Below are 56,952 nucleotides of genomic sequence, written 5' to 3' on the forward strand. Positions count from 1 at the left end.
TGACTGACGACACCTACGTCGACCGCTTGCTGCGCAATCCGCTTGGTGGACCATCGCGCGAGCTGGATCGGACAATGTTTCCGGAGAAGCCTGCGGATGTTGCCAATAATCCGGTACTGCGCGACGGCGTGCGCGCCATGCTGACGGCAAGTCTCGACAAGACATTGCCGCCCTTGCTCCGGCACTAGGACATCCTGCGCGCTGCTTGAGAACGCCACCGTCAACCGGTCGCGTTGACCAACATGTCGTTCGCGCAGCTGACCTCTTGCCTAGGCGTAGTGCGTTGCGAATACGCGGCAAACGCGCCATGAATTGCGCGCTGTTTACCTCTCGCCGATGAAAGGTCCGCTCCATGATCAAGCTCTATTGGTCGCCACGCTCGCGCTCGTTCACGACGCTCTGGCTGATGGAAGAGAGCGGGCTGCCCTATGAGCGCGTGCTGACCGACATCTCGACCGGTGCGCAGAAAGCGTCGGATTATTTGAAGGTGAATCCGATGGGCAAGGTGCCGGCGCTCAGCGACGGCGATGCCGCGCTCGGCGAAGCCGCCGCGATCTGCGCCTACATCGCCGACCGCTATCCCGACACGAAGCTGGCGCCTGCCGTGGCCGACCCGCGCCGTGCGCGCTATCTGCAATGGCTGTTCTTCTCGCCGGGCTGCATCGAGCCTGCCATCATCCAGATCTTCACCAAGATCGAGATCCCGACCTCGACCGCGGCCTGGGGCAGCGCGACACAGGTGTTCGACGTGCTGGAAGCTGCGCTCGCGAAGGGACCGTGGATCCTCGGCGAGGAATTTTCGGCCGCCGACATCACGGTCGGCTCCGGCCTGAACTTCGCGGTCCGCCTGTTCAAGATGGTGCCGTCGCGCCCGGCCTTCGATGCCTATCTCGCGCGCTGCATGGCGCGGCCGGCGTTCCAGCGGGCGGAAAAGATCGCGGCGGGGTGAGGCAAGCTCAGAACTCGTAGGGTGGGCAAAGCGGAGCGTGCCCACCGCGTCTCTCTGCGATCGAGGAGAGATGGTGGGCACGGCGCTCTGCGCCTTTGCCCACCCTACGAAATCACTCTGACGATTTCAAATCGTCGGGCCTCGGCATCAGGATGATGTTGTAGCCGGAATCGACATAGTGGATCTCGCCGGTCACACCGCCGGAGAGATCCGACAACAGATACAGCGCCGAGCCGCCGAGCTCGTCGAGCGTGACGCCGCGGCGGAGCGGCGAATGTTTCTGCATGAAACCGAACATCGCACGCGCCTCGCCGATGCCCGAGCCGGCGAGCGTACGGATGGGGCCTGCGGAGATCGCGTTGACGCGGATGCCGCGCGGTCCGAAATCGGAGGCGAGGTAGCGCACGGAAGCTTCCAGCGCCGCCTTGGCGACGCCCATCACGTTGTAATTCGGCATCGCGCGCTCCGAGGCGCCGAAGGTCAGCGTGATCATGCTGCCGCCCTCCGTCATCAGCTCGGCGGCGCGTTTGGCGACCTCCGTGAACGAGAAGCAGGAGATCACCATGGTGCGCGAAAAGTTCTCGCGGCTGGTGTCGGCGTAGCGGCCCTTCAGCTCGTTCTTGTCGGCAAAGCCGATGGCGTGGATGACGAAATCGAGCTTGCCCCATTTCTCGCGCAGCACGGCGAAGGTCGCATCAACGCTGGCGATGTCCTCGACGTCGCAAGGCAGCACCAATTCCACGCCGAGCTGCTCCGCCAATGGCTTGACGCGCTTGCCCAGCGCCTCGCCCTGGAAGGTGAAGGCAAGCTCGGCACCGTGGGCATGCAGCGCCTTCGCCATGCCCCAGGCGATCGAATGATCATTGGCGATGCCCATGATCAGACCGCGCTTGCCTTTCATCAGTCCTTCCATTGCCTCGTAACTCCACTATTCGATGTCATCGCCCGCGCAGGCGGGCGATCCAGTATTCCAGAGATGATCGTGATAGATCGAGAAGCCGCGGCGTACTGGATGCCCCGCCTTCGCGGGGCATGACAAAGTCCGTGCTCACACATCCAGCCGGCTGAACACCAGCGTGGCGTTGGTGCCGCCGAAGCCGAAGGAGTTCGACAGCACGGTGCCGATCTTGACGTTGTCGATGCGCTTGCGCACGATCGGCATGTCGGCAAACACGGGATCGAGCTCCTGGATGTGAGCGCTCTCGCAGATGAAGCCGTTGTTCATCATGAGCAGCGAGTAGATCGCCTCCTGCACACCGGTTGCGCCCAGCGAGTGACCGGTCAGCGCCTTGGTCGCCGAGATCGGCGGGCACTTCTCGCCGGCACCGAACACGCGGCGGAGCGCGTCGATCTCCGGCGGATCGCCTGCCGGCGTCGAGGTCGCGTGCGGATTGATGTAATCGACCTTGGTCTTCACCGTCGACATCGCCATGCGCATGCAGCGCTCGGCGCCTTCACCGGAGGGCGCGACCATGTCGTAGCCGTCCGACGTCGCGCCGTAGCCGACGATCTCGCCGTAAATGCGCGCGCCGCGCGCCTTGGCATGTTCGAGCTCTTCCAGCACCAGCACGCCGGCGCCGCCGGCAATGACGAAGCCGTCGCGGTTGACGTCATAGGGACGCGAGGCGGTGGCGGGCGTATCGTTGTACTTCGACGACATCGCGCCCATGGCGTCGAACAGCACCGAGAGCGACCAGTCCAGCTCCTCGCAGCCGCCGGCGAAAATGATGTCCTGCTTGCCGATCTGGATCGTCTCATAGGCGTTGCCGACGCAATGGTTCGACGTCGCGCAGGCCGAGGAGATCGAATAGTTCACGCCCTTGATCTTGAACCAGGTCGCGAGCGTCGCGGAGGCCGTGGACGACATCGCCTTCGGCACGGCAAACGGTCCGACGCGCTTCGGCCCCTTGGTGCGGGTGATGTCGGCGGATTCGACGATGGTGCGGGCCGACGGGCCGCCGGAACCCATGATGATGCCGGTGCGGATGTTGGAGATATCTTCGGACGACAGACCGGAATCCTGGATCGCCTGCTCCATCGCGATATGATTCCACCCCGCGCCCTGGCCGAGGAAGCGCATCGCACGCCGGTCGACGACCGTCGCAGGATCAATCGTCGGCGCACCTTGCACCTGCGAACGGAAGCCGAGTTCGGCATATTTCTCAGCCCGCGAAATGCCTGACTTCGCCTCGTGAAGGCTCGCAAGCACTTCCTGGGTGTTGTTTCCGATGGACGAGACGATACCCATCCCGGTGACCACAACCCGCCTCATGACAGCCTCGCCTAAATCATTGTCTTTCTTGGTGATGCGCTCAGCCCAGGCTCACGCCCTGCTTGAACAGGCCGACCTTCAGATCCTTCGCGCGATAGATAATCTGGTCATCGACCGAAAGCCATCCGTCGGCGATACCGAGCACCAGCTTTGAACGCATCACGCGCTTGATATCGATGTTGTACACAACCTTACGGGCCTCGGGCAGCACCTGGCCGCTGAACTTCAGCTCGTTCAGGCCAAGGGCGCGGCCGCGCCCTTCACCGCCGCTCCAGCCCAAATAGAAGCCGACCATTTGCCACAGCGCATCGAGGCCGAGGCAGCCGGGCATGACGGGATCGTTCTTGAAGTGGCAGCCGAAGAACCAGAGGTCGGGCTTCACGTCGAGCTCGGCCCGCACCATTCCCTTGCCGAACTCCCCGCCATTGTCGTTGATTTCCGCGATGCGGTCGAACATCAGCATCGGCGGCAGCGGCAGCTGGGCATTGCCCGGGCCGAACATTTCGCCGCGGCCGCATGCCAGCAGATCTTCGTATTCGTAGCCGTTGCGCCTGTTCAGCATGCGGAAGCCTCTGTTCAAATCCCGATTGAGCGGCGTTTCTGGCGAAAATGGGCCCCGTTTCGTTCGGAAAGCCGCGCCAATTCCCGTCATGAGGCGCGACTGCCACGAGCCAGGATGGACTGCGGGCCGGGCCTCAATGCCCGGCTGCGCCATAATCGGCCAAGCGGAACCGGGGGCTCTCTAACACAGGCATTTCGGGTGGCAAAGCGATCTCATGAAGGTAAAGTGACCACCTGCTCGCCCGGTTCCATTTCTCATTAGAACCTCTCTAGTTGCGAGAAACTTGCATCTGCATCTATCTGTCCATATATTGCATATAGATGCAGTGTCCACGCGTGCCCGAAATCTGGAAATGAGCGAGAATCCCGCGCCCCATCACGACGACGACGTCCATTCCGCCGCCCTCCTGTCCGGCCGCCAGCCGGCCTTGACCGGCTGCCCGTGGCACGACGTCAACGAAATGCTCCAGTCCGCGGGGCTTCGTCCGACGCGCCAGCGCATGGCGCTCGGCTGGCTCCTGTTCGGCAAGGGTGCTCGCCACCTCACGGCTGAAATGCTCTATGAGGAGGCGACGCTGGCCAAGGTGCCGGTGTCGCTCGCGACCGTCTACAACACGCTGAACCAGCTGACCGATGCCGGCCTGCTGCGCCAAGTCAGCGTCGACGGCACCAAGACCTATTTCGACACCAACGTCACCACCCACCACCATTATTACCTCGAGAACAGCCACGAGCTAGTCGATATCGAGGATCCGCATCTGGCGCTGTCTAAGATGCCGGAGGTGCCCGAGGGTTACGAGATCGCGCGCATCGACATGGTCGTGCGCCTGCGCAAGAAGCGCTGAAGATCGATCCAAAGCTGCTGAATTTGTCGTCATGGCCGGGCTTGTCCCGGCCATTGTCGTTTTACGCTGTCATTCCGGGATGGTCCGAAGGACCAGACCTCAGATGCGCAATTACGCATCGGGGAATCTCGAGATCCCGGGATGACCCTTCGGGTCAGTTGACCTGCTCGTCCGAATAAACGCCCCAGAGGCGCTCCTGCTGGATCCAGCCGTCAAAGCCGTTGCCGGTGACGCGACACCAGTTTGCAGTGCACTTCTTGACCTGCGTGACGACGCCGGCCTGGAGCTTGGCCGCAACCGCGCTGTCGAGATCGGCGCGGTCGTAGATCGGGGCGAGGTCGTCCTTGTGCTTCATGGTGACGACCGCAGTGCGGCGGCCCGACAGCAGCGAATGATAGACCCAGCCCTCAGCGCCTTCGGAATCGCGCACCCGGCGCCAGTTCTCGAACTCGGCGGTGATTTCGACCGGCAGGCCGGCGCGGGTGTAGACCCAGGCGACGTCATTGTCCTTGGTCGGGCCGGCGCGCACGTTCACATGATCCGATTTGAGGCTGACATAACGCGGCACCGGCAGGCCGCTCGCGGTCTGGGGGGTGCTGTCCTTCGCCGAATGCCCGGGGCTGACCGAGGCGCTCAACCAGGTGCAAACGAGCGCCATCACCGAACAAAAACGCCCCAACGCCATCAACCCGTCTCCTGTCGAGGGCCCCGCCACGCCGGGCCCTCACCCCAAAATCAGAACCTGCCGCGCAAGCCCCTCGCCCGTGTTCCCGAAGCCTTAACCCGTGGTTCTTGTCTTGGCCCGGCCTTCTGCTAGAGAGGACGGACACTTGAACAACCAGTTTGCCCCGATTTTCCGGTCGGAAATGTCGGGAGAGCTTGAAGGAAGCGCCGGGGACGACACGGCAAAGGCAGTGTCGAACAACCGGGTTAATGAGGCCTCAACGGCCGGCCTTTGGTAACAGAGGCGGCTTGCGGCGCCTCATGAGGGCATGACATGTCGGTGAAGAAAAAGCCCCTCGTGGTGGTGACGCGCAAGCTGCCGGACTCGATCGAGACCCGGATGCGCGAGCTGTTCGACGCGCGGATCAATCTCGAGGACACACCGATGTCGGCCGAGCAGATCGCTGAGGCCGCGCGCACCGCCGACGTGCTGGTTCCGACCGTCACCGACCACATCACCGCCGACATCGTCAACCAGCCCGACTGCAAGCTCCGCCTGATCGCCAATTTCGGCAACGGCGTCGACAATATCGACGTCGAGGCCGCGCATGCCCGCGGCATCACCGTCACCAACACGCCAAAGGTTCTGACCGAAGACACCGCCGACATGACCATGGCGCTGATCCTGGCGGTGCCGCGCCGGATGATCGAAGGCGCCTCGATCCTGACTGAAGGAAAGCCCTGGCCCGGCTGGTCACCGACCTGGATGCTCGGCCACCGCATCGGCGGCAAGCGTCTCGGCATCATCGGCATGGGCCGCATCGGCCAGGCGGTCGCGCGCCGCGCGCGCGCCTTCGGCCTCCAGATCCACTATCACAATCGCCGCCCCGTGGCGCCCAAGATCGCCGAAGAGTTAGGGGCGACCTATTGGGAAAGCCTCGACCAGATGCTGGCGCGGATGGACATCATCTCGGTGAACTGTCCGCACACGCCAGCGACCTATCATCTGCTGTCGGCGCGGCGGCTGAAGCTGATCCGCAAGGACGCCTACATCGTCAACACCGCGCGCGGCGAGGTGACCGACGAGGACACGCTGATCAAGCTGATCGAGGGCGGCGAGATCGGCGGCGCCGGCCTCGACGTCTACGAGCACGAGCCCGCGGTCAATCCAAAGCTGGTGCGGCTCGCCAAGGCCGGCAAGGTGACGCTGCTGCCGCATATGGGCTCGGCCACGATCGAGGGCCGCGTCGAGATGGGCGAGAAGGTGATCATCAACATCCGCACCTTCCTCGACGCGCACAAGCCGCCGGATCGCGTGCTGCCGAGCATGCTCTGAGGTTTATTTGCCGCGCGCTTCGTGCCTGCGCCAATCCGCGGCGAAATCGATGAAAGCGCGTAGCGCGGGCGGCGTCTGGCGGCGGCTCGGATAGTACAGGAACGGGCCCGGAAACGGCTCGCACCAATCTTCCATCAAGCTGACCAGCGTGCCGGACGTCACGGCGTCATGGACGTAGCCATCGAGCGTCGCCCAGATGCCGGCGCCGTCGAGCGCAGCGCGCATGGCGAGCCCCATGTTGGTCGAGATCAGCTTTGCGGGCGGATCGACCTTCACGATCTGGCCAGCCTTCTCGAACTCCAGATCATGCATGACGCCGCTCGAGTAGCGGGCGCGGATGCAGTCATGGTCGAGCAGATCTTTCGGATGCTTCGGCTTGCCGCGGCGCGCGATGTACGCAGGCGATGCGACGACGACATAGCTCTGCTGACCGCTCAGCGGGATCGCCACCATGTCCTGCGCGAGGTGCTCGCCATAACGCACGCCGGCATCGTAGCCCGCGCTGACGATGTCGACGAAGCCGCTTTCGGAAACGATGTCGAGATCGACCTGCGGGTAGGTCGCGAGAAACGGCCCGACCATCGGCGCCAGCACGAGGTCCACCGCCGGCGGCGGCGCGTTGATGCGCAGGCGGCCCGAAGCCACCTCGCGCAGGCCGCGGACCTGATCCAGGGCATCGCCGACATCGCGCAGCGCCGGAGCGATGCGGGATAGCAGCAGCTCGCCCGCCTCGGTCAGCGCGACGCTGCGGGTGGTGCGGTTCATCAGGCGGACGCCAAGGCGCTCCTCCAGGTCCCGCAGCCGCTGGCTAAGGCTCGACACCGACACGCGAATTTCAATCGCCGCACGCCGGAAATTGCGGGTGCGGGCAACCGCCACGAAGACGTCGAGATCACGCAGATCGGGCTCGGCCATTGTTCGTTATGATGAACAAGCCATACTGGATTGTCCAGCTTATCGGCCTAATCGGTCAGGCGCATATCTGGCCTCGTCACGCGGCACAATCAGCCTGCCGCCTTTTCGAGGAGAACCATCATGGAACAGCGCAAACTCGGTTCAACCGGCCCGACCGTCTCCGCCCTTGGTCTCGGCTGCATGGGCATGTCGGAGGTCTATGGCCCCGCCGACCGCGGCGAAAGCATCGCCACGGTCCATGCGGCGCTCGATGCCGGCATCACACTGCTGGACACCGGCGATTTCTACGCCATGGGCCACAATGAAATGCTGGTGCGTGAGGCCCTGAAGGATGTGTCGCGCGACAAGGTGCAGATCAGCGTGAAGTTCGGCGCGCTGCGCGGTCCCGCCGGCGAATTCTCCGGCATGGACACAAGGCCAGCCGCGACCAAAAACTTCCTGGCTTATTCGCTGCAGCGCCTCGGCACCGATTACATCGACATCTACCGTCCGGCGCGTCTCGATCCCAACGTTCCCATCGAGGAGACGATCGGCGGCCTCGCCGATCTCGTGAAGGCCGGCTACATCAGGCATATCGGCCTGTCCGAGGTGGGCTCCGACACCATCCGCCGCGCGCACGCCGTGCATCCGATCGCCGATCTCCAGATCGAATATTCGTTGATCGAGCGCGGCATCGAACGCGACATCCTCAAGACCTGCCGCGAGCTCGGCATCGGCATCACGGCCTAYGGCGTGCTGGCGCGCGGCCTGATCAGCGGCCATTGGTCGAAGGACTCCGGCAAGACCGGCAGGGATTACCGGCCGATGACGCCGCGCTTCCAGGGCGCAAATCTCGACGCCAATCTCGCGCTGGTGGAATCCCTGCGGGCGATCGCCACAGAGATCGGCGCAACGCCGGCGCAAGTTGCGATCGCCTGGGTAGCGGCGCAGAGCAAAGAGATCATACCGCTGGTCGGCGCACGCACGCGCAACCGTCTCAACGAAGCGCTCGGCGCGGCGAAGGTAACGCTGACGCCGGCGCATCTCGCGGCGCTTGCAAAAGCATTTCCGCCCGACGTCGCTTCCGGCACGCGCTACGCGGCCGAGCAGATGGCGCATCTCGACAGCGAGAAGCCGGCCACGCGGTAGCGGCGGCGATCAGGTGCGATGGGCGCGGAGGTCAGTGATGACAGGCCCATCGCCGTTGAGCGGATTGGCCGGATCGCGCGCGTAGCGCAGCGTCTCGAAGCGCATCGCGCGCGCATCGATCATCAAGAGGCGGCCGACGAGGCCGTCGCCGAAGCCGACGATCTCGCGGATCGCCTCCAGCGCCATCATCGAGCCCATCACGCCCGCAAGCGCGCCCATGACGCCGGCCTCGGCGCAGGCCGGCACGGTGCCGGGCGGCGGCGCTTCCGGAAACAGGCAGCGATAGGTCGGATTGAACACGCCCTGCTCATTCTTCTCATGCGCGCGGATGGTGGTGAGCGAGCCGTCGAACGTGCCGAGCGCCGCCGTGATCAGCGGCCGCTTCGCGAAGAAGCAGGCGTCCGAGACCAGATAACGCGTCGAGAAATTGTCGGAGCCGTCGAGCACGAGATCGTAGTCTCCGATCATGCTCAGCGCATTGTCGGCATTGAGCCAGGTGGCGTGGCCGACGAAGCGGACATGCGGATTGAGCGCGGAGATCCGCTCGGCCGCGCTCTCGACCTTGTGCCGGCCGATATCGGGCGTCGTATGGATCACCTGGCGCTGGAGGTTTGACAGCGAGACCACGTCGTCATCGACCACGCCGAGCGTGCCGACGCCGGCGGCCGCCAGATACATCAGCGCGGGCGCGCCGAGCCCGCCGGCGCCGATCACCAGCACGGAGGCCCGCTTCAGCGCAGCCTGGCCCGGCCCGCCGACGTCGCGCAGCACTATATGCCGGGCATAGCGTTCAAGTTCGTCCGGGCTCAGCATCGTCGTCCTTCGTACCTCTCGCCCCTCATGATGAGGCGGCGCAACACCTGAACCACCCCAACATTGTTCGCGACCAACGAGATGTGCTTCAATGGTAGCACGTTCAATGGGCTGGCTGGATTTGTCATGAGATCGATGCTTGCGGCAACACTGATGTTCGCGGCTGCCACAGGCGCTAGCGCCCAGATGACGACACCAGAGATCCCCGGCACCAAGCCGAAGCCGGTCCAGACCGTGCCGATCCGGCCTCCCGCACTGCAGACGCCGTCGGCGACGGCCGATGCGATGGCGCAGGCGGAACGGCTGTCGCTCCAGTCCGACCTCGCCTGGGTCGGCCAATATAACGGCGCCATCACCGGCGACGTCAGCGCGCGCATGGTCGAGGCGATCAAGGACTATCAGAAGGCCAAGGGCGGCAAGCCGACCGGCGTGCTCAATCCGCAGGAGCGCGCCGCGCTCGCCGAGACCGCGCGGCGGAAGCAGGAGAGCGTCGGCTGGAAGATCGTGATGGAGCCGACCAGCGGCGCCCGGCTCGGTATCCCCGGCAAATTGGTGCCGCAGCAGGCGACCGATGCCAACGGCTCGAAATGGACTTCGCCGACCGGCACGGTGCAGGTGCTGCTGAGCCGCCGCAAGGAAGCCAACCCGACCACGGCGAAACTCGCCGAGCTGGAGAAGGAGCCGTCGGGGCGCAAGGTCGACTACACCGTGGTGAAGCCCGACTTCTTCGTACTATCGGGATTGCAGGGCCTCAAGAAATTCTACGTGCGAGGCACCTTTAAGGGCGACGAAGTCCGCACCATGACGATCCTCTACGACCAGGCGACGGAGAACACCGTCGAGCCGGTCGTTATCGCGATGTCGAGCGCGTTCAATGCGTTTCCGACGGGACCGCAGGCCGGGCCGCCGCCGCGCAAGACCGTCGAATACGGCACCGGCATCGTCGTCAGCGACGACGGTGCGATTGTCACCGACCGCCTCGTCACCGATAACTGTCTCGCGATCACCATTGCCGGCTATGGCAGCGCCGACCGTCTCGCCGAGGACAAGGAGCACGATCTCGCGCTCCTGCACATCTACGGCGCGCGCGGCCTGAAGCCGCTCAGCCTCACCGGCGGTACAGCGAAGACGAGCGTCGATGTCATCGGTATTGCCGATCCGCAGAGCCAGGGCGGAGCTGCGGGCGTGTCGAGCCTCAAGGGCGCGCTGGCGCCGGTCACAGCAAGCGATTCCGCGCTTTCCCCTCCTCCGGCGGTCGGCTTCTCCGGCAGCCCGGCCATCGACGGCGATGGCAAATTCGCCGGCGTCGCGCTGTTGAAGCCGGCGATGGTCGCGGGGCCCGCGACATCGGTGCCGGCGTCGCAGGCGGTGATGGTGTCTGCAGAAGCGGTGCGTAATTTCCTGAAGGCGAACGATGTCACGGCGAACGGCACGTCGACGGATGCGAAGGCGGCCGTCGTCCGCGTGATCTGCGTGCGGAAGTAGGCGAGAGAGAATAACACTTCTCTCGTGTCCCGGACGCGGTGCGGAACGCAATGCCCTCTCCGTTGAGCCACGCAGCTCCTACACGGTCTCACGTGCTCTTTGGCGAAGGTCCCAGATTTTCGAGGGGCGCGGTCAGCCTGCATGTAAGCCCGGCTGCGCCATACGAAACGTCAACGGAACCGCTGAAATCGTCCTTCAGCACCCGGGAAATCAGCCTGGAGCCAAAGCCTGTGCCGACGGGTTTCGATACGGACGGACCGCCAATCTCCTGCCAGACAAAGACAAATTTTGACTCGCCATCCTGAGCCTCGGTTGACCATGTAATCGATACGCAGCCTCCCGCTACGGTCAGAGCGCCGTACTTCGAAGCGTTGGTCGCGAGCTCGTGGAGCGCCAATGACAGAGCCAGCGCTTGTCGAGATTTCACGACGAGTGGAGGACCCGAGACGATGAAGCGGCCTTCGCCTGTCCGATAAGGTGCAAGAGCAGTGCCGATCACATCGTGGAGTGGCGCGGCCGCCCAATTTGATGCGGTCAGCAGATCCTGCGCTCGTCCAAACGCGCCGAGCCGTGCCTGGTACTTTTCGAGATCGGCTTTGCTCGTCGGGTCACGAAATGTCTGGGCAGCTACCGCGCTCAACACTGCGAGCGTGTTCTTGACGCGGTGCTTCAGCTCCTCATTGATGAGGTTCAGCGCTTCCCTTGCCATATGCTCGGACGTGACATCCCTGCAGACGACAAGCACGCCGCCCACCTTGCCTTCAAGATCAATTGGACCAAAGCTGTACGTCCACCAAACGTCCTCGCGGCGCCCGTGACGGGTCACCGGCACCAGCTGGTCCTCATTCCAGGTCGCCCCCTTGCCCGACATGACGTACTCGATCTGGGGACCAATGATGTCCCAGATCTCGGCCCAACACTCACGGCCGCGCGCGCCCAAAGCGCTTGGGTGCCTTTCCGGCCCCATCGTCTCCCGGTATGCATCGTTGTAGAACTGGATGAGTTCTGGTCCCCACCAAATGAACATCGGGTGCCGCGAGGTCAGAACGAGCCGCACTGTAACTCGAAGACTTTGGGGCCAAGTGTCCGGAGAGCCCACGGATGTGCTTGACCAGTCAAACGCTCGCGTCAAAGAGCCCATCTCGCCGCCGCCGGCCAGGAAGTCGCCGCTTATATCGCCGCCCATACGCACAGCCTTACTCAGACGCTGATCGACGAGCCTGCCGCCAGTGTTCCGCACCCTACATTGCCGAACTTGTGCCGTCATCTGCGCGGATCGGGCCGCATAGGCGACATCTGCCTCGCACCGAAAAATACCGCGGAGGTTCGAAAACCGCGAACCGCTGGATTTGCGGTCGCGACACCTGCCGGCGATTGGACGACGTCAGTTGTACAAGAGGTACGAGCGCACCGTCCTTGTGAATGCGCGGTCAGCTCAACCTGAACCTGACACCGCTCCGCGCAAGCCCTCCAGAGATCCCGACCGGCGTGCCGTCCGCGCGCCAGCAGGCGGCGCCGGTCATGCTGCCGTCGTCGTGGAAGGCAATGCCGTTCATGCCGCCCGCCACCGTCGCGACGGGCTGCACCTTGTGGCCGAGGCCCGCAAGCTTCGCGCGCACGGCCTCCGGCACCTTCTGCTCGACTTCGAGCGTGTTGCCTTCGGTCCAGATGCGCGGCGCCTCGACCGCTTCCTGCAGGCTCATGCCGTGGTCGATCAGATTGACCAGCGCCTGCATCGCGCTGGGGAAGATGCGCTTTCCCCCGGGCAGGCCGAGCGCATAGCGCAGCTTGCCGCCGCGCAGCGCCATCATCGGCGACATCGAGGTGGTGACGCGCTTGCCCGGCGCCAGCGACAGCGCGTGGCCGGGGCGCGGATCGAACAGGTTCATGTAGTTGTTGGCGATGGCGCCCAGGCCCGGGATCATGATCTTGGCGCCAAAGAGATTGTTGATGGTCTGCGTGGTCGCGACGACGTTGCCAAACGCGTCCGCCGCGGTCATGTGCGTGGTGTGCGCGCCTTCGAGCTGCGAGACGCCGGCGCCCCAGGCCTGCGCCCGCGCCGGATCGATGGCGCGGCGGCGTTCGTCGGCATAGGCCTTCGACGTGAGCTTCTCTACAGGCACGCCGACATAATCAGGGTCGCCGCTGGCGGCCGCACGGTCGGCGAAGGCGATCTTCAGGACTTCGGCGAGATAGTGGATGGTCTCTGATGTACCGAAGCCGAGATCTCCGATGTCATAGCCCTCGAGAATGTTCAGCATCTGCGCGATGTGGACGCCGGAGGCCGCGGGCGGCGGCGGGCCAAGGATAGTCCAGCCGCGATAGTCGGCGCGGATCGGTTGCCGTTCAACGGTCTTGTAGCCGGTGAGATCGTTGCGGCGGATGAAGCCGCCGGTCTTCTCCATGTAGTCGACGAGGATGTCACCAAGCGGCCCCTCGTAGAGCGCGGTCTCGCCGTGGTCGGCGATGGTGCGGAGCGTCTCGGCATATTCGGCCTGCACCACGCGTTCGCCGACCTTGAGCGGCTCGCCATCAGGCAAATAGATCGCCGCAATCGGCTTGTCCTTGCGCATCTCGGCGGCGCTCTCGCTGATGCATTCGTGCAAATATGGCGTCGCCGCATAGCCGCGCGCGGCATGCTTGATCGCGGGCTGCATCACGTCGCCAAGCGACATGGTGCCGAACCGGCGCAGCGTCTCGCACCAGGCTTTCAGCGAGCCCGGCGTGGCGACCGCCTTCGGGCCGTTGAGGTTCTCGTTGCCGACGGTGTCGAACACGTCATGCGCCGCGCCCGGCGCGGAGGTGTAGGTGGTGTCGCGCACCGCGGCGGGCACGGTGCTCTGCCCATCGATGAAACGGTGGCTGCCGTCAGCCAGACGTATATGCGCCATGCCGCCGCCGATGATGCCGACCATCATCGGCTCGACCACGGTCAGCGTGAACAGGGTCGCGATCGCGGCGTCGATGGCGTTGCCGCCCGCGGCCAGCATCTCGGCGCCGGCGCTTGAGGCCAGCGGATGGTTGCTGACCACCATGCCGCGGCTCGAGACCGCCGGCATCTTCTGGCATTCAAAGATCGTTGCCGTCCGGTCGCGCCAGTTTCCGCCCATGCCGCCTGCCCCTTTTATTCACGGCGGCAAGCACATCATACGCGCGATGACGGGTCCAGTATTGGTACGGATTAGCTGGCATTCCCGATTCTGCCATCATCGTTACCGTTGATTCGGACATCCGCGGTCCCCTTTGGATCGGGCAGGGCACGTCCTGAGCGAGTAGAGCTCAGCATCGAGAAGCGATGCACGTTCGCGTGGCGTTACCCCACAGACCCAAGCATTCCAAAGGATTCAACTTTCCATGCACACGATCGTACTGGCCACCCAAAAGGGTGGCAGTGGCAAGAGCACGCTTGCCATCGGCCTCGCGCTGGCGGCCAAGCAGGCCGGCTTCACCGTCCGCCTGATCGAAACCGACCCCCAGGGTACCCTGTCCAACTGGCTGCGTCGCCGCCACGCTGACGATCTCGTCGTCGAGCCGATCTATCACGCGGCCGACATCGCGCCGCGCCTGAAGATGCTGGCCGACAGCGGCTTGCAGCTCGCGATCGTCGACACCGCGGCCGGCCTCAGCGCCGCGACCACCGCCGCGATCCGCCATTCCGACCTCTGCCTGATTCCCGCTCGCCCGAGCGTTGCCGACATCGAGGCGACCGTCTCGACGCTGAGCGTCGCGCGCGCCTGGAAGCGGCCCTACGGCTTCGTGCTGAACCAGGCGCCGATCCGCGGCCAGCGCATCGACAACGCCGCCAACACGCTCGCCGAGGAAGCAGCGCTCGATCTCGCCGAGGTGCTCGCGCGCCCGCTGATCGTGATGCGCAACGACCACCAGGACTCACTCGCGAGCGGCCTCGCCGTCAGCGAATTCGCGCCGAACGGCAAGTCGGCGGACGAGATCCGCGGCCTCTGGCGCTGGATCGAGACCCGTCTCGAGCTCGAAGCCACGACCAACGTCCTGATCGACCAGGTCATCTCGGTCGCGGACGGGATGCTGCACGTCGCCGCCGAACACGCGGCGGACGAGACCACGACACTGGCGTCCTGAGCGGGGCGATCGCTCGGACGACAGGCGGCCTCTTCACTTATCCGGTTGAAGAGCCCAAGCGACGAATCAATCCGGCCACCAGCCCGGCCGGATTGCTTCGCTTCGCGTTTTTTCAGGCGAGCAACCATCCTCTTCGTCATTGCGAGCGCAGCGAAGCAATCTAGAGTCTTTCCGCGGAGGGATTCTGGATTGCTTCGCTGCGCTCGCAATGACGGCGTGGTGGGGTCGTCGCCTTCGCCGAGACTCACGGCCTATCGGCGGCAGGCCCGATCTTCACTTCTGACATTTCTGACACCAGAAGGTGGAGCGCCCGTTCTGGGTGAATCGCTTCACGGTGCCGCCGCACCCTGGCGTCTTGCAGGTCTCGCCCTCGCGGTCATAGACCTTGAAGGAGTGCTGGAAATAGCCGAGTTCGCCCGAGGTCTGGCGATGGTCGCGCAAGCTGGAGCCGCCGGCCTTGATCGCGTCGTTCAGCACGGTGTGAATGGCACTCACCAACCGCTTCGCATGATCGGTCGGCTCGCCGCCGCYGACACCCTTGCGACCCTTGGTCGCGAGTGTCGCGGCAATGCGGCGCGGTGACAGATGCGAGCGATGCAGCGCTTCGCAGACATAGATGTTGCCGAGCCCGGCGACCACGCGCTGGTCGAGCAGCGCGGCCTTCAGGCTCGTCGTCTTGCCCTCGCACGACCGCGCCAGCATCGCAGCATCGAATTCGTTGCCGAGCGGCTCGGGACCGAGGTCGCGCAGCAGTGGCTCGTCCTCAAGCGCGTTGCGCGCGATCACTTTCATGTAACCGAAGCGGCGCGGGTCGTTGAACACGATGTCGGCGCCGGAGGACATCCGAAACAGCACGTGGTCGTGCGTGGAGTCCTTGCCACGCGGGTAGTGAAACTCGCCCGGCGCGGCCTCGTTGTCCGGCTTGATGACGCGGAACGAGCCCGACATGCCCAGATGCATCAGCAGCACGTCGCCGGAGGCGAGATCGGCCATGAGATATTTTGCACGGCGGCCAAGCCCCGTGACGACCTGCCCCTGGAGCCGGGCCACGAAATCGGGCTGGAAGGGAAAGCGCAGATCCGGCCTGCGGGCCTCTGCGACGAGGATTTTCGCACCCTCCATGACGGGCTGAAGGCCGCGGCGGACGGTCTCGACTTCGGGCAATTCAGGCATGGTCAGGCATTCACCTTATGAGGGCGGTGTGATAGCGCCATTGCGGCGGCCGCGCTATGGTCCGCCCAGTGGAGTAGAGTAATGGATCGGCCGGGCGAAACCACGCATTTTGGCTTCAGGGACGTTCCCCTGGGGGACAAGCAGACGCTGGTGAACGATGTGTTTCACAGCGTGGCGTCGCGCTATGACTTGATGAACGACCTGATGTCCGGTGGCCTGCACCGGGTCTGGAAGGACATCATGATCACCGCGCTCAACCCGCCGCGGGGTGACCGGCCGTTCGCGCTGCTCGACGTTGCCGGCGGCACCGGCGACATCTCGTTCCGCGCTRCCAAGGCGGCAGGTCCCGGCTTCCATGCCACGGTGTGCGACATCAACGCCGAGATGCTGGCCGTGGGCCGCGAGCGTGCCGCGAAGCGGCATCTCGACACCCAGGTCGATTTCGTCGAGGGCAATGCCGAAGCGCTCGCCTTCGCGGACCGCAGCTTTGACGCATATACGATCGCTTTCGGCATTCGCAATGTGCCGCGGATCGACCTGGCGCTGCGCGAGGCCTATCGCGTGCTGAAGCCCGGCAGCCGCTTCCTGTGCCTGGAATTCTCCACCGTCGAGATGCCTGGGCTCGACCGGATCTATGACCTGTTCTCGTTCAAGGTGATCCCGCCGCTCGGCCGCATGGTCACGGGCGACGCCGAGTCCTACCAGTATCTCGTCGAATCGATCCGCAAGTTTCCGAAACCCAACGCCTTCGCCGACATGATCCGCGACGCCGGCTTCGCCCGCGTCGGCTGGCAGACATTGTCCGGCGGCATCGTCGCACTGCATTCGGGCTGGCGTTTGTGATTTCTTCCATTACCCACATTTCGCGCCTGATCCGCGCCGCGTTCGTGTTTGCGCGCGAGGGCGTGTTCGGTTCCGTCGATCCGACCCTAGTGCCGCCGCCAGGGCAACTCGCGCTGAAGCTTGCGYGCCTCGTCGAACGGCGCGGTCCAAAGCACGGACCACGGCTGACGCGCGCGCTGACCCGGATGGGCCCAGCCTATCTCAAGCTCGGGCAGTTTCTGGCCACGCGTCCCGACGTCGTCGGCGTCGTCATGGCGCGTGATCTGGAAAGCCTCCAGGATCGCTTGCCGCCGTTTTCGCAAGCCGAAGCGGAAGCCGCGATCGCGAGCTCGCTGGAGCGTCCGCTCAAGGACGTGTTCGCGAGCCTCGGCCCGCCGGTCGCCGCCGCCTCGATCGCGCAGGTGCATCGCGGCGAGGTGTCGCGCGACGGTGTCCGCAGGCCTGTCGCGGTGAAGGTGCTGCGGCCGAACGTGGCCTCGCGATTCCGCCGCGATCTCTCCGATTTCTTCTACGTCGCGCACAAGGCCGAGACCTATTCGAGCGAGGCGCGGCGTCTGCGCCTGATCGAAGTCATCAACACCATGTCGCGCTCGGTCGCGATGGAGATGGACCTGCGGCTGGAAGCGGCTGCAATGTCGGAGATGGCGGAGAACACAGGCGACGATCCTGATTTTCGCGTGCCGACCGTCGACTGGGACCGCACCACGCACAACGTGCTGACAATGGAGTGGATCGACGGCATCGCGCTGAACGATCACAAGCGCCTGGCAGAGGCGCAGGTCGACCTGCCCGATCTCGGCCGCAAGGTGATCCAGAGTTTTCTGCGCCACGCGCTGCGCGACGGCTTCTTCCACGCCGACATGCATCCCGGCAACCTGTTCCTCGATGACGCCGGCCGTCTGGTCGCGGTGGATTTCGGCATCATGGGCCGGCTCGGGATGAAGGAGCGGCGCTTCCTCGCCGAGATCCTGCTCGGCTTCATCACCCGCGATTATCGCCGCGTCGCTGAGGTGCATTTCGAGGCGGGCTATGTGCCGGCGCACCACTCGGTCGAGAACTTTGCGCAAGCGATCCGCGCCATCGGTGAACCCATTCACAACCGCACGGCGGAAGAGATCTCGATGGCGCGGCTGCTGACGCTGCTGCTCGAGGTCACCGGTCTGTTCGACATGACGACGCGGCCCGAGCTGATCCTGCTGCAGAAGACCATGGTGGTCGTCGAGGGCGTGGCGCGCGCCTTCGATCCCAAGCTCGACATCTGGAAGGTCGCCGACCCCGTGGTGCGCGAATGGATCGAGCGCAATCTCGGCCCGCTCGGCCGGGTGCAGGGCGCGCTCTCCGGCGGCAGCGACCTCGCCCGCGTGCTGATGCGCCTGCCCGACATCGCGCAGCGCTCGGTCGCGGTGCTCGAGCAGCTCGAGACCATGACGCGGGAAGGCATCCGGCTGTCGCCGGAGAGCATCGCCGCGATGGGGCGCAGCGAAGGCCGCAAGAACCGCTGGCGCACCGTGGCGCTCTGGATCATCGCCGCCACCTTCATCGGAATCCTGATCGCCGTCCGGAATCTGTGATTGCACTGCAATCACGGAAACGATAGCATCGCTATCATTCCGTGCTGGAGGGGCGTCATGGCAAGCCTGACCATCCGCAAGCTCGACGAGGGCGTCAAAACCTATTTGCGCCTGCGCTCGGCCAGGAACCGCAGGTCGGTCGAGGAAGAGGTCCGGGTCATCCTCGGGGAGCTGATCGAGGGCCGCGAGGAGCCGCTGACGCCGTTTGCGCTGCCGCCGGCCCAGTCCACCGCCCCCACGCCGCAACGGACCGGCGCCCTCCCCGAGGCCAGCGTCACCCTGATCATCGGGGGCGGGATCGCGGCCTATAAGTCGCTCGACCTGATCCGCCGGCTCAAGGAACGCCGGATCGAGGTCCGTTGCGTCCTGACCAAGGCGGCGCAGCATTTCGTCACGCCGCTGGCCGTGAGCGCGCTGTCGCATGAGCGCGTCTACACTGACCTGTTCGACCCCCAGAGCGAGTTCGACGCCGGGCACATCCGCCTGGCGCGCGACTGCGACCTGATCGTCGTCGCGCCCGCGACCGCCGATCTCCTGGCGAAGATGGCCAATGGCCATGCCGATGATCTCGCCAGCGCCATCCTGCTTGCGACCAACCGCAAGGTCCTGCTGGCGCCGGCGATGAACCCACTGATGTGGAACAATGCGGCGACCCGCCGCAACGTGACGCAGCTTCAGCGTGACGGCGTGGTCCTGATCGGCCCGAATTCCGGCGAGATGGCGGAGGCAGGCGAAGCCGGAATCGGCCGCATGTCCGAGGCGATCGAGATCGCCACCGCCGCCGAGCGCCTGCTACGGCCGCCGGTGCCGCGCCCGCTCGCCGGCAAGCGCGTGCTGATCACCGCAGGTCCCACCCACGAGCCGATCGACCCGGTGCGCTACATCGCCAACCGCTCCTCCGGCAAGCAGGGCTTTGCCATCGCCGCCGCCGCGCAGGCTGCCGGCGCCGAGGTGATTTTGGTCAGCGGCCCGGTCGATCTCGGCGATCCCCCGGGCGTGACGGTGAAGCGCATCGAATCAGCCCGGCAGATGCTGGAGCAGGTGCAGGCGGCGCTTCCCGCCGACATCGCGATCTTCGCGGCCGCGGTCGCCGACTGGCGGGTCGCCAGTGAGGGCGAGCAGAAGCTGAAGAAGACCTCGGCCGGCATGCCACCGCTTCAGCTGGTCGAGAATCCCGACATCCTCGCCACGATCTCGAAGCTGACCGACCGGCGCCCGCCGCTGGTGATCGGCTTTGCCGCCGAGACCGAGCACCTCATCGACAACGCCAAGTCCAAGCTGGCCCGCAAGGGCTGCGACTGGATCGTCGCCAACGACGTCTCGCCGGCGACCGGCGTGATGGGCGGCGACCGCAACACCGTGCATCTGATCAGTCGCAAGAATGGTGAGGAGGACGGCGAGATCGCAGTTGATTCCTGGCCGGTGATGACCAAGGAACAGGTCGCCATCGAGCTGGTCGCGCATGTTGCAAAGAGCGTGACCGACAAATCCCGGGAGCCGGCATCTTGAGCACGAAAGTCACGGTCGAACTGCAGCAACTGGCCCACGCCGAAGGCCTTCCGCTGCCGGCCTATCAGACCTCCGAAGCCGCCGGCCTCGACCTGATGGCCGCAGTTCCCGACAGCGAGCCGCTGACGCTCGCTGCCGGCCAATATGCGCTGGTGCCGACGGGCCTCGCGATCGCGCTGCCGCCCGGCCACGAGGCGCAGGTGCGGCCGCGCTCGGGCCTTGCCGCCAAGCACGGCGTCACCGTGCTGAACTCGCCCGGCACGATCGATGCGGACTATCGCGGCGAGATCAAGGTGATCCTGATCAACCACGGCGCGGCGCCCTTCGTGGTCAAGCGCGGCGAGCGCATCGCGCAGATGGTGATCGCGCCGGCGGTGCAAGCCGCGCTGGTTCCCGTGGCGACATTGTCCGCGACCGATCGCGGCGCCGGCGGCTTCGGCTCGACCGGCCGCTAACACACGGCAGCTCCAGCCGAATCACCCGAAGAACTACGAGGATTGGAACCGCGCGCCCGGCATTTTTGTGGGACCGCCTTTGCGTTCACGATCTGGACTCTTACCGCTGGAGTCACGGTGGGGGTATTGTCGTTTGATTCGCGCGCGACGGGGGTCGCCGCGCGCAAATTCGTGCGATCTGGGGCAACTATGTCAGGCGTGATCGTGTCGATGCGTCGGACGCTGCTGTCGTGCACATCGTTGGCGCGCAACGGCTTGTTGGGAGGCGCTCTCGCGGCGCTGCTGCCGGCTGCGCCGGCTGAGGCTGCCGACCTCGTCGACACACTTTCCATAATGCTGGACTTCAACCGGCAGGAACTCGCGGTGCTGGCCACCGCGCTCGCGCTGCTCGGCTTCTCGGTCGTGGCCGCGATCCTGTTGATGCGCACGCGCGTGCGCACGGCGAACAACGAGGCGCGGCTGCGCGCGCGGATCGGGGAGCTGCAACTCCAGTCCGATCGCTTCGGCGCGCTGCTGTTCGCCGAGCCGCAGATCCTGATCTCGTGGCCGGCCGGCGACAATCGCGCGCAGATTTCCGGCGACATCTCCATGGTGCTGCCGCGCGATTCCTCCCCCCAGCGCGTCCTCGCGTTCGGAACGTGGCTGCCGCCGGAACCTGCGCTCCAAATGGATCACGCGGTCGATGCGCTACGTGACCGCGGCGACGGGTTCCAGCTGACGCTGACCACCGCGCACGGCCACACGCTGGAGGCCATCGGCCGCGCCATCGGCGGCCAGGCCATTGTCAGGATTCGCGAACTCTCCGGTCTCCGGCGCGATCTGGCCGAGACCAATCTGCGTTACAAGGCCCTCGCCGACGAGACCGAGATGCTGCGCGGCTTTGCCGCCGCCGCGCCCTGGCCTATCTGGGCCAAGGCCGAGAACGGCGCGCTGAGCTACGCCAATCCGGCCTATGTGCGCGCGACCGAGGCAAGCAGCGTCATCGACGCCCAGCAGCGCAAGCTCGAGCTGCTCGACAGTGCCGACCGGACCGCGATGGAGCGGGGCCTGAAGGACGCGGCCAGTTTCACCTCGCGGCTGCCGATCGTGATCGGCGGCGAGCGGCGCATCTACGACGTCCGCGCGGTCAATGTCGGCAGCGGCAATGTCGGCGTCGCCATCGATGCCAGCGAGGCGGATGCGCTGAGCTCGGCGCTCGTGCGGATGGCGGAGGCGCATCGGCGCACGCTGGACCAGCTCTCCTCGGGCGTTGCCGTGTTCGACGGCCAGCGACGGCTCGCCTTCTACAACGATTCCTACCGCCGGCTGTGGGACCTCGACCGCATCTTCCTCGACGCCAATCCCGACGATTCCAGCGTGCTCGACCAGCTCCGCGCAGCGCGCAAGCTGCCGGAGCAGCCGGACTTCCGCGCCTGGAAGGCCAAGCTGCACGAGGCCTATCGCGCGGTCGAGGCCGCCAAGGACACCTGGTACCTGCCCGACGGCCGCGCGCTCTCCGTCGTCACCACGCCGAATCCGGAAGGCGGCGTCACCTATCTGTTCGACGACGTCACCGAAAGCCTCGAGCTCGCCCGCCGCTTCGACGGCATGATCCGCGTCCAGCGCGAGACGCTGGACAGCCTCGCCGAGGGCGTCGCCGTGTTCGGCAGCAACGGCAGGGCGCAGCTGTTCAACCCGGCCTTCGTCCGGATGTGGAAGCTGTCGAGCGACGCCATGCGCGACGAGCCGCACATCCAGACGGTCGAAGGCTGGTGCCATCAGCTGTTCGACGACCCGCAAGTCTGGCGGCAGATCCGCGAGGCCGTCACCTCGATCGAGAGCCGCGCCGACGTGCCGCTGAAGYTCGAACGCAAGGACGGCAGCGTGCTCGACGGCATGATCCGTCCGCTGCATGACGGCGCGACCATGCTGACGTTCCAGGACATCACCGACACCGAGAATGTCGAGCGTGCGCTGCGCGAGCGCAACGAGGCACTTGAGGCCGCCGACCAGATGAAGGTGGATTTCGTCCACCACGTCTCCTACGAGCTGCGCTCGCCGCTCACCACCATCATCGGCTTCGCGCATTTCCTCAGCGATCCCTCGACCGGGCCGCTGACGCCGAAACAGGCCGAATATCTCGACTACGTCACCAAATCCACCAACGCCCTGCTGGCGCTGACCAACAACATCCTGGATCTCGCCACGATCGACGCCGGCGCCATGAAGCTGGAACTCGGCCCGGTCGACGTCAGCAAGGCCATCGAGCTCGCCGCCGAGGGTATCCAGGACCGCCTCGCCACCGACCGCATCCGCCTCAAGGTCGAGATCGCGCCCGATATCGGCAGCTTCGTCGGCGACGAGAAGCGCGTGGTGCAGGTGCTCTATAACCTCCTCGCCAACGCCGTCGGGTTTTCTCCACAGGATTCCACCGTCGGCATCAGCGCACGCCGCACCGAACGCAGCGTGGTCTTCACTGTGACAGATTCCGGGCCTGGAATACCTGCCGACATGAAGGACAAGGTGTTCAACTGGTTCGAAAGCCGCTCGCAGGGGTCGCGTCACCGCGGCGCCGGGCTCGGCCTGTCGCTGGTGCGCTCCTTCGTCGAGCTGCATGGCGGCAAGGTGCGGGTGGATTCGATCGTGGGCAGGGGCACGGTCGTGATCTGCGACTTCCCGACCGACCAGGCGGCGCATCGCGACGCCGCCGAATGACTGAACCGACCACATTCTCCGTCGCGCTTGTCAACGAGACGGCCACTGCGCAATTGATGGCCGACCTCGCGCTGCTGGTCGGCCCCGGCGACGTCATCACCCTCACCGGCGATCTCGGTGCCGGCAAGACTGCGGCTGCGCGCGCCATGATCCGCTATCTCGCCGGCGACGAGGCGCTGGAAGTCCCGAGCCCGACCTTCACGCTGGTGCAGGGTTACGAGCTGCCGCCGTTTCCGGTGATGCATGCCGATCTCTACCGCGTCGAGGACGAAAGCGAGCTCGAGGAGATCGGCCTGTCGCCGCTTCCCGATGCCACGCTCGTCCTGATCGAATGGCCGGAACGCGCACCGTCGGCGATGCCGCAAGACCGCATCGACATCGCTCTGACGCACCGGCCGGCGCTGGGCTCGAATGCGCGCGCCGCCGACTTCACCGGTTACGGCAAGGCCGCCGCACAAGTCGCGCGGCTGAAGGCGCTGCGGGAATTCCTCGAGGAATCCGGCTACATGGATGCAAGGCGCAAGCACATGGCCGGTGATGCCTCGACCCGCTCCTATGCGCGACTGCTGCGCGACGACGAGATCGTCATCCTCATGAACTTTCCGCAGCGGCCCGACGGCGCTGCGATGTACAACGGAAAATCCTACAGCGCGGCGGTGCATCTTGCCGAGAACATCAAGCCGTTCGTTGCCGTCGACGAAGGCCTGCGCGTGGCGGGAGTCTCAGCGCCCGCGATCCACCACTACGATCTCGACCACGGCTTCCTGATCTCCGAGGATTTCGGCAGCGACGGCGTGATCGAAGGCGATCCGCCGCGCCCGATCGCCGAACGTTACGAAGCTGCGACCGACGTGCTGGCCGTGCTGCACAGCAAGACATTGCCGGAGACGCTGCGGCTGGCGGATCAGACCTACACCATTCCTGCCTTCGACACCGAGGCGCTGCTGATCGAGATCGGGTTGATGCCGGAATGGTATCTGCCCGATCGCAACGCGCCGCTGAGCGACGAGAAGCGCGCGGAATTCTTCGCGATGTGGCGCGAGCTGCTGAAGAAGCCGCTGGCCGCGCCAAAAACCTGGATCATCCGCGACTACCACTCGCCCAATCTGATCTGGCTCGCCGATCGTACTGGCATGGCGCGCGTCGGCGTGATCGACTTCCAGGACACCGTGCTCGGGCCGCGCTCCTATGACGTAGTGTCGCTGCTGCAGGACGCGCGTATCGACGTCCCTGAGACCCTCGAGCTGACACTGCTGTCGCGCTACATCAAGGCGCGGCGCACGGCCGATGCGAGCTTCGATCCGGCCGGCTTCGCCGAGCTCTACGCCATCATGTCGGCGCAGCGGAACACGCGCCTGCTCGGCACCTTCGCCCGCCTCAACCGCCGCGACGGTAAGCCGCATTATCTGCGCCACCAGCCGCGGATCTGGACCTACCTCCAGCGCTCGCTGGCACATCCCGCGCTGGCTCACCTGCGCGACTGGTATCTCGCCAACGTCCCGCCGCCCCAGGGGGCGTCCCAAGAGCCGTCTGAAGAACAGCCTCAAGAGCAGCCCCAAGCCTGATTCGCGGCCCGATTTACCGCCTGTTAGCCATCGCATCGGTATCATCGCCCGCAGGCAGCCGGACAAGGACGGGGCTGGAGCAAGGGCAGATGGCGGTCAAGACGGACCATCGTGGCAACAGCCGGGTTGTTTTCGAGCGCGGGATACCGGCCCAGATGATGGGGATYGACGGCACCTGGCGGCGCGAGTGCACCATGGAGGACGTCTCCGAGAGCGGTGCCAAGCTGACCATCGACGGCTCGGTCGAGGGCCTGCATCTGAAGGAATTTTTTCTCCTGCTGTCGTCCACCGGACTTGCGTACCGTCGCTGTGAGCTGGCGTGGGTCAACGGCGACCAGATCGGCGTCAATTTTCTCAAGCTCGGCTACAAGAAGAAGAAGGCGCGTTCCACATCCGTTGGGGCGTGACGGCCACACCCGTCGTACAACCGTCACGGCAGGTGGTTAAGGCGGTTAAGACGCGGTGCGGCCAATTGCGGTCCGTGTTAGGATTGCTGCGTACGCGAACTTCAAAAGTTCTCAAGTCCAGGATTCCGGGAAAGACGAGTCTGAGAAAGCGAACGATGTCCGTCAAACCGACCAAAGCCATGGTGCTCGCTGCGGGGTTCGGGCTGCGCATGCGTCCGTTGACGGAGAAGATGCCGAAGCCGCTCGTGCCGGTGGCCGGCCAGCCGCTGCTGGACCATGTGCTCGACAAGCTCGGCGACGCCGGCGTGACCGAGGCGATCGTCAATGTGCACTATCTGCCGGACCAGATCATCAACCACACCGCATCCCGCCAGCATCCGCGCGTGACCATCTCGGACGAGCGCGACCAGGTGCTCGGCACCGGCGGTGGCGTGGTCAAGGCGCTGCCGCTGCTCGGCGACGCGCCGTTCTTCCATGTCAATTCCGACACGCTGTGGATCGACGGCGTGCGCTCGAACCTGGCGCGGCTTGCGGAAAACTTCGACCCTGAGCGCATGGACATTCTGCTCTTGATGGCGCCGACCGCGACCAGCATCGGCTATAGCGGCCGCGGCGATTACGGCATGCTGCCCGACGGCGCCCTGCGCAAGCGCAAGGAAAAAGAGGTCGTTCCGTTCGTCTATGCCGGCGCGGCGATCCTGTCGCCATCGATCTTCGCCAACGCACCGCAGGGCGAGTTCTCACTGACCAAGATGTTCGACCGCGCCAACGAGCAGGAGCGGCTGTTCGGCCTTCGCCTCGACGGCGTCTGGATGCATGTCGGCACGCCCGATGCCGTGCATGCGGCGGAAGAGGCGTTTCTGGAGAGCGTGGCGTAGGGCCAGCTCTCGCGTCCCGGACGTGGGTACCGTAGGGTGGGCAAAGCGAAGCGTGCCCACCATCTCTCTGCTTAGAGATCGGGGATACATGGGTGGGCACGGCGCGAGTGCGCCTTTGCCCACCCTACGGCACCTGATCCTAGTCCAGCGAACAGCGGGGACTATCTCCCCCCCACCCATATCCATTTGAATCCGCCTCCCTATATTGGCGCCTGATTCCCGAATCAGGCAGCCCATGCGCGTTTTCAGCGTTCCCATCTCAGTTCCGTTCCTGCGCACGGTCGTCTCGAGCCTGCTCGACGGCCGGCTGGTCGACGGATTCGAGGCGCGCAAGGAACCGGCGCGGCTTGCGGATGCCACGCTGTACCTGCCGACAAGGCGCGCCATGCGCGTCGTTCGCGAGATCTTTCTCGACGAGATGGCCGCCGATGCGGTGGTGCTGCCGCGCATCGTCGCGCTCGGCGACATCGACGAGGACGAACTCGCTTTCGCCGACGAGGGTGAGCAGTTCTCCGGCGGAGCGCCGCTCGACATTCCGCCACGGCTTGGCGAGCTCGAACGGCGGCTGACGCTGGCGCAGCTCGTGGCCGCCTGGGCCAAGGGCCCGGTGCTGTCCCCGCTGGTGGTCGGCGGCCCCGCCTCGACACTCGCGCTGGCCGGCGACCTCGCACGCCTGATCGACGACATGGTGACGCGCGGCGTCGACTGGAGCGCGCTCGACGGCCTGGTGCCCGACATGCTCGACCGCTACTGGCAGCACTCGCTCGAATTTTTGCGGATCGCGCGCATCGCGTGGCCCGGCCATCTCGCCGAGATCAACCGGATCGAGCCCGCGGCGCGGCGCGATCTCCTGATCGCGGCGGAAGCCAGGCGGTTGACCGCGCATCCCCATGGCCCCGTGATCGCCGCCGGCTCCACCGGCTCGATGCCGGCCACCGCAAAATTCCTGCATGCGGTCGCATCGCTGCCGCATGGTGCCGTGGTGCTGCCCGGCCTCGACACCGATCTCGACGACGACGCCTGGCGCAGCATCGGCGGCGTGCGCGATTCGCTCGGCAAGTTCGCCGAGCATCCGGCGTCGAACCATCCGCAATATGCGATGCATGCACTGCTGGAGCGCTTTGGCATCAAGCGCGGCGATGTCGAGCTGCTTCAACCGGCAGCGGACGGCGGCCGCGATCTGCTCGCCTCCGAATCGATGCGGCCATCTGCCAAGACGGAAGTCTGGCACGACCGGCTGAAGCAACCGGATGTCGCAGCGAAGATCGCCGGCGGCATGTCAAACCTCGCGGTGGTCGAGGCGCCCAATCCCGAAATGGAGGCGCTTGCGATCGCCATCGCGATGCGCGAGGCGCGCCATCTCGACAAATCGGCGGCACTGGTGACGCCCGACCGCGCGCTGGCGCGGCGGGTGATGGCCGCGCTCACGCGATGGGATCTCGCCTTCGACGATTCCGGCGGCGACGTGCTGATGGAAACATCCGCCGGCGTTTTTGCGCGTCTGGCATCGGAAGCGGCGACCAAGGGATTGGAGCCGCCGACACTGCTGGCGATGCTGAAGCATCCGTTGTGCCGGCTTCGCCGGCTGCCTGGCGCATGGAAGGCGGCGATCGAGGGCCTCGAGCTTGCAGTCCTGCGCGGAACGCGGCCGCCTGCGGGCACCGCGGGCCTGCTGCGCGAATTCAATCGTTTCCGTGAGGAGCTGGCAAAGCTGTGGCGCAAGGAGGTCTCTGCGCTCCACCACGCGGAGCCACGTGCGCGTCTGAAGGCAGAGGACCTCGATCGCATCCAGGCGCTGATCGATGCCCTGCGACAAGCGTTGGCGCCGATCGAGAGTCTCGCGTCATCGAGACCGTACGACTTCGCCGAGCTCGCGCACCGGCATCGCGAGATCATGATCGAACTGTCGCGCGACGAGCAGGGCATCCCGCTCGCTTTCGAGGAGCGCGAGGGCCTGGCGCTCGCAGCCGCTTTCGACGACCTCCTGCGCGGCGGCACCACCAGCGGGTTGATGGTGACGCTGCCTGACTATGCCGACGTCTTCCAGACCGCGTTCAGCGACCGGGCCGTGCGGCGGCGGGACAGACCCGGCGCGCGGCTGCAGATCTACGGCCCGCTGGAATCGCGCCTGATGCAGGCCGACCGGGTCATCATCGGCGGCCTGATCGAGGGCGTCTGGCCACCGGCGCCGCGCATCGATCCCTGGCTCAGCCGGCCGATGCGGCACGAACTTGGCCTCGATTTGCCGGAGCGCCGCATCGGCCTCTCCGCACACGATTTCGCGCAACTGCTCGGCGGCGACGAGGTGATCCTGACCCATTCCGCGAAAGCCGGTGGCGCACCGGCGGTCGCCTCGCGCTTCCTGCATCGATTAGAGGCGGTCGCGGGCGACGAGCTCTGGAAGACGGCCATCCGCGCGGGCGAAAAATACGTGCAGTTTGCGGGCGCGCTGGACCAGCCCGACGAGGTCAAGCCGGTCAAGCAGCCCGAGCCGCGGCCGCCACGCGCAACGCGGCCGCTGAAGATGTCGGTCACCGCGATCGAGGACTGGCTGCGCGATCCCTACACGATCTACGCAAAGCACATTTTGCGGCTCGATGCGCTCGACCCCGTCGACATGCCGCTGTCGGCCGCCGACCGCGGCTCGGCGATCCACGATGCGCTCGGCGAGTTCACGGAAAGCTACGCCACGCGCCTGCCCGACGATCCCGCGCGCGTGCTGCGCGCGATCGGCGAAAAGTATTTTGCGCCGCTGATGGAGCGCCCCGAAGCGCGCGCGCTGTGGTGGCCGCGTTTCCAGCGCATCGCGCGCTGGTTTGGCGAATGGGAGACGGCGCGTCGCGACGTGATCGAGGTCATCACGGCAGAAACGCGTGGCGAGATCTCGATCCGGCTCGACAACGACCGCAGCTTCCAGCTTTCCGCCCGCGCCGACCGCATCGAGCGGCGCCAGGGCGGCAGCTATGCCATCCTCGACTACAAGACCGGGCAGCCGCCGACCGGCAAGCAGGTCCGCATGGGCCTGTCGCCGCAGCTGACGCTGGAAGCCGCGATCCTGCGCGAGGGCGGATTCCCTGACATCGACGCGGGTTCGTCCGTCAGCCAGCTCGTCTATGTGCGCCTGAGCGGCAACAATCCACCCGGCGAGGAGCGCATCCTCGAGCTCAAGTATAGGCAAGGCGACGAGCCACAGCCGCCGGACACGGCCGCCGCCGAAGCCCGGGCCAAGCTGGAGGCGCTGATCCGTGCCTTCGAGGACGAGAACCAGGCGTACACCTCGCTGAACCTGCCGATGTGGACCAACCGCTACGGCACCTATGACGACCTCGCCCGCATCAAGGAATGGTCCGCGGCCGGCGGTTTGGGGATCGAGGAATGGTGAAGCTGCCGCGTCCCATTCCCGACGAGGTGCGTGCGCGGCAGGCGCGCGCGTCCGATCCGACTGCGTCGGCGTTCGTGTCGGCCAATGCCGGCTCGGGCAAGACGCATGTGCTGGTGCAGCGGGTGATCCGCCTGCTGCTGTCGGGCGTGCCGCCGGAAAAGATCCTCTGCATCACCTTCACCAAGGCCGCCGCCGCCAACATGGCGGAGCGCGTGTTCACGACGCTCGGTCATTGGGTGACGCTGGACGACAACGCGCTCGACGCGGCGATCAAGGCGGTCGGCATCCCACATCCCGATCGAAAACTACGCCGCGAAGCACGAAAGCTGTTCGCCTGCGCGCTGGAGACGCCGGGCGGATTGAAGGTGCAGACCATCCACGCGTTGTGCACCCGCCTGCTCCAGCAATTTCCGTTCGAGGCCAATGTTCCCGCACGCTTTGCCGTGATCGACGAGCGTGACCAGACCGACATGATGGAGCGCGCCAATCTGAAGGTGCTGCTGGAAGCCGCGCGCGATCCGGAGACCGTCACTGGCCGCGCGCTGCTCACCGCGATGGCAAGCGCGGCCGACGTCACTTTCAAGGAGGTCGTGCGGGAGGCCTGTCTCAGCCGCGATCATTTCATGGCCTGGACCGACGAGGCCGGCAACGCCGGGGCAGCTGCTGAGCAGATGGCGGCGGTGCTGGGCGTGGAGGCGGGCGATCGGATCGAGGACGTCGAGACGGAAATTCTCGACGGTCCCTTCCTGCCGCGGTCGCGCTGGGACGACATCGCCTTCGCGCTGGAGGACGGGAGCAAGTCCGACAACGACCAGGCCAGCCGGCTCCGCGAGGCCAAGGTGTTTTCCGGTGCCGCGCAGGTCGACGCCTATCTCGGCGTCTTCCTCACCGACGAAAAACTGCCGCGCAAGGCGGTGCTGACGAAGAAGTTTGGCGATCACAACCCATCCGTCGCCCGCCTGTTCGAGAACGAGGTGCAGCGCCTCGGCGGATTGATCGAGAAGCGCCGCGCGGTGACCATGCGCGACCGCACCGCGGCCCTGCTGCACATCGCGACCGCGGCCGCCGCAAACTACCGCCGTGAGAAGCAGGAGCGCGGGCTGCTCGACTACGACGACCTCATCGACAAGACGCTGGCGATGCTGAACCGCGTCTCTTCAGGCTGGGTACATTACAAGCTCGATCGCGGCGTCGACCACGTGCTGATCGACGAGGCCCAGGATACGAGCCCGCGGCAGTGGGACATCGTCGCGCATATCATTTCGGAGTTCACCGCCGGCGAAGGCGCGCGCGAAGGGTTGAACCGCACCGTCTTTGCCGTCGGCGACGAGAAGCAGTCGATCTTCTCCTTTCAGGGCGCCCAACCCCGAGAATTCGACGCGCGCCGGCGCGAGCTGCGCAGCAAGTTCACCGCCGCCGGGCTGAAGTTCGATCCGGTCGCCTTCACCTATTCGTTCCGTTCGGGCGCGGCGATCCTGCACTCGGTCGACCACGTCTTCCGCGAGCCCCAGATCTACAAGAGCATCCATTCGGCCGAGATCGGCCATCCCCTGCACAATGCGCTCGCCGATGCGGGCCCGAGCGTGATCGAGCTGTGGGATCTCGCCGAGCCCGATGACAGGCAGGAGATCGAGGGCTGGCGCGCGCCGTTCGATGGCGTCGCCGCCACCAGCCCCGAGGTGAAGCTCGCCCGCCGTATCCAGACCGAGATCAAGCAACTGGTCGAGAGCGGCACGCTGACGGGACACGAAGGCGAGCGCCGGCCCTTGCGTTACGGCGACATGCTGATCCTGGTGCGCCGGCGCGGCAATGCGTTCGACGCCGTGATCCAGGCGCTGAAGCACGCCAATGTTCCGGTCGCCGGCGCCGACCGGCTGAAGCTGACCGAGCACATCGCGATCATCGACCTGATGAATCTTGCGGACGCGCTGCTGCTGCCGCAGGACGATCTCGCGCTCGCGGTTGCGCTGAAGAGCCCTCTGTTCGGGCTCGATGACGACGACCTGTTCCAGCTCGCCTGGGGCCGCAAGGGCTCGCTGCGCCGCGCGCTTGCCGAACATGCTGCCACAAGCGAGACGTTCGCCACGGCGCTGCGGCGGCTTGAAGCCTGCGAAGCGCGGTCGCGCGACGAGACTCCGTTCACCTTCTACGCCTGGCTGCTCGGCGGCGACGGCGGACGCGCGCGGATCCTGCGCCGGCTCGGCCATGAGGCTAACGACGCGATCGACGAGTTTCTGGAGCTGGCGCTGAACTACGAGCGCAAGGCACCGGCCTCCCTGCAGGGTTTCATGGCCTGGCTGCGCTCGGCCGACACCGAGGTGAAGCGCGACATGGAGATCTCGCGCGACGAGGTGCGGGTGATGACGGTGCACGGCGCCAAGGGCCTGGAAGCCTCCGTTGTGTTCATGGTCGACACGACATCATCGCCCGCGGATTCGCAGCGGGTCCGGCTGATCCACGTGCCGCGCGGCAATGGCGGCGAGGTCGTGGTCTGGGCCGGGCGCAAGGCCGATGATCCCAAGCCCGTCGCCGACGCACGCAAGGCGATGATCGAGGAGACCGAGGACGAGTATCGCCGCCTGCTCTATGTCGCGATGACGCGCGCGGCCGATCGGCTGATCGTCGGCGGCTGCATGCCCGGCAACATGAAGACGGTGCGCAAGCTGAGCTGGTACGACCTCATCGACACCGGGCTCACCGGCTCGGGCCTGGACAAGCAGACGATCGAGACGCCGCTCGGCAAGGTGACCCGATTCGCCCGGCCGGCGGATGTCGCGGCGCTCGGCACGCCTGCGATGGCGGTGGACCAATCGATCGCATTGCCGGACTGGCTGCGGACGCCGTTACCGCGCGAGAGCGTCGATGACGATCCCGTGCGCCCCTCCGGCCAGTCGGCCGAGGACGGCCGTAGCGTGCGGTCGGGCGAATCGGTGCAGTCGCGCGCGGTGGCGCTGCAGCGCGGCACGCTGGTGCACCGGCTGCTGCAATCCCTCCCCGACATCGCCCCCGAGCGCCGGCGCGAGGCCGCGCTTGGCTTCATGGCGCGCAACGCGCCCGGCTGGACGGAGGCCGACCGGGCCGCGCTGGCCGACAAGGTTCTCGCCCTGATCGCCGAACCGCGCTTTGCCCCGGTGTTTGCCGCCGGCAGCCGTGCCGAGGTCTCGATCGTCGGCCGATTGGACCGGCCGGGGCGGGCGCCAGCGCTGGTGTCGGGGCAGATTGACCGGCTGGTCGTTCGTCCGGATGAGGTTCTGATCGTCGATTTCAAGACCAACCAGGCGGCGCCCAAAAGCGCCGCTGAGGCGCCTGCCGCCTATGTCCGGCAGCTTGCGCTGTACCGGGCGGTGCTGGCGCGGCTTTATCCCCAAAAGCCGATCAGGGCCGTCCTGCTCTGGACCGAGGCCCTTGAATATATGGAGATTTCAGCCCCCGCGCTGGACGCGGCGCTGGCATCCCTTCATCTCAGTGCGAGCGTCCTTGACCCGGCAAGGGGCCGTTCATAGGTTGACGGCATGATCCCGGGCGCGATTCCCATGCGCGCCGATTCTTTCAACCGAGTGAGGTACTCCCATGGCCGTTGGCAAGGTTTCCGACACCGATTTCGAAGCCGAAGTGCTCAAGGCGAACGGCCCCGTGGTCGTCGATTTCTGGGCCGAATGGTGCGGCCCCTGCCGCATGATCGCACCTGCGCTCGACGAGATCGCCGGCGCGATGGGCGACAAAGTCAAAATCGTGAAGCTCAACGTCGACGAGAGCCCGAAGACCGCGTCGAAATACGGCGTGATGTCGATCCCGACGCTGATGATCTTCAAGGGCGGCGAGATGGCCTCCCGCCAGGTCGGCGCGGCGCCGAAGGCGAAGCTGCAGCAGTGGATCACCTCCGCGGTCTGATCCGCTTCGCGTGTAACTGAGAATTCTTCAACGGCCGGCCACCCGCCGGCCGTTTTATTTTTGCTCGACGGCAATCACGCCGATCTCGTTTCGGCGAGTTTGGCGAGGCTGGCGAGAACATCGGGAAAGTCCGACGCGACGGCCGGACCGATCTCGGACGCTTGCGGCCCTCGCGCGTCGACGGCGTAAACGATGCGCGTGCGTCCTGCCCCAAGGGATTCGATGCGATGGGCGACCTTGATGACGAGATCGCCGACCCGCGTTTCGTCGATGAAGCACGCGTTCTCGCGGACCTCGATCAGCTGCGAGCGCAGCGCGTCCTCGCCGGGAGGCTTCATCGTGAACCAGGTCCCGGCCGCAAATGGCCCGTCAATGTCGATCTGCTCGATACCTGCGTTCCAGGTTTTCCAACCGGGCACATCGCGGAAGATGCTCCAGATCGTCTCCGGGGCTGCCGACGTCTCGACCGCGTATTCGCCCCGCCAGACATTGTCGTCGTTCATCGCACGCTGCCCTCTTTGATATGTACGCTCATAATAAGCGCGCCTATTAAGGAGTCGAGGCAACCGGGACGAAGCGCCTCTATCCGATCCACCCCGTCGCCAATGCATTCGCCAGCTCCGGCTGGCCATTGCGGCGCGCGAGTGCAGCCATCGCCTCGTGGTCATATGCGACGTGCCGGAACGTCACCTGCCATGCACTCCCGACAAGCTCGAGGATCGCGTAGCGCGCGTGCGGCGTGCCGGCTTCGACGACATGCGGGAATGGATGCACGTCGCGATAGCCGGGGCTGCCGACGCTGCCGGGGTTCACGATCAGCCGGCCGTCGCGCAGCCGCACCGCGCGGGCAAGATGGGTGTGGGCGCAGAGGATCAGCGATTGGGTGATGCCTTGCGCGAACTGCTCGATGCGGTCGAGCGGCGAGAGCGCCACCGTGCCGTCGGAATGCACGGTATCGAGCCAATAGACCTCGTCATCATCCGGCGTCGCGTGGCAGAGGAAGACCTGCTCACGAAACACCCGCGTCATCGGCTGCGCGCGCAGCCAGTCGAGCTGGGCGGCGTTGAGCGCTTCGTAGGCGGGACGGTCCCACGAGCCCATCTCTTCCGGCGGGCGGTCGAGCAGGTAGCGGTCATGATTGCCGAGCACGTGCACGGCGTCGAGCTGCATCAGGATCTCGATGGTCCGGCGCGCATCGAGCGGGCCGCTCAGCATGTCGCCGAGATTGACGATGTCGGCGATGCCTTGCGCACGGATGTCGGCAAGCACCGCCTCCAGCGCGAGATGGTTCCCGTGAACGTCGGCGATCGCGGCAAAGCGCATTGGTAGTCTCTCTTGCCCCGGACGCAGCGCAGCGTGAAACGGTGCGCTGCAGAGCCGGGGCCCATGTTGCGGCATTCTAGGTCCCGGCTCTGCGGAGCAGCGTTGCACGCTGCACCGCGTCCGGGACACGAGACCGACTATGCAGGAGGCGTGCCGTTGATGCCCAGCACATGGCCGGCAAGATAAAGCGAGCCGGTGATCAGGATGCGCGGCGGCACTTCGTAGGCGAGCTTCGCCAGGCCGCGCAGCGCGGCTTCGACGCCGGGCGCGCTCTCGACGCGCATGCCGAGGCTGCGCGCGGCATCCGCGAGGCGGTCGACCGGCATTGCATTTTCGGTGTCGGGGATCGGCACCGCGATGATGTGACGGGTCAGGCCGGCGAAATTGGCGAGAAAACCTTGCGCGTCCTTGTTGGCCATCATGCCCGCGATCACGACCAGCGGCCGCGAGACCCGCTCTTCGAGATCGCCGAGCGCGGCTGCTGCAACGCGCCCGCCTTCGGCATTGTGGCCGCCGTCGAGCCAGATCTCCGAGCCCTGCGGTCCGAGCGCAAGCAGCTCGCCCGAGGTGATGCGCTGCATCCGCGCCGGCCATTCGGCGCCGACGATGCCTGCCTCGAAGGCCGCCTGGTTGACCTTGAAGGCCGGAATCGCGCGCAGCGTCGCGATCGCAAGGCCGGCATTGTCGAACTGGTGACGGCCGAACAGGCGCGGCGCCGCCAGATCCATCAGGCCGCGCTCGTCGGAATAGACCAGGCGTCCATGCTCGACATTGACGTGCCAGCTTTCGTTCGCGGCGAACAGCGGCGCGCGCATGCGCCTCGCCTGCGCCTCGATCACGGCCATCGCCTCGCCCGTCTGCTCGGCGCAAATCACGGGCACGCCGCGCTTGATGATCGCGGCCTTCTCGCCGGCGATGGAGGTCAGCGTATCGCCGAGGAAATCCATGTGATCCATGCTGATCGGCGTGATCACGCAGGCCGCCGGCGTGTCGACCACATTGGTCGAATCGAGCCGGCCGCCGAGGCCGACTTCGAGCAGCACCACATCGGCCGGGTTCTGTGCGAACAGATGAAACGCCGCAGCCGTCTTCAGCTCGAACACGGTCGCGGCTTCGCCGGCATTGACGCGCTCGACCTCTTCCAGCGCCGCGCGCAATTCATCGTCGCCGACCAGCACCCCGCCGCCGACGCGGCCGAGCCGGAAGCATTCGTTGATGCGGACGAGATAGGGCGAGGTGTAGGCATGGACACGCAGACCGGCGGCCTCCAGCGTCGCGCGCAGATAAGCGAGCGTCGAGCCCTTGCCGTTGGTGCCGGCAATGTGAATCACCGGCGGCAGCTTGCGTTCGGGGTGGTCGAGCCGCTCGAGCAGGCGGTGCATCCGCTCAAGCCCGAGATCGATACGCTTCTGATGCAGGGCCGACAGCCGCCCGATCAATTCACCGAGCGGCGGCTTTGCGCTGTCAGAGGACGCGTTCACGCGTGCGGCGCGGCCGGCGCCGTCTCGGCGGCCGAGACGATCTGCGCCGGACTGACGACCGGCTGCACCGATTTCGATGCGCCTTCCTGCGCCGGCGCCTTGGTCAGCAGGCGGCACAGCCGCGCCAAGGTCGGGCGCAGTTCGTGACGATGCACGACCATGTCGACCATGCCGTGATCCTTCAGATATTCGGCACGCTGGAAGCCTTCCGGCAATTTCTCGCGGATGGTCTGCTCGATCACGCGCGCGCCGGCGAAGCCGATCAGCGCGCCGGGCTCGGCGATCTGCACGTCGCCCAGCATCGCATAGGACGCGGTGACGCCGCCGGTAGTCGGGTTGGTCAGCACGACGATGTAGGGCTGTTTTGCTTCACGCAGCATCTGCACGGCAACCGTGGTGCGCGGCATCTGCATCAGCGACAAAATGCCTTCCTGCATACGGGCTCCGCCCGAGGCGGCGAACACGACGAACGGCGACTTCTTCTCGACGGCGAGCTCCAGCCCACGCACGATCGCTTCGCCCGCGGCCATGCCGAGCGAGCCGCCCATGAAATCGAAATCCTGCACGGCAACGACGACGGCGGCGCCTTCGAGCTTGCCATAGCCGACCTTGATCGCATCGTTCAGATTGGTGCGCGCACGGGCATCCTTGATGCGGTCGACGTACTTTTTCTCGTCACGGAACTTGAGCGGATCGGGCGTGACGTCGGGCAGCGCGACGTCGTACCAGGTCTCGTTGTCGAAGATCGACTTCAGACGCGCCACCGCGCCCATGCGCATGTGGTAGTTCGAGCCGGGGATGACGAACTGGTTGGCCTCGACGTCCTTGTAGAACACGAGCTGTCCGGAATCCGGGCACTTGATCCACAGATTCTCCGGCGTCTCTCGCCGCAGCATGTTGCGGATCTTCGGCCGGACCACATTGGTAAGCCAGTTCATGGTTTGCTCCGATGTGCGAGCCCCGCGAAAGGGCCGCCTGAAGGATATATGGCGGCCGGGCCTCTGCCCGGCAAGCCGCCGTGTTCGCCCGCCCCAGAAGCGGAATTATGGCCTATTCCGCCGCAGCTTTCGCGCCCTTGACGCCCTGGGCCAGGGCCGCGGTCAGCTCGGCTACCGCGTTAACGGTTTTGGCGGTCGCGCGACCCTCGGCATCGAGGCTGTTCTTGAGTGCATCGACCAGTGCCGTGCCGACCACCGAACCATCGGCCTTCTCGGCAATGGCGCGCGCCGCCTCTGGCGTGCGGATGCCAAAACCAACGCAGATCGGCAGCTTGGTATGCCGCTTGATGCGCGCGACAGCTTCACCGACGGCATTCGCATCCGCCGCCGCGGCACCGGTGATGCCGGCGATAGAGACGTAGTAGACAAAGCCTGATGTGTTCGCGAGCACCGCGGGCAGGCGCTTGTCGTCGGTGGTCGGGGTCGCGAGGCGAATGAAGTTCAGGCCCGCCTTCAGCGCGGGAATGCAGAGCTCGTCGTCTTCCTCCGGCGGCAAATCGACGATGATCAGGCCGTCAACGCCGGCCGTCTTGGCATCGGCCAAAAACTTGTCGACACCGTAAATGTAGATCGGATTGTAATAGCCCATCAGCACCAGCGGCGTGACGTTGTCGTCCTTGCGGAAGTCGCGCACCAGTTCCAGCGTCTTCTTCAAGGTCATGCCGTTCTTGAGCGCGCGCAGACCTGCAGCCTGAATCGAGGGACCATCCGCCATCGGATCGGTGAAGGGAATGCCGAGCTCGATGACGTCGGCGCCTGCCTTGGGCAGCGCCTTGACGATATCGAGCGACGTCGCGAGATCGGGATCGCCGGCCATCACATAGGTGACGAAGGCCGAGCGGCCTTGCTTCTTCAGCTCAGCGAAACGGGTATCGATACGCGTGGTCACTTGCTCTTGCCCCTCAGGATGTCGCCGACCTGCGGGACGTCCTTGTCGCCGCGGCCGGAGAGATTGACGACCATCAGGTGATCTCTCGGCCGCTTCGGCGCGAGCTCCATCACCTTGGCGATGGCATGCGCGGGCTCGAGCGCGGGGATGATGCCTTCGAGCCGCGACAGCAGCTGGAATGCCGCGAGTGCCTCGTCATCGGTCGCGGAGAGATAGTTGACGCGGCCGATCTCGTGCAGCCAGGAATGCTCGGGACCGATGCCGGGATAGTCGAGGCCGGCGGAGATCGAATGCGCGTCCTGAATCTGGCCGTCCGCATCCATCAAGAGATAAGTGCGGTTGCCGTGCAGCACGCCGGGACGGCCGCCCGCGATCGAGGCCGCATGCAATTGCGTGAGCCCATGGCCGGCGGCTTCGACGCCAAAAATTTCAACGGAGGGATCATCGAGGAACGGATGAAACAGGCCCATCGCGTTCGAGCCGCCGCCGATGCAGGCGACCAGCGAATCCGGCAGGCGTCCCTCGACCTCCTGCATCTGCGTCTTGGTCTCGTTGCCGATGATCGACTGGAAGTCGCGCACCAGCGTCGGATAGGGATGCGGGCCCGCCACCGTGCCGATGCAATAGAACGTGTTGTGCACGTTGGTGACCCAGTCGCGCAGCGCCTCGTTCATGGCGTCCTTCAGCGTGCGCGTGCCCGACTGCACCGGGACCACGGTTGCGCCCAGCATCTCCATGCGGATGACGTTGGGCTGCTGCCGCTCGACGTCGACGGCGCCCATATAGACCACGCATTCGAGGCCGAAACGCGCGCACAGCGTCGCGGTGGCAACGCCATGCTGACCGGCGCCGGTCTCGGCGATGATGCGCTTCTTGCCCATGCGCCGTGCCAGCATGATCTGGCCGAGCACGTTGTTCACCTTGTGCGAACCGGTGTGGTTGAGCTCTTCGCGCTTGAGGTAAATCTTGGCGCCGCCGAGCTGCTCGGTGAGGCGCTCGGCGAAATAGAGCGGCGAAGGCCGGCCGACATAGTTCTTGAGATAGCCGTTCATCTCGGCCTGGAAGGCCGGATCGGCCTTGGCCGCGGTGTAGGCCTTCTCCAGATCCAGGATCAGCGGCATCAGGGTTTCGGCGACGAAGCGGCCGCCGAAAATGCCGAAGTGCCCGCGCTCGTCGGGACCGCTGCGGTAGGAATTTGGTTTGGCGATGTTCATCGAACGCTCAACTCTTGACTTGCATCTTGGGTGGCGCGCGCGGCGCGAATGAAGGCCTTGATCATCTCGGGATCCTTGACGCCGGAGGCGCTCTCGACACCGGAGGAGACGTCGACACCGCCGGCGCGCGTGACCCGAAGAGCCTCGGCGACGTTGTGGGCATCAAGTCCGCCCGAGACCATATACGGCAGCTTGAGTTCCAGGTTTTCGAGCAGATGCCAATCGAAGGCCGCGCCGAGGCCGCCCGGGCGTGTCGCGTCCTTAGGCGCACGCGCGTCGAACAGGATGCGATCGGCAACCTCTGCGTAGCCAGGCAGCACGGCGAGATCGGCGGCGGTTGCGACCGGCACCGCTTTCATCACCGGACGGCCGAACCGCTGCTTGATGTCGCGCAGGCGTGCGACGCTCTCCTTGCCGTGGAGTTGAAGGATATCCGGCGACAACGCGTCCATGATGTTGTCGAGCGTGGCGTCATCGGCATCGACCGTGAGCGCGACCTTGAGCGCGCGCCGCTTCACCTGGCGGCCGAGGTCGCGGCCAAGCTCCAGAGAGACGTGCCGCGGCGACGGCGGAAAGAACACGAACCCCACCATGTCGGCGCCGGCGTCGAGCGCTGTTTCGAGCGTCTCGCGCGTGGACAGGCCGCAGATTTTGACGAGCAGGGACATGGTCTCAAAGCAGGTGAAGGCCGCGGGTCTGCGGCCGGAAAACCGGGTTTTCGGTTGCGGCCGCTTCTACAACGTCGCGCGCTGCTTGTCTCGCCCGATGGGCCCGTAAAGGCCAACCCCGGAGGGAACGGGGAGGCGCTGGGGCTGGGGCTTCGCTGCGGCCGCCTGAGCCCGCAGATCGGCCAATTCGGTCCTGGCAGCCCGTGCATCCGCATCATTCCGGCGCGCCGCACGCCGCCATCGCCGCTGGCCGAACCAGACCGCGCAGCCGCCCGCGAGGACCCCGAGGGCAGCCACCAGGATGAGGAGCAGGAACAGCGGCAACGTCGCCGAGAATGACGGGTCGTTCGTAATGAAGGGATCGAATGAGACCGTGACGAAATGCCGGTTGGCGACGGCAAAGGTCACCAGGATCAGGCCCAGCGGAATCACGATCAGCGCGGTCAGGAACTTTCGCATCTCGCTTCGCTCGCCTTGAATCAAGCTTCCGGCCGCATCGCTCGCGACCGCGGAAAACCCTGACGCCGGTCTCAGTCTGGCGCGCCTGGATCCGGATGGTCGCGGTTCAGCCGTTCGCGCATTTCCTTGCCGGTCTTGAAGAACGGAACGCTCTTCTGATCGACGGGTACATGGGCGCCGGTGCGCGGATTGCGCCCTGCGCGCGCAGGGCGATGCTTGACCGAGAAGGCACCGAAGCCGCGCAACTCGACGCGATCACCGCGCGCGAGAGCCGCTACGATCTCTTCGAGAATCGCATTCACAATGTTCTCGACATCCCGCTGGTACAGATGCGGGTTGTGCTCGGCGATACGCTGAACAAGTTCGGATTTGATCATCGAGAGATAGGACCCGGAAGCGTGCGGATGACCATTTCCGTGAAAATACTGTGATCTGTCAAGACGCTAAATGAAGGTTGAGCGTCGGGAAAATGCGTGACAAATGCCGAAAAAGCGGGCTGCCCCGCTACCCGCCAGACGGGAAAAGCCTCTGAAGCTCGCCCGGTTCCATCAATTTGACGCAGCCGGCTGCCACAGGGCCAGCATTCCATCCATTCCGAGCCGATCGACGGCCTGCGCGACGCCGGTTTGCCCGATCTGATGCGCAATCGAGCCTAAACCAAGCGCTTCCAGCGTGACGACGGCAGCCGTTTTGAGGAACGGCAGATCGCCAAAGCGGGGCTGGAGCTTGTAATCGCGGACGGTGAGGCCCTTCTTGACGCCCTTCTGCTCGACCAGCCAGGTCACGGCGGTCTTCTCGTCGCCGAGCTGATCGATCAGCTTGAGATCGATCGCCTGGCGTCCGGTGAAGACGCGGCCATCGGCGACTTTTTCGAGCTGCGTGTCATCCATGCCACGCCGCTCCTTCACCAATCCCTTGAACCAGGCATAGGAATCCTTCACCAGCGCATCGAGCGCGGCGCGTGCCTCGGGGCTGGTCGGCTCAAAACCGTTCGGCGCGGCCTTCAGCGGCGAGGATTTCACCTCCTCGACCTTCACACCGACGGTCTTCAGCAGCTCCGTGACGTTGGGAAACTGGAACAGCACGCCGATCGAACCGACCAGCGAGCTCTGCTGGGCAATGATGTGGTCACTCGCAATCGCGGTGATGTAACCGCCGGACGCGGCGAGGCCTTCGACCACGACGACGAGCGGCTTCTTCGCCTTCAGCCTCACAAGCGAGTCATAAAGCTGCTCGGAGCCGGCGGTGGTGCCACCCGGCGAGTTGATGTGAATGATGACGGCGGCGGCCTGCGAGTTCTCCAGTCGCTCCAGCGCCTGGGTGCGATCGGAGTCGCTGCGGATCAGGCCATCGATCTGGACCCGCGCGATCGAGCCGGCGGATGCGAACGTGCCGCGCGCACCGGGTGTTGCGATCAGCGCGACGCCCGCGATCGCCGCGATCGCGATCAGCGCAGCCATCACGCGCCAGAACGTCAGCTTGCGACGAATCCTGCGGCGATCGACGATGATGTCCGAATCGAGCGACATCGGAATATCTCCAAATGAAAGGCTGGGCGCGTTGTGCCGTCACAGCGTGACCATTGGCTTATCTGGATACATCAATTGCGGCGTAATTTGAAGAAAACAAGGCTGCGCGAGGCCGGATGGTAGCCAAGCACTCAATGTCATCCCCGCCTAGTGCGCAATTGCGCACGGGCGCCGGGACCCATACCCCCAGGGAGAAGTTGTCGCGCGAGTTGGTAACCACGAGTCTTCGCCAAACTCGATCCTGTGGCTATGGGTCCCGGGCTCGCGCTTCCGCCTTCGCTCTTCGAGCTACGGCGGACAAGTCGCGCGCCCCGGGACGACAGCGGAGCACGCCGCAACAAAAAAGCCCCGGCTTACGCCGGGGCTTTGATGGTTGCGAAACAGGCGTTTCGCTTACTTGTCGCGGTTCTTGAGCGCGGTGCCGAGAATGTCACCGAGCGTCGCCCCCGAATCGGAGGAGCCGTACTGCGCGATGGCTTCCTTCTCTTCGGCGACTTCGAGCGCCTTGATCGACACCTGGACCTTGCGGGCCTTCTTGTCGAACTGGATCACGCGAGCATCGACCTTCTCGCCGACGGCGAAGCGCTCGGCGCGCTGGTCGTTGCGGTCACGGGCGAGCTCCGAACGCTTGATGAAGGTCGAGAAGTCGGTACCGGTGATCTTCACCTCGATGCCGCTTTCCTTCACTTCGAGCACTTCGCAGGTCACGACCGCGCCCTTCTTGACATCGCCCGGCTCGGCGAAGGGGTCGCCTTCGAGCTGCTTGATGCCGAGCGAGATACGCTCCTTCTCGACGTCCACATCGAGCACCACGGCTTTCACCACGTCGCCCTTCTTGTAGTTGTCGATCACCTGCTCGCCCGGAAGCTTCCAGTCGAGGTCGGAGAGATGGACCATGCCGTCGACGTCGCCCTCGAGGCCCAGGAACAGACCGAACTCGGTCTTGTTCTTGACCTCGCCTTCGACCACCGAACCGGTCGGGTGACCTTCGACGAAGACCTCCCACGGGTTGCGCATGGTCTGCTTGAGGCCGAGCGAGATGCGGCGCTTGACGGAATCGACTTCCAGCACCTGCACTTCGACTTCCTGCGAGGTCGAAACGATCTTGCCGGGGTGCATGTTCTTCTTGGTCCACGACATCTCGGAGACGTGGATCAGGCCTTCGATGCCCGGCTCGAGCTCGACGAACGCACCGTAGTCGGTGATGTTGGTGACGCGGCCGGTGAAGCGGGCACCCAGCGGGTACTTGGCTTCGATGCCCTGCCACGGATCGTCCAGCAGCTGCTTCATGCCCAGCGAGATGCGGTGCGTCTCGTGGTTGATCTTGATGATCTTGACCTTCACGGTCTGGCCGATCGAGAGCACCTCGGTCGGGTGGTTGACGCGGCGCCACGCGATGTCGGTGACGTGCAGCAGACCGTCGATACCGCCGAGATCAACGAACGCACCGTAATCGGTGATGTTCTTGACCACGCCGTCGATGACCTGCCCCTCTTCGAGGTTCTGCACCAGCTCCTGACGCTGCTCGGCGCGGGTCTCTTCCAGCACCGTGCGGCGGGAGACGACGATGTTGCCGCGGCGGCGATCCATCTTGAGGATCTGGAACGGCTGCGAGTTGTTCATCAGCGGCGCAACGTCGCGGATCGGACGGATGTCGACCTGCGAGCGCGGCAGGAAGGCCACGGCACCGTCGAGGTCGACGGTGAAGCCGCCCTTGACCTGGTTGAAGATGACGCCGTTGACCTTCTCGTTGTTCTGGAAGGCCTTCTCGAGCTTGCCCCAGCTCTCTTCGCGGCGCGCCTTGTCGCGCGACAGCACGGCTTCGCCGAGGGCGTTCTCGATGCGATCGAGGAACACTTCGACCTCGTCGCCGACCTTGATCTCGCTCTCACGGCCGGGGCCGGAAAATTCGCGCAGGGCAACGCGGCCCTCGGTCTTCAGGCCGACGTCGATGACGGCCATGTCTTTTTCAATTGCAACCACCTTGCCCTTGACGACGGAGCTCTCCTGCAGGTTGCCACCTGCGAAGGACTCGTCGAGCATCGCGGCGAAATCGTCGCGCGACGGGCTATAGGTATCAGCAGAAATCGAAGCCATTTGTTCTCCAGTTGCGGATGTCGTGCCGGCCGTTGGGTTCATGGGCGCATCGCACACGCAGTGTCGGAAGGTCCGCAAGACCTTCGAGCGACCGCTCGTTGCTCCGGCATGGAGGCGGAACAGCGGAGGCGGGCCGGCTGAGGCCCGCGCGTTCGATACGTGGAAATCTTGGTCCGGAGCCTGGATCGCGCCGGGCCCAAACAGGGGACCGGGGTTATCGACCTCAAAGAGCGGGAGCGGGCGCTTCCTCCAATGACGGCGGCGGCTTAACCCCGCGACCGGCCCGCTCGGACGGCCTCGATAATGTCGATGGCGGCCCGGACGCCGCCTTCTATATCCAGTTGGGAGTTATCTAGCAAGTAAGCATCCGGGGCCGGTTTCAAGGGCGCAATCGGCCGGTTCTTGTCGCGCTCGTCGCGCCGGATGATGTCAGCGAGCACCGCCGCCTCGTCCGCCTCCTCGCCCCTCGCCTTGGCCTCCATGGTCCTGCGGTGGGCGCGGACCCTGGGGTCGGCCACGACGAAGATCTTCACGTCGGCATGGGGGCAGATCACGGTTCCAATGTCCCGGCCGTCGAGCACGGCGCCGGGCGGATCGGCGGCGAATTGCCGCTGGAAATTGAGCAGGACCTCGCGAACCCTGGGGATCGCCGAGACGATCGAGGCGCCCTCGCCGGCCTCCTGGGTCTTCAGGGCGGGATTGCCGAACTTTTCGGGATCAAGCTCCAGCGCAGCCTGCACCGCAGCCGCCTCGTCCCGGAGATCATGACCGGATTCCACCACGGCGTAGGCCACCGCGCGATAAATGACGCCGGTATCGAGATGACGATAGCCGTAATGGTGGGCGAGGCGCTTGCCGAGCGTCCCCTTGCCCGAGGCCGCGGGCCCGTCGATGGCGATGATCATGAAAACTCGGCCCCAAGCGAACGCATCATCGGGATGAAGTCCGGGAAACTGGTGGCGATGAAGGCGGTGTCGTCGACGGTCACGGGCTGGTCGGAGGCGCAGCCCATCACCAGCGCGGACATCGCGATGCGATGATCCATGTGCGTGGCGACTGTGCCGCCGCCGGGGACATGGCCGCGGCCTTCGACGATCAGGTCGTCGCCGGAGACCTCGACCTTGACGCCGTTGACGCGGAGCATGTCGGCGGTGGCCTCAAGCCGATCGGATTCCTTGACGCGCAGCTCCTGGAGGCCGCGCATGATGGTCGTGCCCTCGGCGAAGGAAGCCGCCACCGCCAGCACGAGATATTCGTCGATCATCGAGGGCGCGCGCTCCGGCGGCACCTCGACGCCGCGCAGTTTCGACGCGCGCACGCGCAGCTGCGCCATGGGCTCGCCGGCATCGCCCCGGACTTCGCTTTCCTCGATCGAGGCACCCATTTCACGCAGCGTGGTGAACAGGCCCGTGCGCAGCGGATTGGTCATCACGTCGGACAGGACGACATCCGAGCCTTCGACAATCAGCGCCGCGACGACCGGGAAGGCCGCCGAAGAGGGATCGGCGGGCACAACGACGGTGGCGCCGTGCAGCTCGGGCTGGCCAACGAGCGTGATGCGGCGGCCGTGCTGACCCTCCTGCGCGGAGGTGATGTCGGCGCCAAAGTGCTTCAGCATCAGCTCGGTATGGTCGCGGCTGGCCTCGGTCTCGATCACCGTCGTGGTGCCGGGCGCGGCCAGGCCCGCCAGCAGCACGGCGGATTTGATCTGGGCCGAGGCGACCGGGGTCTTGTAGGTGATCGGCAGCGGATCGCGCGCGCCCTGGACGGTCAGCGGCAGACGGCCGCCCTCGCCGCCGGACACCACTTTGGCGCCCATCTTCTCGAGCGGGTCGAGGATCCGGCGCATGGGCCGGCTGCGCAGCGAGGCATCACCGTCGAAAACCGCCGAAATCGGGCAGCCGGCGACGGCGCCCATGACGAGCCGGCAGCCGGTGCCGGAGTTGCCGAAATCAAGCGGCGCCCTGGGCTCGGCGAAGCCGGCGACGCCCACGCCGTTCACCCTCCAGGCGAAATCGCCGGTGCGCTCGACCCTGGCGCCCAGCGCCTGCATGGATTTGGCGGTGTTGAGGACGTCCTCGCCCTCGAGCAAGCCCGAAATCCGGGTCTCGCCGACCGCGAGCGCGCCCAGGATGAGGGCGCGGTGGGAGATCGACTTGTCCCCGGGGACCCGTACTTTCCCGGTCAGGGGACCGCTTGCGCGCGACTGAAGCGGCGTCGGCTTGTCGGAATCAGTCAAGTTTGTGTCCTTGGATAGGCCCGAAACGTCCCTGCGGGGCTCGCGGGGCAGGTACCACAAGGTCTGCCCGCCGTCACGGGCATGTCTTTCTCCCGTAATGCGCTATTGACAGCGGGCCGCCAACTAGCCAAGTGAAACACCGCTTTTCAGACATTCCCAGGATTCCTGCCGTGGCCAAGTCCGAACTCGGAACCAAACGTATTTGCCCGACCACGGGCAAGAAGTTCTATGACCTCAACAAGAATCCGGTGATCTCGCCCTATACCGGCGAAGTCGTCCCGATCGCGCCTGTGGCGCCGGCCCGCGCGACTCGCGGCGCCGAACCTCGCCACACGCCGGCTGCCGACACCACGCCGGAGCCGGCAGAAGTCGAAGAGGTCTCGCTCGAGGAGGCCGACGCCGAGGAAAACACCGGCAAGGTCAAGGCCGCGGTGCCCGAATCCGAGGACGACATCGAGGTCGACGAGACCATCGAGGACGATGACGACGATGATTCGACCTTTATCGCCGACGACGAAGAGGGCGATGAGGACGTCACGGACATCATTGGTGATGTCGGAGGTGATGAAGAGACTTGAGATCAGCCCTGATCTGTGAAAAAGGGTGCACCGCGCGAGTCACCAGGCTCGGCGGTCGGGAGTGATCCACCAGGATCCTCCCAACTGGAAGACTAAGGGGCCATAGCTCAGCTGGGAGAGCGCTTGCATGGCATGCAAGAGGTCGGCGGTTCGATCCCGCCTGGCTCCACCAGCCTTCGCTGGCTTCGCCAGCTTCGGCTCGGCAAGCCCTATCGTAGCGAAGGCTGCCGCGGCGTAGCCCGAAGGGCGAAGCCGGGCCTCGGCAAAAGCTGATCCTGAGAGATACTGTCCATCCACTGCGCAAGGCGGGGGATAGGATGAAGTACGTCTACATTCTCGAAAGCCTCGATTCCGGCCATTTCTACATCGGCATCACTGATGATCTGCGAGCCCGGCTCGCAAAGCACAACGCCGGCGAAGTGCCACATACATCAAAGTATGGCCCATGGCGCATCAAGACCTACATCGCTTTCAGCGATGAGGCTAAGGCTGTTGCGTTCGAGAAATATCTGAAATCGGCTTCGGGCCGCGCATTTGCAAAGAAGCGGCTTTGAGGAGAGAAACTCGCGGCGAGGTACGAGAGGATTGAGCTCGCCGCCCCCCCCTACTCCCCGATCACCGCATTCAACCGATCCCGCAGCGCCACGATCTCGTCCTTCATCGCGACCAGTTCCGAGACCGAGCAATCCGACGCCGCCAGGATCGATTGCGGCACGGCGCGCGCTTTTTCCTTCAAGGCATGGCCCTGCGGGGTCAGCGCGATCAGCACCTGACGTTCGTCCTCGCGCGAGCGCGTGCGCCTGACGAGGTGGGCGGCCTCGAGGCGCTTGAGCAGCGGCGTCAGCGTGCCCGAATCCAGGAACAGCTTTTCGCCGATGTCCTTGACCGGCACGTCGTCGCGCTCCCACAGCACAAGCATCACCAGATATTGCGGGTAGGTCAGGCCGAGCCGGTCCAGCAGCGGCTTGTAGACCCGGTTGAAGGCATGCGCGGCCGAATAGACCGCGAAGCAGATCTGATTGTCGAGGCGCTGCGGGTCCAGCGCCGATAATTTCCGGGGCATCGAGAATCTCACGCGGTTTCCTCCATTCTGGGACCGGGCGGCCGTACATTCAATTGCGAACAATTAAATGTGAGGCATGCAGATTTCAATTGCGCGCAATCTAATTGTTTGCGATGTAGGTTCCACCCCAACCCGAAGACCTGAGGAGACGAAAATGTCGGTAAACGTCCTGTACAAGACCAGCGCAAAGGCCACCGGCGGCCGCGACGGCCATGCGGCGACCCTCGACGGCGCGCTCGACGTCAAGCTCACCACCCCGAAGGAACTCGGCGGCGGCGGCGGCGCCGGCAACAATCCCGAGCAGCTGTTCGCGGCCGGCTATGCCGCCTGCTTCATCGGCGCGATGAAGTTCGTGGCCTCGCAGGGCGGCCCGAAGGTTCCGGCTGACGCCTCGGTCACCTCCACCGTCGGCATCGGCCCGCGCTCGGCCGGCGGCTTCGGTCTCGACATCGATCTGGCCGTCTCGCTGCCGGGCCTCGCCCGCGCGGAAGCAGAGGCGCTGGTCGAGAAGGCCCACCAGGTGTGCCCCTACTCCAATGCCACGCGCGGCAATGTCGACGTTCGCCTGACGGTCGTCTGATCAAACGGCGGATTGGCTGGCCCGAGATCCCCCTCGGGCCGGCCGCTTCCCTTTGTTTTGTTGTTTTGCCACGCCGCGGGATTGTGCGGCGGCACCGCATACGCCCCTACGCACCAAGCCATTGCTGGCGCAAAAAAACCTCGCTAGGCCTGTGATCAATGATCGACACAGGGGAAGCGAAGGCATGACTGAAGCCGTTTTGGGCGCAATGAGCGGACTGCGCGTCATCGATCTCACGCGCGTGCTCGGCGGCCCCTACTGCACCCAGATCCTCGCCGACCACGGCGCCGACGTGATCAAGGTCGAGCCGCCCGCCGGCGACGAGGTGCGCGACTGGGGCCCTCCGTTCCACGAGGAAGACGCGGCCTATTTCATCGGCATCAACCGCAACAAGCGCTCGATCGGCCTCGACCTTGCCTCCGAGGGCGGCCGAATCGTGCTGCTCAAGATGCTGGAGACAGCCGACGTCCTGATCGAGAATTTCAAGCCGGGCACGCTGGAGAAATGGGGCATCGGCAACGATGTGCTCAGCAAGAAATTCCCGCGCCTCGTGCATTGCCGGATCTGCGGCTTCGGCGCCGACGGTCCGCGCGGCGGCAATCCCGGCTATGACGCCATCATCCAGGCGATGACCGGCATGATCGCGGCGACCGGCTCTCCCGAGAGCGGACCGATGCGGATCGGCGTGCCGCTGGTCGACATCACCACCGGCCTCTATGCGGCGATCGGCATCCTGATGGCGCTGTCGGAGCGGCAGCGCTCGGGCCAGGGCCAGTTCCTGGAGACGACGCTGTACGAGACCGGCCTTGCCATCATGCATCCGCACACCGCGAATTATTTCATGCACGGCAAGCCGCCGTCGCTCACCGGCAACGAGCATCCCAACCTCGTGCCTTACGCGATCTTCCCGACCAGGACCGACGACATCTTCATCGGTGTCGGCAATGACGGCACCTTCCGCAAGCTCGCCAAGGAAATCGGCAAGCCTGAGCTCGGCACCGATCCGCGCTTTGCCCGCAACAAGGACCGCATCGCCAATCGCGAGGCGCTGCGCGCCGAGCTCGCCGCCGTGTTCAGCCAGCACGAGGCCGAGCCGCTGTGCAATCGTCTGCTCGCCGCCGGCCTGCCCGCAGGTCCCGTGCAGAAGATCGACCAGGCCTTGACCAACCCGCACACGATCGCCCGCGGCGATGTCATCGAGAAGGACTGGTACAAGGGCGTGGCCTCGCCGATCCGGCTCGATCGCAGCAAGCCGAGCCTGCGCCGCCTGCCGCCGAAATTCAGCCAGCACTCCCAGGAGGTGCTGGGCGAGTTCGGCTACTCCAAATCGGAGATCGACGCGATGGTCGAAAAGGGCACCGTCTGCGGCCCCGAGCGCAAGCGCTAAACGCCCTCGCCGCCTCACCCGAGCAAATGCCGCACTGCGGCGCGGGCACGCATGTGCGCCGCGAACGGAGGAGGCTGCGCGCTCGGCATTCGCCTATTTGACGGCTTCCCTTTTGGCCGCGCTTGCTGCTTTCGTTTCTCCCGCTTACACAGTCATGTGAACGTCATATGGCGCTGCTAGCGCAAGCGCTTCTTTTTGACGGCCAAGGGAGGTTTACTTGAYGGCTCTTCGACACTTTGGGGCGGCTGCCGCAGTTGCGATCACAATCGGCATGGGCGCATCGCCGGCCTTGGCCGTGACCGAAATCCAGTGGTGGCACGCGATGACTGGCGCCAACAACGACGTCATCGTCAAGCTCGCCACCGACTTCAACGCCTCGCAGACCGACTACAAGGTGATCCCGACCTACAAGGGCAACTATCCCGATACGATGAACGCCGGCATCGCGGCGTTCCGCGCCGGCAACGCCCCGCACATCATGCAGGTGTTCGAAGTCGGCACCGCGACCATGATGGCCGCGACCGGCGCCGTAAAACCCGTCTACAAGCTGATGGCCGAGGCCGGCGAGAAGTTCGACCCCAAGATCTATCTGCCCGCCATCACCGGCTACTACTCGACCTCGAAGGGCGAGATGCTGTCGTTCCCGTTCAACTCGTCGTCGACCGTCATGTGGGTCAACCTCGACGAGCTCAAGAAGGCGAACGTCGAGATCCCCAAGACCTGGCCCGAAACGTTCGAGGCCGCCAAGAAACTGAAGGCAGCGGGTCATGACACCTGCGGCTTCTCCGGCTCCTGGGTCACCTGGGTCAATCTCGAGCAGCTCTCCGCCTGGCACAACGTGCCGCTCGCCAGCAAGGCCAACGGCCTCGACGGTTTCGACACCGTGCTGGAGTTCAACGGCCCGCTCCAGGTCAAGCATCTCGAAACCCTGGTCGAGCTGCAGAAGACCAAGACTTACGACTATGCCGGCCGCACCAACACCGGCGAAGGCCGCTTCACCTCCGGCGAATGCCCGATCTACCTGACCTCGTCGGCGTTCTTCGGCAACGTCAAGGCGCAGGCCAAGTTCAACTTCACCGCCGTGCCGATGCCATACTATCCGGACGTCAAGGGCGCGCCGCAGAACTCGATCATCGGCGGCGCTTCGCTCTGGGTGATGGGCGGCAAGTCGGCCGACGAATACAAGGGTGTCGCGAAGTTCCTGACCTTCCTCTCCGACACCGATCGCCAGGTCTACATCCACAAGGCCTCGGGCTATCTGCCGATCACCAAGGCGGCCTACGCCAAGGCGAAGGAAGAGGGCTTCTACAAGGATCAGCCCTATCTCGAGACCCCGCTGATCGAGCTGACCAACAAGGAGCCGACCGACAATTCGCGCGGTCTGCGCCTCGGCAACATGGTTCAGCTGCGTGACGTCTGGTCGGAAGAGATCGAGCAGGCGCTGGCCGGCAAGAAGACCGCCAAGCAGGCGCTGGATGCTGCCGTCGAGCGCGGCAACACGATGCTGCGGCAGTTCGAAAAAACCGCCGTCAAGTGAGGCGACGAGCGGCAGGCCGCGACCCGGCCTGCCGCTTCTGCTGACATCATGCAAAAGCAAGCCATTTTCCAAGCAAAACTATTGCCCTACGCGCTGGTTGCGCCGCAGCTCGCGATCGTCCTGATTTTTTTCTACTGGCCGGCCGCGCAGGCGGTGATCCAATCCTTCCTGCTCCAGGACGCCTTCGGTCTGTCGACAAGCTTCGTCTGGTTCGAGAATTATCAGGACCTGTTCAAGGACCCGGCCTATTTCGAGGCGGTTGTCCGTACGTTCGTCTTTTCGTTCGCCATCGCCGTCTCGTCGCTGTCCTTCGCGCTCTTGCTCGCCGTGATGGCCGACAAGCCGCTGCGTGGCTCGATGCTCTACCGCACGCTGCTGATCTGGCCCTATGCAGTGGCGCCGCCCGTGGTCGGCGTGCTCTGGATCTTCATGCTGCATCCTTCGCTCGGCGTGCTGTCGCGCTATCTGCGCAACCTGGGCGTCGACTGGAATCCGCTGCTTGACGGCAACCAGGCGGCTGGGCTGATCATCCTCGCCGCGGCGTGGAAGCAGATCTCCTATAATTTCCTGTTCTTCCTCGCCGGCCTGCAAGCCATCCCCCGAAGCGTGTTCGAGGCCGCCGCGATCGACGGCGCCCGCCCGATGCGGCGGTTCTGGACAGTGACGTTCCCGCTGCTGTCGCCCACGATCTTCTTCCTGCTTGTCGTCAACATCGTCTACGCCTTCTTCGACACCTTCGGCATCATCGACACCATGACCCGCGGCGGTCCCGGCACATCGACGGTCACGCTGGTCTACAAGGTCTATTCCGACGGCCTGCTCGGCGGCAATCTCGGCAGCTCGGCGGCGCAGTCGGTGATCCTGATGGTCATGGTCATCGTGCTGACGGGAATCCAGTTCCGCTTCGTCGAACGCAAGGTGACCTACTGATGGTCGAAGAAGAGGGCTTTCGGCGCTACGTCGCCCACGCGATTCTCTGGATCGGGATCGCGATCGTCGCATTCCCGGTCTACATCGCGATCGTCGCCTCGACCCAGGACAACGCCCTGATCGCGAACGGGCAGATGTCGCTGCTGCCGGGCGGCCATTTCTTCGAGGTCTACTACAAGACCATCTTCGTCGGCACGAGCGGCTCGACTCGCGAGCCCGTCGGCAACATGATGCTGAACTCGCTGGTGATGGCGCTGGCAATCGCGATCGGCAAGATCGCGATCTCGATCATCTCGGCCTATGCGATCGTCTATTTCCGCTTTCCGTTCCGGATGGCGATCTTCTGGATCATCTTCATCACGTTGATGCTGCCGGTCGAGGTGCGCATCTATCCGACCTACAAGATCGTCGCCGATCTACACATGCTCGACAGCTATGCTGGCCTCGCGCTGCCGCTGATCGCGTCGGCCACCGCGACGCTGCTGTTCCGCCAGTTCTTCATGACCGTGCCGGACGAGCTGCTGGAGGCCTCGCGCATTGACGGTGCCGGACCCTTGCGCTTCTTCTGGGATACGCTGCTGCCGCTGTCGCGCACCAACATGGCGGCGCTGTTCGTGATCCTCTTCATCCTCGGCTGGAATCAATATCTCTGGCCGCTGCTGATCACAACGCGCGACGACATGCAGACCATCCAGGTCGGAATCCGCAAGATGATCACCACTACCGATGCGCTGACCGAATGGCCGATCGTGATGGCGACTGCCGTGCTGGCCATGCTGCCGCCGGTGTTCGTCGTCGTCGCCATGCAGAAATTGTTCGTGCGCGGCCTGGTCGAGACGGAAAAGTAGAAGCGAGTTTTCATGGCTAACGTCACCCTGCGCAACGTCCGCAAGACCTATCCCGGCGGCTTCGAGGCCATCAAGGGCGTCAACGTCGATGTCGGCGACGGTCAGTTCTGCGTGCTGGTCGGTCCCTCCGGCTGCGGCAAGTCCACGCTGCTGCGCATGGTCGCAGGTCTCGAGACCGTCACCGGCGGCGAGATCGACATCGGCGGCCGCGTCGTCAACCAGATCGAGCCCGCCGATCGCGACATCGCGATGGTGTTCCAGAACTACGCGCTCTACCCGCATATGAGCGTCTTCAACAACATGGCCTACGGCCTGCGCAACCGCGGCATGAAGGAGGCCGAGGTCAAGACCCGCGTCGAGGAAGCCGCGCGCGTGCTCGAGCTCGCGCCGATGCTGGAGCGCAAGCCGCGCCAGCTCTCCGGTGGCCAGCGCCAGCGCGTCGCCATGGGCCGCGCCATCGTGCGCCAGCCGAAAGTGTTTCTGTTCGACGAGCCGCTGTCGAACCTGGACGCAAAGCTGCGCATCGCGATGCGCGTCGAGATCCGCAAATTGCAGCGCCGGCTCAACACGACCTCGATCTACGTCACCCACGACCAGCTCGAGGCGATGACGCTCGCCGATATTCTCGTCGTGATGAACGGCGGCCAGGTCGAGCAGGTCGGCAATCCCCTTGCGATCTACGAGAAGCCGGCGACGACCTTCGTCGCCTCCTTCATCGGGGCACCGCCGATGAACCTGATGTCGACGCGCGCCGATGAGATCAAATCGCAACTCGGCGGCGGCGCGACCGAGGCCGGCATCCTCGGCATCCGCCCGGAAGATTTCGTCATCACCGACCAGACCCCGGCCGGCGGCGTCGCACTGCCGCTGACCGTGGAAGCGATCGAGCGCGTCGGCGCCGAAACTTTCGTCTACGGCACGCGGGCCCAGGACGAGCAGCGCGTCGCCGCCACCCCCGGCGAGCTGCCGCCCGGCGAGGTCATCGTCCGCATTCCCGGAACCGAGGCCCCCGCCATCGGTGAGAGGATCCGCGTCGCCGCGGTACGGCCGAAGCTGCACCTTTTCAGCGGCGACGGGCGGACGCGGATCGAGGCCTGACTGGTTCCGAGGGCCGGCCGATCAGAAACGCGAAAAACAACCCCATGCACAGTAGCCGGGGGTTTGATTTCATTGAGATAAATCGTCGGCCGATTCGTCATGCCCGGGCTTGCCTGAGCATTTGCGTTCCCGGTGACGAATTGGGCGCTTCCGCGCGACCGCGGGCGGGGTCAGGCGCGAAAATGGGCAATCCACAGGCCCCCGCTACGTCCTTGAACCCCCAAGGGGTTATGACCATATTGCTGACCAAGGGGCGCCGCTTCCGGGCCCTGAAATGCCAAAGTCGCTTCGAGAGGACTTTGTAAACTATGTCTCGTGTTCCAACGCTTTCCAGTCCGTTCCTTCTGGGCTTCGACGAGATCGAGCGCGTGCTTGATCGCGTCGTCAAAGGCGCCGACGGCTACCCTCCCTACAATATCGAGAGGTGCGACCGGTCGGACGGCCAGCCCGAGCGGCTGCGGATCACGCTGGCGGTCGCCGGATTCACCCGCGACCAACTCGATGTAACCATTGAGGAAAACCAGCTCGTGATTCGCGGGCGGCAGCAGGACGACAAGACCCGGCAATACATCCATCGCGGCATCGCCGCGCGCCACTTCCAGCGCACCTTCGTGCTGGCGGAGGGGATGCTCGTGCTGGGAGCGGATCTGAAGAACGGGCTGCTGTCGGTCGATCTTGCCCGGCCTGAACCGGAGAGGATCGTTAAGACAATCGCTATCAATGAGCACGAATAATGGAACGAGTAGCGGACTCGACCGCTTAGTTTCTGTGAAGGAGTCGAGACCATGAGTGAAGGTCACGTTGCGTTCGAATACGAAGCCAAGAACGTCTCGCCCGAGACGCTGGCAACTCTCGGCGAAGGTCATATCGCCTATGTGAAGCAGATCCGCTCCGAGGATGTGCCGGGCCTGTTTCCCGAAGCGCCAAAGATCGCGCCGGGCCTCAAGCTCTTCGCGCTCCACGCCGCCGACGGCACGCCGATCATGCTGACCGACAGCCGCGAAGCCGCGGTCGCCAACGCCTGGAGCAACGAGCTGCAAGCCGTGAGCGTGCACTGACGCACGCTTAGCGCGACATCTGCGAATTCAAATGCGCGGGCATGCCTCAAGGCGGCCCGCGCATTTTTTATGGGCCATCCCATGACGCGGCACCAAGCGGACGCCTCGCTTTCTTTGTGCTATGGCCCGATATCCTCCGGCTACTCGATCAGCCGGATCGGGCTATGGAAGCGTGACCAGACCATCATGACCGACGAGCCAATCGCGTACATTGGAGGTGCTCAGGCTCGATTCGTTGAGGTGGTGTTGGCATTTCGCCGTTGGGCTGATCGCTACCCTGTTGACCAGAGATCTGGCGAGTGGGAATGCGACTATGGAGAATGGCCCGCGATCACGACTGCCTTCGCCGCGTTCCTGGATTCGGGCGTTCCGCAGCATTGGAGCGCTCCTATCGTCGAGTTGCTGCTTTACATCCTTGCTCGCGACAATGAGGTGGAGGTACTCAAGCGCGAGTTGATGGCCAAGCCGGCTCATCTGCTGGCTTTGGCGAGGGTAGCCCCGCATTCACCGGAGCGAGATGCCCGGTGGCAACTCGCCGATGCGCTTGGGAGCGACGAATTTGCCGCCGATGAAGTCGAACCGCTGTTGGAGCAATTCTTTCACGACGCGGATGAGTATGTAAGCCGGCGAGCGCTTCTTGCTCTCGCGCGCAGGCGGTCGAAAAGGTCGGAGACGCTGGCGCTTCGCGCGTGGAGCACGGAGTATGAATATCAGCGGATGGCCGCGCTCGACGCACTTTCCGCGGTTAACTCGCCGTTGTTGCCGTCATATCTCGATCTCGCTCAGCGCGATGGGCGGCAGTATCTCGTCAATTTTGCCAATTCGCTCCGCGCGAAGCCGGCTTCAGAAGGTAGCGAGTAGGAGAAGGCGACCACATCGACCAAATGTCGTCTTGCACCGCTCGGGTATTGCCGACGCACCGTCACCCTTGATTACCTGCCTGACCGCCCTGCCAGCCGCGCGCGAATGTCCGGCTTCAGCACCTTGCCCACCTTCGAGCGCGGCAGGTCGTCCCGGACTTCGATCAGCTTCGGTGTCTCACCGTCGCCCGCGCTCCCGCCATTTTTCTTCGCCGACCAGACAGGACACCCGGGGCTCTTTCTCGGCGGTTCGGACGATCCTCCCCTCCGGCGTGAGGCCCGCAACTTCGAGAACAAGCTTGGTCCGGATCGCTTCCTGGAATTTTTCGCGATCCTTGATTGTCATGATGAAGGCACCCGGCCCTCCGATCACGCAGTCCTCGTAGTAGAGATCGAGATTCTCGATATCGGTCGTCAAATAGGACGGCTCCTTCACCATGATCGGCAGGCCGTTGATGATGATGCCTTTCTCAACGGCAGCGTCGCGCGCGCCGGTGACGGGGGCTCCGTCGTTGTTCGGCCCATCGCCGGAAATGTCGATGACGAGCCGCGACCCGCGATAGGGATTCTCTTCGAACAGCTGCACTGCGAAATTGATCGCGCCGGAAATCGAGGTGCTCGAACCTCGGCGAATCGGCGTTTTCATGATCTCGGCGGCCACGGCGTCCGCCGATTCCGGGCCG

General features: G+C 65.1%; 53 protein-coding genes and 1 tRNA gene (2 of these 54 running past the window's edge). 30 read left to right on the forward strand and 24 right to left on the reverse strand.

Annotated elements, in window-relative coordinates; genetic code table 11:
* Both AB4Z51_RS09935 and AB4Z51_RS09940 read left to right on the forward strand, forming a co-directional pair.
* A protein-coding gene (locus AB4Z51_RS09935; RefSeq protein ID WP_441497354.1) for a hypothetical protein crosses the window boundary here: on the forward strand, positions 1-188 show its final stretch. Its footprint begins 634 nt before the window's first position; 188 of the gene's 822 nt are visible here — the last part of the coding sequence; its start codon lies beyond the left edge, outside the window; the stop codon is at positions 186-188.
* Positions 189-352: 164 nt separating this feature from the next.
* The gene (locus tag AB4Z51_RS09940; protein ID WP_135214063.1) at positions 353-949 is read left to right on the forward strand and encodes a glutathione S-transferase family protein; all 597 of its coding nucleotides are present in this window, start codon (positions 353-355) and stop codon (positions 947-949) included.
* A gap of 112 nt (positions 950-1,061) precedes the next feature.
* Here AB4Z51_RS09940 and fabI read toward each other — a convergent pair whose 3' ends face one another.
* The 3 genes from fabI to fabA all read right to left on the reverse strand — a co-directional run bounded on the left by fabI (position 1,062) and on the right by fabA (position 3,783).
* Complete coding sequence (gene fabI / locus AB4Z51_RS09945; protein ID WP_135214062.1) at positions 1,062-1,862, reverse strand: enoyl-ACP reductase FabI; 801 nt, start codon at positions 1,860-1,862, stop codon at positions 1,062-1,064.
* A gap of 135 nt (positions 1,863-1,997) precedes the next feature.
* Positions 1,998-3,221 carry a beta-ketoacyl-ACP synthase I gene (gene fabB / locus AB4Z51_RS09950; RefSeq protein WP_135214061.1) on the reverse strand — a complete coding sequence of 408 codons (1,224 nt, stop codon included), beginning with the start codon at positions 3,219-3,221 and terminating at the stop codon, positions 1,998-2,000.
* 40 nt (positions 3,222-3,261) lie between these two features.
* Entirely contained in the window at positions 3,262-3,783 is a 522-nt protein-coding gene (gene fabA / locus AB4Z51_RS09955) for a bifunctional 3-hydroxydecanoyl-ACP dehydratase/trans-2-decenoyl-ACP isomerase (protein ID WP_063980149.1), read from the reverse strand.
* 352 nt (positions 3,784-4,135) lie between these two features.
* Between fabA and irrA the strand changes: the two genes are divergently transcribed.
* The gene (irrA, locus tag AB4Z51_RS09960) at positions 4,136-4,627 is read left to right on the forward strand and encodes an iron response transcriptional regulator IrrA (RefSeq protein WP_063980150.1); all 492 of its coding nucleotides are present in this window, start codon (positions 4,136-4,138) and stop codon (positions 4,625-4,627) included.
* 154 nt (positions 4,628-4,781) lie between these two features.
* On the opposite strand, the gene AB4Z51_RS09965 is transcribed toward irrA, so the two are convergent.
* Positions 4,782-5,312 (reverse strand): SH3 domain-containing protein, encoded by a 531-nt coding sequence (locus tag AB4Z51_RS09965; RefSeq protein WP_071908916.1) that lies wholly within the window; start codon positions 5,310-5,312, stop codon positions 4,782-4,784.
* A gap of 312 nt (positions 5,313-5,624) precedes the next feature.
* Between AB4Z51_RS09965 and AB4Z51_RS09970 the strand changes: the two genes are divergently transcribed.
* Positions 5,625-6,626, forward strand: coding sequence for a 2-hydroxyacid dehydrogenase (locus tag AB4Z51_RS09970; protein ID WP_028149823.1), 1,002 nt, complete (start codon positions 5,625-5,627; stop codon positions 6,624-6,626).
* Between the two features lie 3 nt (positions 6,627-6,629).
* Here AB4Z51_RS09970 and AB4Z51_RS09975 read toward each other — a convergent pair whose 3' ends face one another.
* Complete coding sequence (locus AB4Z51_RS09975) at positions 6,630-7,541, reverse strand: LysR family transcriptional regulator (protein ID WP_135214059.1); 912 nt, start codon at positions 7,539-7,541, stop codon at positions 6,630-6,632.
* A gap of 120 nt (positions 7,542-7,661) precedes the next feature.
* Between AB4Z51_RS09975 and AB4Z51_RS09980 the strand changes: the two genes are divergently transcribed.
* A complete protein-coding gene (locus tag AB4Z51_RS09980; protein WP_135214058.1) occupies positions 7,662-8,669 on the forward strand; it encodes an aldo/keto reductase in 1,008 nt (335 codons plus the stop codon).
* Positions 8,670-8,678: 9 nt separating this feature from the next.
* Here the strand turns inward: AB4Z51_RS09980 and AB4Z51_RS09985 are convergent, their stop codons facing one another.
* The gene (locus tag AB4Z51_RS09985; RefSeq protein ID WP_441497355.1) at positions 8,679-9,482 is read right to left on the reverse strand and encodes a HesA/MoeB/ThiF family protein; all 804 of its coding nucleotides are present in this window, start codon (positions 9,480-9,482) and stop codon (positions 8,679-8,681) included.
* Positions 9,483-9,608: 126 nt separating this feature from the next.
* On the opposite strand from AB4Z51_RS09985, the gene AB4Z51_RS09990 reads away from it, so the two are divergent.
* The gene (locus AB4Z51_RS09990) at positions 9,609-10,967 is read left to right on the forward strand and encodes a serine protease (RefSeq protein WP_167767945.1); all 1,359 of its coding nucleotides are present in this window, start codon (positions 9,609-9,611) and stop codon (positions 10,965-10,967) included.
* Between the two features lie 88 nt (positions 10,968-11,055).
* On the opposite strand, the gene AB4Z51_RS09995 is transcribed toward AB4Z51_RS09990, so the two are convergent.
* Both AB4Z51_RS09995 and ggt read right to left on the reverse strand, forming a co-directional pair.
* Complete coding sequence (locus AB4Z51_RS09995) at positions 11,056-12,024, reverse strand: sensor histidine kinase (RefSeq protein WP_244623070.1); 969 nt, start codon at positions 12,022-12,024, stop codon at positions 11,056-11,058.
* Positions 12,025-12,397: 373 nt separating this feature from the next.
* The gene (ggt, locus tag AB4Z51_RS10000; protein ID WP_135214055.1) at positions 12,398-14,077 is read right to left on the reverse strand and encodes a gamma-glutamyltransferase; all 1,680 of its coding nucleotides are present in this window, start codon (positions 14,075-14,077) and stop codon (positions 12,398-12,400) included.
* 244 nt (positions 14,078-14,321) lie between these two features.
* Between ggt and AB4Z51_RS10005 the strand changes: the two genes are divergently transcribed.
* Positions 14,322-15,065 (forward strand): ParA family protein, encoded by a 744-nt coding sequence (locus AB4Z51_RS10005; protein WP_085405035.1) that lies wholly within the window; start codon positions 14,322-14,324, stop codon positions 15,063-15,065.
* A gap of 273 nt (positions 15,066-15,338) precedes the next feature.
* Here AB4Z51_RS10005 and mutM read toward each other — a convergent pair whose 3' ends face one another.
* Entirely contained in the window at positions 15,339-16,238 is a 900-nt protein-coding gene (gene mutM, locus AB4Z51_RS10010) for a bifunctional DNA-formamidopyrimidine glycosylase/DNA-(apurinic or apyrimidinic site) lyase (RefSeq protein WP_441497356.1), read from the reverse strand.
* Between the two features lie 81 nt (positions 16,239-16,319).
* Here mutM and ubiE point away from each other — a divergent pair, with 81 nt between their 5' ends.
* From ubiE to trxA, 11 genes are all read left to right on the forward strand, one after another.
* Positions 16,320-17,081: a bifunctional demethylmenaquinone methyltransferase/2-methoxy-6-polyprenyl-1,4-benzoquinol methylase UbiE gene (gene ubiE, locus AB4Z51_RS10015; protein WP_441497357.1), complete on the forward strand. Its 762-nt coding sequence runs from the start codon at positions 16,320-16,322 to the stop codon at positions 17,079-17,081.
* On the forward strand, positions 17,078-18,652 hold the full coding sequence (ubiB, locus tag AB4Z51_RS10020; RefSeq protein WP_441497358.1) for a 2-polyprenylphenol 6-hydroxylase: 1,575 nt from the start codon (positions 17,078-17,080) through the stop codon (positions 18,650-18,652). The genes ubiE and ubiB overlap by 4 nt, the downstream gene beginning before the upstream one ends.
* A 57-nt stretch (positions 18,653-18,709) precedes the next feature.
* Positions 18,710-20,161 carry a bifunctional phosphopantothenoylcysteine decarboxylase/phosphopantothenate--cysteine ligase CoaBC gene (gene coaBC / locus AB4Z51_RS10025; RefSeq protein ID WP_135214052.1) on the forward strand — a complete coding sequence of 484 codons (1,452 nt, stop codon included), beginning with the start codon at positions 18,710-18,712 and terminating at the stop codon, positions 20,159-20,161.
* Positions 20,158-20,616 (forward strand): dUTP diphosphatase, encoded by a 459-nt coding sequence (dut, locus tag AB4Z51_RS10030; RefSeq protein ID WP_135214051.1) that lies wholly within the window; start codon positions 20,158-20,160, stop codon positions 20,614-20,616. Before coaBC ends, dut begins: the two co-directional genes overlap by 4 nt.
* Positions 20,617-20,805: 189 nt before the next feature.
* A complete protein-coding gene (locus tag AB4Z51_RS10035; protein WP_441497359.1) occupies positions 20,806-23,310 on the forward strand; it encodes an ATP-binding protein in 2,505 nt (834 codons plus the stop codon).
* Positions 23,307-24,875 carry a tRNA (adenosine(37)-N6)-threonylcarbamoyltransferase complex ATPase subunit type 1 TsaE gene (tsaE, locus tag AB4Z51_RS10040; protein WP_441497360.1) on the forward strand — a complete coding sequence of 523 codons (1,569 nt, stop codon included), beginning with the start codon at positions 23,307-23,309 and terminating at the stop codon, positions 24,873-24,875. Before AB4Z51_RS10035 ends, tsaE begins: the two co-directional genes overlap by 4 nt.
* Before the next feature lie 89 nt (positions 24,876-24,964).
* A complete protein-coding gene (locus AB4Z51_RS10045; RefSeq protein WP_441497361.1) occupies positions 24,965-25,282 on the forward strand; it encodes a PilZ domain-containing protein in 318 nt (105 codons plus the stop codon).
* A gap of 155 nt (positions 25,283-25,437) precedes the next feature.
* On the forward strand, positions 25,438-26,160 hold the full coding sequence (locus tag AB4Z51_RS10050; RefSeq protein ID WP_071908906.1) for a nucleotidyltransferase family protein: 723 nt from the start codon (positions 25,438-25,440) through the stop codon (positions 26,158-26,160).
* 235 nt (positions 26,161-26,395) lie between these two features.
* On the forward strand, positions 26,396-29,542 hold the full coding sequence (gene addB / locus AB4Z51_RS10055) for a double-strand break repair protein AddB (protein ID WP_135214047.1): 3,147 nt from the start codon (positions 26,396-26,398) through the stop codon (positions 29,540-29,542).
* The gene (addA, locus tag AB4Z51_RS10060; protein ID WP_167767944.1) at positions 29,536-33,045 is read left to right on the forward strand and encodes a double-strand break repair helicase AddA; all 3,510 of its coding nucleotides are present in this window, start codon (positions 29,536-29,538) and stop codon (positions 33,043-33,045) included. The genes addB and addA overlap by 7 nt, the downstream gene beginning before the upstream one ends.
* A gap of 67 nt (positions 33,046-33,112) precedes the next feature.
* On the forward strand, positions 33,113-33,433 hold the full coding sequence (gene trxA / locus AB4Z51_RS10065) for a thioredoxin (protein ID WP_007598398.1): 321 nt from the start codon (positions 33,113-33,115) through the stop codon (positions 33,431-33,433).
* Between the two features lie 74 nt (positions 33,434-33,507).
* Here the strand turns inward: trxA and AB4Z51_RS10070 are convergent, their stop codons facing one another.
* The 13 genes from AB4Z51_RS10070 to aroA all read right to left on the reverse strand — a co-directional run bounded on the left by AB4Z51_RS10070 (position 33,508) and on the right by aroA (position 46,330).
* On the reverse strand, positions 33,508-33,936 hold the full coding sequence (locus AB4Z51_RS10070) for an SRPBCC family protein (protein WP_135214045.1): 429 nt from the start codon (positions 33,934-33,936) through the stop codon (positions 33,508-33,510).
* Between the two features lie 79 nt (positions 33,937-34,015).
* The gene (locus tag AB4Z51_RS10075; protein WP_135214044.1) at positions 34,016-34,756 is read right to left on the reverse strand and encodes a metallophosphoesterase family protein; all 741 of its coding nucleotides are present in this window, start codon (positions 34,754-34,756) and stop codon (positions 34,016-34,018) included.
* A gap of 137 nt (positions 34,757-34,893) precedes the next feature.
* Positions 34,894-36,237 (reverse strand): bifunctional folylpolyglutamate synthase/dihydrofolate synthase, encoded by a 1,344-nt coding sequence (locus tag AB4Z51_RS10080; protein ID WP_135214043.1) that lies wholly within the window; start codon positions 36,235-36,237, stop codon positions 34,894-34,896.
* Positions 36,234-37,175, reverse strand: a complete 942-nt coding sequence (gene accD / locus AB4Z51_RS10085; RefSeq protein WP_135214042.1) for an acetyl-CoA carboxylase, carboxyltransferase subunit beta — start codon at positions 37,173-37,175, stop codon at positions 36,234-36,236. The genes AB4Z51_RS10080 and accD overlap by 4 nt, the downstream gene beginning before the upstream one ends.
* Before the next feature lie 112 nt (positions 37,176-37,287).
* Positions 37,288-38,124 (reverse strand): tryptophan synthase subunit alpha, encoded by an 837-nt coding sequence (gene trpA, locus AB4Z51_RS10090; RefSeq protein ID WP_135214041.1) that lies wholly within the window; start codon positions 38,122-38,124, stop codon positions 37,288-37,290.
* Positions 38,121-39,338 carry a tryptophan synthase subunit beta gene (gene trpB / locus AB4Z51_RS10095; protein ID WP_135214040.1) on the reverse strand — a complete coding sequence of 406 codons (1,218 nt, stop codon included), beginning with the start codon at positions 39,336-39,338 and terminating at the stop codon, positions 38,121-38,123. The genes trpA and trpB overlap by 4 nt, the downstream gene beginning before the upstream one ends.
* Positions 39,335-40,006 carry a phosphoribosylanthranilate isomerase gene (locus tag AB4Z51_RS10100; protein WP_135214039.1) on the reverse strand — a complete coding sequence of 224 codons (672 nt, stop codon included), beginning with the start codon at positions 40,004-40,006 and terminating at the stop codon, positions 39,335-39,337. Before AB4Z51_RS10100 ends, trpB begins: the two co-directional genes overlap by 4 nt.
* Positions 40,007-40,072: 66 nt before the next feature.
* Positions 40,073-40,465, reverse strand: a complete 393-nt coding sequence (locus tag AB4Z51_RS10105; RefSeq protein ID WP_135214038.1) for a lipopolysaccharide assembly protein LapA domain-containing protein — start codon at positions 40,463-40,465, stop codon at positions 40,073-40,075.
* Positions 40,466-40,536: 71 nt separating this feature from the next.
* Positions 40,537-40,842 (reverse strand): integration host factor subunit beta, encoded by a 306-nt coding sequence (locus tag AB4Z51_RS10110; protein ID WP_007598410.1) that lies wholly within the window; start codon positions 40,840-40,842, stop codon positions 40,537-40,539.
* Between the two features lie 171 nt (positions 40,843-41,013).
* A complete protein-coding gene (sppA, locus tag AB4Z51_RS10115) occupies positions 41,014-41,994 on the reverse strand; it encodes a signal peptide peptidase SppA (protein WP_085405021.1) in 981 nt (326 codons plus the stop codon).
* A gap of 393 nt (positions 41,995-42,387) precedes the next feature.
* On the reverse strand, positions 42,388-44,091 hold the full coding sequence (gene rpsA / locus AB4Z51_RS10120; RefSeq protein ID WP_063980172.1) for a 30S ribosomal protein S1: 1,704 nt from the start codon (positions 44,089-44,091) through the stop codon (positions 42,388-42,390).
* A gap of 266 nt (positions 44,092-44,357) precedes the next feature.
* Complete coding sequence (cmk, locus tag AB4Z51_RS10125; protein WP_063980173.1) at positions 44,358-44,996, reverse strand: (d)CMP kinase; 639 nt, start codon at positions 44,994-44,996, stop codon at positions 44,358-44,360.
* On the reverse strand, positions 44,993-46,330 hold the full coding sequence (gene aroA, locus AB4Z51_RS10130; protein ID WP_063980174.1) for a 3-phosphoshikimate 1-carboxyvinyltransferase: 1,338 nt from the start codon (positions 46,328-46,330) through the stop codon (positions 44,993-44,995). The genes cmk and aroA overlap by 4 nt, the downstream gene beginning before the upstream one ends.
* A 170-nt stretch (positions 46,331-46,500) precedes the next feature.
* On the opposite strand from aroA, the gene AB4Z51_RS10135 reads away from it, so the two are divergent.
* The 3 genes from AB4Z51_RS10135 to AB4Z51_RS10145 all read left to right on the forward strand — a co-directional run bounded on the left by AB4Z51_RS10135 (position 46,501) and on the right by AB4Z51_RS10145 (position 47,462).
* On the forward strand, positions 46,501-46,908 hold the full coding sequence (locus tag AB4Z51_RS10135) for a TIGR02300 family protein (RefSeq protein WP_063980175.1): 408 nt from the start codon (positions 46,501-46,503) through the stop codon (positions 46,906-46,908).
* 96 nt (positions 46,909-47,004) lie between these two features.
* Positions 47,005-47,080: transfer RNA gene (locus AB4Z51_RS10140), tRNA-Ala, on the forward strand.
* 145 nt (positions 47,081-47,225) lie between these two features.
* The gene (locus AB4Z51_RS10145; RefSeq protein ID WP_166063842.1) at positions 47,226-47,462 is read left to right on the forward strand and encodes a GIY-YIG nuclease family protein; all 237 of its coding nucleotides are present in this window, start codon (positions 47,226-47,228) and stop codon (positions 47,460-47,462) included.
* Positions 47,463-47,512: 50 nt separating this feature from the next.
* Here AB4Z51_RS10145 and AB4Z51_RS10150 read toward each other — a convergent pair whose 3' ends face one another.
* Positions 47,513-47,971: a MarR family winged helix-turn-helix transcriptional regulator gene (locus tag AB4Z51_RS10150; protein WP_028149792.1), complete on the reverse strand. Its 459-nt coding sequence runs from the start codon at positions 47,969-47,971 to the stop codon at positions 47,513-47,515.
* Positions 47,972-48,125: 154 nt separating this feature from the next.
* Here AB4Z51_RS10150 and AB4Z51_RS10155 point away from each other — a divergent pair, with 154 nt between their 5' ends.
* From AB4Z51_RS10155 to AB4Z51_RS10195, 9 genes are all read left to right on the forward strand, one after another.
* Complete coding sequence (locus AB4Z51_RS10155) at positions 48,126-48,551, forward strand: organic hydroperoxide resistance protein (RefSeq protein ID WP_014490914.1); 426 nt, start codon at positions 48,126-48,128, stop codon at positions 48,549-48,551.
* Positions 48,552-48,735: 184 nt separating this feature from the next.
* Positions 48,736-49,938, forward strand: a complete 1,203-nt coding sequence (locus tag AB4Z51_RS10160; RefSeq protein WP_135214037.1) for a CaiB/BaiF CoA transferase family protein — start codon at positions 48,736-48,738, stop codon at positions 49,936-49,938.
* A gap of 217 nt (positions 49,939-50,155) precedes the next feature.
* Positions 50,156-51,475 carry a sn-glycerol-3-phosphate ABC transporter substrate-binding protein UgpB gene (ugpB, locus tag AB4Z51_RS10165; RefSeq protein ID WP_441497362.1) on the forward strand — a complete coding sequence of 440 codons (1,320 nt, stop codon included), beginning with the start codon at positions 50,156-50,158 and terminating at the stop codon, positions 51,473-51,475.
* A 48-nt stretch (positions 51,476-51,523) separates the two neighbouring features.
* Complete coding sequence (gene ugpA, locus AB4Z51_RS10170; RefSeq protein ID WP_063980179.1) at positions 51,524-52,405, forward strand: sn-glycerol-3-phosphate ABC transporter permease UgpA; 882 nt, start codon at positions 51,524-51,526, stop codon at positions 52,403-52,405.
* Entirely contained in the window at positions 52,405-53,253 is an 849-nt protein-coding gene (ugpE, locus tag AB4Z51_RS10175; RefSeq protein WP_063980180.1) for a sn-glycerol-3-phosphate ABC transporter permease UgpE, read from the forward strand. Before ugpA ends, ugpE begins: the two co-directional genes overlap by 1 nt.
* A 12-nt stretch (positions 53,254-53,265) precedes the next feature.
* Positions 53,266-54,351 (forward strand): sn-glycerol-3-phosphate import ATP-binding protein UgpC, encoded by a 1,086-nt coding sequence (locus AB4Z51_RS10180; protein ID WP_135214035.1) that lies wholly within the window; start codon positions 53,266-53,268, stop codon positions 54,349-54,351.
* A gap of 308 nt (positions 54,352-54,659) precedes the next feature.
* Complete coding sequence (locus AB4Z51_RS10185) at positions 54,660-55,085, forward strand: Hsp20 family protein (RefSeq protein WP_014438749.1); 426 nt, start codon at positions 54,660-54,662, stop codon at positions 55,083-55,085.
* A 51-nt stretch (positions 55,086-55,136) separates the two neighbouring features.
* Complete coding sequence (locus AB4Z51_RS10190) at positions 55,137-55,409, forward strand: DUF1150 family protein (RefSeq protein WP_011083553.1); 273 nt, start codon at positions 55,137-55,139, stop codon at positions 55,407-55,409.
* An 81-nt stretch (positions 55,410-55,490) separates the two neighbouring features.
* A complete protein-coding gene (locus tag AB4Z51_RS10195; protein WP_135214034.1) occupies positions 55,491-56,270 on the forward strand; it encodes a HEAT repeat domain-containing protein in 780 nt (259 codons plus the stop codon).
* A 177-nt stretch (positions 56,271-56,447) separates the two neighbouring features.
* Here the strand turns inward: AB4Z51_RS10195 and AB4Z51_RS10200 are convergent, their stop codons facing one another.
* Positions 56,448-56,952, reverse strand: the 3' portion of a protein-coding gene (locus AB4Z51_RS10200; protein WP_441497363.1) for a DUF1194 domain-containing protein. The gene runs 338 nt beyond the window's last position; the window shows 505 of its 843 coding nt (coding positions 339-843); its start codon lies beyond the right edge, outside the window — the gene reads right to left on this strand; its stop codon occupies positions 56,448-56,450.

This window comes from Bradyrhizobium sp. 2TAF36 (assembly GCF_052114925.1).
Taxonomy (GTDB): Bacteria; Pseudomonadota; Alphaproteobacteria; order Rhizobiales; family Xanthobacteraceae; genus Bradyrhizobium; species Bradyrhizobium barranii.

Coding starts and splice junctions, on each gene's coding strand:
- AB4Z51_RS09940 (WP_135214063.1), top strand. CDS start 353: ATGATCAAGCTCTATTGGTCGCCACGCTCGCGCTCGTTCACGACGCTC.
- fabI (WP_135214062.1), bottom strand. CDS start 1,862: ATGGAAGGACTGATGAAAGGCAAGCGCGGTCTGATCATGGGCATCGCC.
- fabB (WP_135214061.1), bottom strand. CDS start 3,221: ATGAGGCGGGTTGTGGTCACCGGGATGGGTATCGTCTCGTCCATCGGA.
- fabA (WP_063980149.1), bottom strand. CDS start 3,783: ATGCTGAACAGGCGCAACGGCTACGAATACGAAGATCTGCTGGCATGC.
- irrA (WP_063980150.1), top strand. CDS start 4,136: ATGAGCGAGAATCCCGCGCCCCATCACGACGACGACGTCCATTCCGCC.
- AB4Z51_RS09965 (WP_071908916.1), bottom strand. CDS start 5,312: ATGGCGTTGGGGCGTTTTTGTTCGGTGATGGCGCTCGTTTGCACCTGG.
- AB4Z51_RS09970 (WP_028149823.1), top strand. CDS start 5,625: ATGTCGGTGAAGAAAAAGCCCCTCGTGGTGGTGACGCGCAAGCTGCCG.
- AB4Z51_RS09975 (WP_135214059.1), bottom strand. CDS start 7,541: ATGGCCGAGCCCGATCTGCGTGATCTCGACGTCTTCGTGGCGGTTGCC.
- AB4Z51_RS09985 (WP_441497355.1), bottom strand. CDS start 9,482: ATGCTGAGCCCGGACGAACTTGAACGCTATGCCCGGCATATAGTGCTG.
- AB4Z51_RS09990 (WP_167767945.1), top strand. CDS start 9,609: ATGAGATCGATGCTTGCGGCAACACTGATGTTCGCGGCTGCCACAGGC.
- ggt (WP_135214055.1), bottom strand. CDS start 14,077: ATGGGCGGAAACTGGCGCGACCGGACGGCAACGATCTTTGAATGCCAG.
- AB4Z51_RS10005 (WP_085405035.1), top strand. CDS start 14,322: ATGCACACGATCGTACTGGCCACCCAAAAGGGTGGCAGTGGCAAGAGC.
- coaBC (WP_135214052.1), top strand. CDS start 18,710: ATGGCAAGCCTGACCATCCGCAAGCTCGACGAGGGCGTCAAAACCTAT.
- tsaE (WP_441497360.1), top strand. CDS start 23,307: ATGACTGAACCGACCACATTCTCCGTCGCGCTTGTCAACGAGACGGCC.
- AB4Z51_RS10050 (WP_071908906.1), top strand. CDS start 25,438: ATGTCCGTCAAACCGACCAAAGCCATGGTGCTCGCTGCGGGGTTCGGG.
- addB (WP_135214047.1), top strand. CDS start 26,396: ATGCGCGTTTTCAGCGTTCCCATCTCAGTTCCGTTCCTGCGCACGGTC.
- addA (WP_167767944.1), top strand. CDS start 29,536: ATGGTGAAGCTGCCGCGTCCCATTCCCGACGAGGTGCGTGCGCGGCAG.
- trxA (WP_007598398.1), top strand. CDS start 33,113: ATGGCCGTTGGCAAGGTTTCCGACACCGATTTCGAAGCCGAAGTGCTC.
- AB4Z51_RS10070 (WP_135214045.1), bottom strand. CDS start 33,936: ATGAACGACGACAATGTCTGGCGGGGCGAATACGCGGTCGAGACGTCG.
- AB4Z51_RS10075 (WP_135214044.1), bottom strand. CDS start 34,756: ATGCGCTTTGCCGCGATCGCCGACGTTCACGGGAACCATCTCGCGCTG.
- accD (WP_135214042.1), bottom strand. CDS start 37,175: ATGAACTGGCTTACCAATGTGGTCCGGCCGAAGATCCGCAACATGCTG.
- trpB (WP_135214040.1), bottom strand. CDS start 39,338: ATGAACATCGCCAAACCAAATTCCTACCGCAGCGGTCCCGACGAGCGC.
- AB4Z51_RS10100 (WP_135214039.1), bottom strand. CDS start 40,006: ATGTCCCTGCTCGTCAAAATCTGCGGCCTGTCCACGCGCGAGACGCTC.
- AB4Z51_RS10105 (WP_135214038.1), bottom strand. CDS start 40,465: ATGCGAAAGTTCCTGACCGCGCTGATCGTGATTCCGCTGGGCCTGATC.
- AB4Z51_RS10110 (WP_007598410.1), bottom strand. CDS start 40,842: ATGATCAAATCCGAACTTGTTCAGCGTATCGCCGAGCACAACCCGCAT.
- sppA (WP_085405021.1), bottom strand. CDS start 41,994: ATGTCGCTCGATTCGGACATCATCGTCGATCGCCGCAGGATTCGTCGC.
- rpsA (WP_063980172.1), bottom strand. CDS start 44,091: ATGGCTTCGATTTCTGCTGATACCTATAGCCCGTCGCGCGACGATTTC.
- cmk (WP_063980173.1), bottom strand. CDS start 44,996: ATGATCATCGCCATCGACGGGCCCGCGGCCTCGGGCAAGGGGACGCTC.
- AB4Z51_RS10145 (WP_166063842.1), top strand. CDS start 47,226: ATGAAGTACGTCTACATTCTCGAAAGCCTCGATTCCGGCCATTTCTAC.
- AB4Z51_RS10150 (WP_028149792.1), bottom strand. CDS start 47,971: ATGCCCCGGAAATTATCGGCGCTGGACCCGCAGCGCCTCGACAATCAG.
- AB4Z51_RS10155 (WP_014490914.1), top strand. CDS start 48,126: ATGTCGGTAAACGTCCTGTACAAGACCAGCGCAAAGGCCACCGGCGGC.
- AB4Z51_RS10160 (WP_135214037.1), top strand. CDS start 48,736: ATGACTGAAGCCGTTTTGGGCGCAATGAGCGGACTGCGCGTCATCGAT.
- ugpA (WP_063980179.1), top strand. CDS start 51,524: ATGCAAAAGCAAGCCATTTTCCAAGCAAAACTATTGCCCTACGCGCTG.
- ugpE (WP_063980180.1), top strand. CDS start 52,405: ATGGTCGAAGAAGAGGGCTTTCGGCGCTACGTCGCCCACGCGATTCTC.
- AB4Z51_RS10180 (WP_135214035.1), top strand. CDS start 53,266: ATGGCTAACGTCACCCTGCGCAACGTCCGCAAGACCTATCCCGGCGGC.
- AB4Z51_RS10185 (WP_014438749.1), top strand. CDS start 54,660: ATGTCTCGTGTTCCAACGCTTTCCAGTCCGTTCCTTCTGGGCTTCGAC.
- AB4Z51_RS10190 (WP_011083553.1), top strand. CDS start 55,137: ATGAGTGAAGGTCACGTTGCGTTCGAATACGAAGCCAAGAACGTCTCG.
- AB4Z51_RS10195 (WP_135214034.1), top strand. CDS start 55,491: ATGACGCGGCACCAAGCGGACGCCTCGCTTTCTTTGTGCTATGGCCCG.